This is a genomic window from Sphingomonas yabuuchiae (genome assembly GCF_014199595.1).
Lineage (GTDB): Bacteria > Pseudomonadota > Alphaproteobacteria > Sphingomonadales > Sphingomonadaceae > Sphingomonas > Sphingomonas yabuuchiae.
Genome location: NZ_JACHNX010000004.1, coordinates 115344 through 173014 on the forward strand (window position 1 = coordinate 115344; position 57671 = coordinate 173014).

Annotated in this window: 39 protein-coding genes (2 of these 39 cut by a window edge); 23 read left to right on the plus strand and 16 right to left on the minus strand. The window is 67.2% G+C overall.

Annotated elements, in window-relative coordinates:
* From kdpA to GGQ89_RS07280, 5 genes are all read left to right on the plus strand, one after another.
* On the plus strand, positions 1-1121 hold the 3' portion of the coding sequence (kdpA, locus tag GGQ89_RS07260) for a potassium-transporting ATPase subunit KdpA (protein WP_184105250.1). 583 nt of this gene lie to the left of the window's left edge; the window shows 1121 of its 1704 coding nt (coding positions 584-1704); its start codon lies beyond the left edge, outside the window; it ends in the stop codon at positions 1119-1121.
* 15 nt (positions 1122-1136) lie between these two features.
* The gene (kdpB, locus tag GGQ89_RS07265) at positions 1137-3173 is read left to right on the plus strand and encodes a potassium-transporting ATPase subunit KdpB (RefSeq protein WP_184105251.1); all 2037 of its coding nucleotides are present in this window, start codon (positions 1137-1139) and stop codon (positions 3171-3173) included.
* 130 nt (positions 3174-3303) lie between these two features.
* Entirely contained in the window at positions 3304-3876 is a 573-nt protein-coding gene (gene kdpC / locus GGQ89_RS07270; RefSeq protein WP_184105252.1) for a potassium-transporting ATPase subunit KdpC, read from the plus strand.
* On the plus strand, positions 3873-6554 hold the full coding sequence (locus tag GGQ89_RS07275) for a sensor histidine kinase (protein ID WP_184105253.1): 2682 nt from the start codon (positions 3873-3875) through the stop codon (positions 6552-6554). The genes kdpC and GGQ89_RS07275 overlap by 4 nt, the downstream gene beginning before the upstream one ends.
* A complete protein-coding gene (locus tag GGQ89_RS07280) occupies positions 6554-7237 on the plus strand; it encodes a response regulator transcription factor (RefSeq protein WP_184105254.1) in 684 nt (227 codons plus the stop codon). The genes GGQ89_RS07275 and GGQ89_RS07280 overlap by 1 nt, the downstream gene beginning before the upstream one ends.
* 170 nt (positions 7238-7407) lie before the next feature.
* Here GGQ89_RS07280 and map read toward each other — a convergent pair whose 3' ends face one another.
* From map to GGQ89_RS07310, 6 genes are all read right to left on the minus strand, one after another.
* On the minus strand, positions 7408-8172 hold the full coding sequence (gene map / locus GGQ89_RS07285; protein ID WP_184105255.1) for a type I methionyl aminopeptidase: 765 nt from the start codon (positions 8170-8172) through the stop codon (positions 7408-7410).
* 1 nt (position 8173) lies between these two features.
* Complete coding sequence (locus GGQ89_RS07290) at positions 8174-8380, minus strand: ParD-like family protein (RefSeq protein WP_184105256.1); 207 nt, start codon at positions 8378-8380, stop codon at positions 8174-8176.
* 43 nt (positions 8381-8423) lie between these two features.
* Complete coding sequence (locus GGQ89_RS07295; RefSeq protein WP_184105257.1) at positions 8424-8783, minus strand: YbaN family protein; 360 nt, start codon at positions 8781-8783, stop codon at positions 8424-8426.
* Positions 8784-8987: 204 nt separating this feature from the next.
* Positions 8988-11153, minus strand: coding sequence for a S9 family peptidase (locus tag GGQ89_RS07300; RefSeq protein ID WP_244955766.1), 2166 nt, complete (start codon positions 11151-11153; stop codon positions 8988-8990).
* A 3-nt stretch (positions 11154-11156) separates the two neighbouring features.
* Positions 11157-12311 carry a Na+/H+ antiporter NhaA gene (gene nhaA / locus GGQ89_RS07305; protein ID WP_240456449.1) on the minus strand — a complete coding sequence of 385 codons (1155 nt, stop codon included), beginning with the start codon at positions 12309-12311 and terminating at the stop codon, positions 11157-11159.
* A gap of 220 nt (positions 12312-12531) precedes the next feature.
* Positions 12532-13551, minus strand: a complete 1020-nt coding sequence (locus GGQ89_RS07310) for an alpha/beta fold hydrolase (RefSeq protein WP_184105259.1) — start codon at positions 13549-13551, stop codon at positions 12532-12534.
* Between the two features lie 295 nt (positions 13552-13846).
* On the opposite strand from GGQ89_RS07310, the gene GGQ89_RS07315 reads away from it, so the two are divergent.
* The 10 genes from GGQ89_RS07315 to GGQ89_RS07360 all read left to right on the plus strand — a co-directional run bounded on the left by GGQ89_RS07315 (position 13847) and on the right by GGQ89_RS07360 (position 29160).
* Complete coding sequence (locus GGQ89_RS07315) at positions 13847-15331, plus strand: MFS transporter (RefSeq protein ID WP_076715407.1); 1485 nt, start codon at positions 13847-13849, stop codon at positions 15329-15331.
* A gap of 82 nt (positions 15332-15413) precedes the next feature.
* Positions 15414-16181 (plus strand): SDR family oxidoreductase, encoded by a 768-nt coding sequence (locus tag GGQ89_RS07320; protein WP_237243546.1) that lies wholly within the window; start codon positions 15414-15416, stop codon positions 16179-16181.
* Positions 16178-17140, plus strand: coding sequence for a glycoside hydrolase family protein (locus tag GGQ89_RS07325; protein WP_184105260.1), 963 nt, complete (start codon positions 16178-16180; stop codon positions 17138-17140). The genes GGQ89_RS07320 and GGQ89_RS07325 overlap by 4 nt, the downstream gene beginning before the upstream one ends.
* 38 nt (positions 17141-17178) lie before the next feature.
* Positions 17179-21186 (plus strand): Pls/PosA family non-ribosomal peptide synthetase, encoded by a 4008-nt coding sequence (locus GGQ89_RS07330; protein WP_184105261.1) that lies wholly within the window; start codon positions 17179-17181, stop codon positions 21184-21186.
* Positions 21183-21740 carry a 4'-phosphopantetheinyl transferase superfamily protein gene (locus tag GGQ89_RS07335; protein ID WP_184105262.1) on the plus strand — a complete coding sequence of 186 codons (558 nt, stop codon included), beginning with the start codon at positions 21183-21185 and terminating at the stop codon, positions 21738-21740. Before GGQ89_RS07330 ends, GGQ89_RS07335 begins: the two co-directional genes overlap by 4 nt.
* Positions 21737-22291: a GNAT family N-acetyltransferase gene (locus tag GGQ89_RS07340; RefSeq protein ID WP_184105263.1), complete on the plus strand. Its 555-nt coding sequence runs from the start codon at positions 21737-21739 to the stop codon at positions 22289-22291. Before GGQ89_RS07335 ends, GGQ89_RS07340 begins: the two co-directional genes overlap by 4 nt.
* Before the next feature lie 285 nt (positions 22292-22576).
* Positions 22577-25957: a S8 family serine peptidase gene (locus GGQ89_RS07345; RefSeq protein ID WP_184105264.1), complete on the plus strand. Its 3381-nt coding sequence runs from the start codon at positions 22577-22579 to the stop codon at positions 25955-25957.
* Positions 25958-25985: 28 nt separating this feature from the next.
* Positions 25986-26330, plus strand: a complete 345-nt coding sequence (locus tag GGQ89_RS07350; RefSeq protein WP_184105265.1) for a hypothetical protein — start codon at positions 25986-25988, stop codon at positions 26328-26330.
* A 261-nt stretch (positions 26331-26591) separates the two neighbouring features.
* Positions 26592-26888 (plus strand): hypothetical protein, encoded by a 297-nt coding sequence (locus tag GGQ89_RS07355; RefSeq protein WP_184105266.1) that lies wholly within the window; start codon positions 26592-26594, stop codon positions 26886-26888.
* Positions 26889-26955: 67 nt separating this feature from the next.
* Positions 26956-29160, plus strand: coding sequence for a beta-N-acetylhexosaminidase family protein (locus tag GGQ89_RS07360; protein WP_184105267.1), 2205 nt, complete (start codon positions 26956-26958; stop codon positions 29158-29160).
* Here the strand turns inward: GGQ89_RS07360 and GGQ89_RS07365 are convergent.
* On the minus strand, positions 29157-30020 hold the full coding sequence (locus tag GGQ89_RS07365) for an alpha/beta hydrolase (RefSeq protein ID WP_184105268.1): 864 nt from the start codon (positions 30018-30020) through the stop codon (positions 29157-29159). The genes GGQ89_RS07360 and GGQ89_RS07365 overlap by 4 nt on opposite strands.
* A gap of 266 nt (positions 30021-30286) precedes the next feature.
* On the opposite strand from GGQ89_RS07365, the gene GGQ89_RS07370 reads away from it, so the two are divergent.
* Complete coding sequence (locus GGQ89_RS07370) at positions 30287-32818, plus strand: putative bifunctional diguanylate cyclase/phosphodiesterase (protein WP_240456448.1); 2532 nt, start codon at positions 30287-30289, stop codon at positions 32816-32818.
* A 239-nt stretch (positions 32819-33057) separates the two neighbouring features.
* On the opposite strand, the gene GGQ89_RS07375 is transcribed toward GGQ89_RS07370, so the two are convergent.
* The 3 genes from GGQ89_RS07375 to GGQ89_RS07385 are packed head-to-tail and all read right to left on the minus strand — an operon-like array spanning position 33058 to position 37251.
* Positions 33058-34509 carry a TolC family protein gene (locus GGQ89_RS07375; RefSeq protein WP_184105269.1) on the minus strand — a complete coding sequence of 484 codons (1452 nt, stop codon included), beginning with the start codon at positions 34507-34509 and terminating at the stop codon, positions 33058-33060.
* Entirely contained in the window at positions 34506-35582 is a 1077-nt protein-coding gene (locus tag GGQ89_RS07380; protein WP_056439184.1) for an efflux RND transporter periplasmic adaptor subunit, read from the minus strand. Before GGQ89_RS07380 ends, GGQ89_RS07375 begins: the two co-directional genes overlap by 4 nt.
* Positions 35572-37251, minus strand: a complete 1680-nt coding sequence (locus GGQ89_RS07385; protein ID WP_184105270.1) for an ABC transporter transmembrane domain-containing protein — start codon at positions 37249-37251, stop codon at positions 35572-35574. Before GGQ89_RS07385 ends, GGQ89_RS07380 begins: the two co-directional genes overlap by 11 nt.
* A 198-nt stretch (positions 37252-37449) precedes the next feature.
* Between GGQ89_RS07385 and GGQ89_RS07390 the strand changes: the two genes are divergently transcribed.
* The gene (locus GGQ89_RS07390) at positions 37450-38355 is read left to right on the plus strand and encodes a hydrogen peroxide-inducible genes activator (protein WP_184105271.1); all 906 of its coding nucleotides are present in this window, start codon (positions 37450-37452) and stop codon (positions 38353-38355) included.
* Between the two features lie 133 nt (positions 38356-38488).
* On the opposite strand, the gene GGQ89_RS07395 is transcribed toward GGQ89_RS07390, so the two are convergent.
* Positions 38489-40297: a HAMP domain-containing methyl-accepting chemotaxis protein gene (locus GGQ89_RS07395; RefSeq protein ID WP_425326513.1), complete on the minus strand. Its 1809-nt coding sequence runs from the start codon at positions 40295-40297 to the stop codon at positions 38489-38491.
* Between the two features lie 542 nt (positions 40298-40839).
* A complete protein-coding gene (locus GGQ89_RS07400; RefSeq protein WP_184105273.1) occupies positions 40840-41901 on the minus strand; it encodes an SDR family oxidoreductase in 1062 nt (353 codons plus the stop codon).
* Between the two features lie 94 nt (positions 41902-41995).
* Here GGQ89_RS07400 and GGQ89_RS07405 point away from each other — a divergent pair, with 94 nt between their 5' ends.
* Positions 41996-42376: a winged helix-turn-helix transcriptional regulator gene (locus GGQ89_RS07405; protein WP_184105274.1), complete on the plus strand. Its 381-nt coding sequence runs from the start codon at positions 41996-41998 to the stop codon at positions 42374-42376.
* A 45-nt stretch (positions 42377-42421) separates the two neighbouring features.
* The gene (locus GGQ89_RS07410; RefSeq protein ID WP_184105356.1) at positions 42422-42694 is read left to right on the plus strand and encodes a hypothetical protein; all 273 of its coding nucleotides are present in this window, start codon (positions 42422-42424) and stop codon (positions 42692-42694) included.
* A 14-nt stretch (positions 42695-42708) separates the two neighbouring features.
* Here GGQ89_RS07410 and GGQ89_RS07415 read toward each other — a convergent pair whose 3' ends face one another.
* Positions 42709-46050 (minus strand): PAS domain S-box protein, encoded by a 3342-nt coding sequence (locus GGQ89_RS07415; protein ID WP_206362745.1) that lies wholly within the window; start codon positions 46048-46050, stop codon positions 42709-42711.
* Positions 46051-46145: 95 nt separating this feature from the next.
* Between GGQ89_RS07415 and GGQ89_RS07420 the strand changes: the two genes are divergently transcribed.
* Together GGQ89_RS07420 and GGQ89_RS07425 are read left to right on the plus strand one after the other, a co-directional pair.
* Positions 46146-47981 (plus strand): cation:proton antiporter, encoded by a 1836-nt coding sequence (locus GGQ89_RS07420; protein WP_184105276.1) that lies wholly within the window; start codon positions 46146-46148, stop codon positions 47979-47981.
* Entirely contained in the window at positions 47978-48622 is a 645-nt protein-coding gene (locus GGQ89_RS07425; protein WP_184105277.1) for an OmpA family protein, read from the plus strand. Before GGQ89_RS07420 ends, GGQ89_RS07425 begins: the two co-directional genes overlap by 4 nt.
* Here the strand turns inward: GGQ89_RS07425 and GGQ89_RS07430 are convergent, their stop codons facing one another.
* The 3 genes from GGQ89_RS07430 to GGQ89_RS07440 form a co-directional block, all read right to left on the minus strand.
* A complete protein-coding gene (locus GGQ89_RS07430; protein ID WP_184105278.1) occupies positions 48623-49597 on the minus strand; it encodes a DUF6607 family protein in 975 nt (324 codons plus the stop codon).
* A 14-nt stretch (positions 49598-49611) separates the two neighbouring features.
* Positions 49612-51783 carry a TonB-dependent hemoglobin/transferrin/lactoferrin family receptor gene (locus tag GGQ89_RS07435; protein ID WP_184105279.1) on the minus strand — a complete coding sequence of 724 codons (2172 nt, stop codon included), beginning with the start codon at positions 51781-51783 and terminating at the stop codon, positions 49612-49614.
* Positions 51784-52181: 398 nt separating this feature from the next.
* The gene (locus GGQ89_RS07440) at positions 52182-54437 is read right to left on the minus strand and encodes a glycoside hydrolase family 3 N-terminal domain-containing protein (RefSeq protein WP_184105280.1); all 2256 of its coding nucleotides are present in this window, start codon (positions 54435-54437) and stop codon (positions 52182-52184) included.
* A gap of 166 nt (positions 54438-54603) precedes the next feature.
* Between GGQ89_RS07440 and GGQ89_RS07445 the strand changes: the two genes are divergently transcribed.
* The gene (locus GGQ89_RS07445) at positions 54604-55683 is read left to right on the plus strand and encodes a LacI family DNA-binding transcriptional regulator (protein ID WP_240456446.1); all 1080 of its coding nucleotides are present in this window, start codon (positions 54604-54606) and stop codon (positions 55681-55683) included.
* A gap of 4 nt (positions 55684-55687) precedes the next feature.
* Positions 55688-57671, plus strand: the 5' portion of a protein-coding gene (locus GGQ89_RS07450; protein WP_240456445.1) for a TonB-dependent receptor. The gene runs 1100 nt beyond the window's last position; the window shows 1984 of its 3084 coding nt (coding positions 1-1984); it begins with the start codon at positions 55688-55690; its stop codon lies off the right edge, out of view.

The window sequence follows — 57671 nt, forward strand, 5'->3', positions numbered from 1 at the left end:
CCAGCGGCGTGCCGCAGACCATGGCCGGTGTCGTCAACATCGACACGCTGGAGGGCGTGCGCCAGTCGATCCTGCTCGGCCCGGTGGCCAGCCAGGAAGCGATCAAGATGCTCGGCACCAATGGTGGCGGCTTCTTCAATGCCAACAGCGCGCATCCGTTCGAGAACCCGACCGCGCTGGTCAATTTCGTCCAGATGCTGTCGATCTTCGTCATCGGCTTCGGCCTGACCTGGTGCTTCGGCAAGGCGGTCGGCAATACGCGTCAGGGCTGGGCGATCCTGTCGGCCATGATCCTGCTGTTCCTGGGCGGCGCGGCCGTCTGTTACTGGGCGGAAGCGGCGGGCAACCCCGTGCTGCACCAGCTGGGCGTCGCGGGCGGAAACATGGAGGGCAAGGAGGTACGCTTCGGCGTCGCTGCTTCCGCCCTGTTCGCGGCCGTCACCACGGCGGCGTCGTGCGGCGCGGTCAATGCGATGCATGACAGCTTCACCGCGCTGGGCGGCATGATCCCGCTGTTCAACATGCAGCTGGGCGAGGTCGTCATCGGCGGCGTCGGCGCTGGCATCTACGGCTTCCTGCTGTTCGCCATCCTGGCCGTGTTCGTCGCAGGGCTCATGGTCGGTCGCACGCCCGAATATGTCGGCAAGAAGATCGAGAGCCGTGAGGTCAAGCTCGCCGTCCTCGCCATCGCCGTGCTGCCGCTGTTCGTCCTGGGGATGACCGCGCTGTCCTGCGTGACGGGGCAGGGGCTGGCGGGGCCGCTCAACAAGGGACCGCATGGTTTCGGCGAGATCCTCTATGCCTTCACCAGTGCGGTGGCGAACAACGGTTCGGCCTTTGGTGGCCTGACCGCCGCGACCCCCTGGTATGACGGCCTGCTGGGCGTCGCCATGTGGGTGGGCCGCTTCTTCATCATCGTGCCGATGCTCGCCATTGCCGGAAGCCTTGCCGCGAAAAAGCATGTCCCCGCATCGGCCGGGTCCTTCCCGACCACGGGTGTGCTGTGGGTCGGTCTGCTCGTCGGCATCGTGCTGGTGCTGGGCGGCCTGACCTTCCTGCCGAGCCTCGCCCTTGGTCCCATCGCCGATCATCTCGCGATGATCCGCGGTCAACTCTTCTGATCGGGAGCGCCAGTCGTGGCCAATTCCCCTACCAAGAGCCTGTTCACCGCCGAGCTGGTGCTCCCGGCGATCAAGGCCTCGTTCGTCAAACTTTCCCCACGCGAATTGATCCGCAATCCGGTGATGTTCGTGACCGCGGTGGTCGCCGCGCTCCTGACCGTCCTGCTCGTCGTCGGGCATGACGGGCTGACCACCGGCTTCAAGCTGCAACTGGTCGTCTGGCTGTGGCTGACCGTGTTGTTCGGCACCTTTGCCGAAGCCCTGGCGGAAGGGCGCGGCAAGGCGCAGGCGGCCTCGCTTCGCGCCGCCAAGGCCGAACTGACCGCCAAGCGGTTGAAGGGCGCTGGCCATGAGTGGGAGAATGTCCCCGCCAGCGCGCTGAAGATCGGCGACGTGGTGCTGGTCGAGACCGGCGACCTGATCCCCTCGGACGGCGAAGTCGTCGCGGGTGTTGCGAGCGTCAACGAAGCCGCGATCACCGGCGAGAGCGCACCCGTCATCCGCGAGGCGGGCGGCGACCGTTCGGCGGTGACGGCGGGCACGCGCGTCATCTCGGACGAAATCCGCGTCAAGGTGACGGTCAATCCGGGCCAGGGTTTCCTCGACCGCATGATCGCGCTGGTCGAGGGGGCCGAACGGCAGAAGACGCCGAACGAGGTGGCGCTGACCATATTGCTCGTCGGCCTGACCATCATCTTCCTGATCGCGGTCGGCACCATTCCGGGCTTTGCCTCCTTCGCGGGCGGCAGCATCCCGGTGGCGATCCTGGCGGCGCTGCTGATCACGCTGATCCCGACGACCATCGCGGCGTTGCTGTCGGCGATCGGTATCGCGGGCATGGACCGGCTCGTCCGCTTCAATGTGCTCGCCAAGTCGGGCCGTGCGGTCGAGGCGGCGGGCGACGTCGACGTGCTGCTGCTCGACAAGACGGGCACCATCACCATCGGCGACCGTCAGGCGAGCGAGTTCCGCGCCGTCGGTGGCTCGGATGTCGATGCGCTCGCCGAAGCCGCGCTGATGGCCAGCCTCGCCGACGAGACGCCCGAAGGCCGCTCGATCGTCGTCCTGGCGCGCGAGCAGTTCAAGGTGTCGGTCGCCAGCCTGCCTGCCGATGCCGAGATCATCCCCTTCACCGCCCAGACCCGCATCTCGGGCGTGAGGATCGGTGATCGGCTGATCCAGAAGGGCGCGGTCGACTCGATCCTGCGCGCCCATCCGGGCGTGGGTGAGACGGCGGCGGCGACCCAGCTGCGCCGCATCACCGACGAGATCGCGCGGGCGGGCGGCACGCCGCTGGCGGTGGCGGAGAATGGTCGCTTGCTCGGCGCCATCTTCCTGAAGGATGTGGTCAAGGCGGGCATTCGCGAACGCTTCGGCGAACTGCGTCGCATGGGCATCCGCACGGTGATGATCACCGGCGACAACCCCCTGACCGCCGCCGCCATCGCGGCCGAGGCGGGCGTGGACGACTTCCTCGCCCAGGCGACGCCGGAGGACAAGCTGGCGCTGATCCGCAAGGAACAGCAGGGCGGCAAGCTGGTCGCGATGTGCGGCGACGGCACCAACGATGCGCCGGCCCTGGCGCAGGCGGATGTCGGCGTCGCGATGAACACCGGCACCCAGGCCGCGCGCGAAGCGGGTAACATGGTCGATCTGGATAGCGATCCGACCAAGCTGATCGAGGTCGTCGGCCTCGGCAAGCAGTTGCTGATGACGCGCGGCGCGCTGACGACCTTCTCGGTCGCCAATGACGTGGCGAAATATTTCGCGATCATCCCGGCGATGTTCGTGGCGCTCTATCCGGGGCTCGGCGTGCTGAACGTCATGGGTCTGGCGACGCCGCAATCGGCGATCCTGAGCGCCATCATCTTCAACGCGCTGATCATCCCGCTGCTCGTGCCGCTGGCGCTGAAGGGCGTCGCCTACAAGCCAATGGGGGCGGGGCCGCTGCTCGCCCGCAACCTCGCCGTCTATGGCCTGGGCGGCCTGATCGCGCCGTTCGTCGGCATCAAGATCATCGACCTTGTGGTCGGTGGCCTCGGCCTCGCGTGAGTTGAGGATAACAGCCCCTCCCCTTCAGGGGAGGGGTTGGGGTGGGGCGTCGCCGCGAACGAAGCACTTGTGGGAACGCCCCACCCCCTACCGCTCCCCTGAGGGGGAGGGGCTTGAAGAAGGAAATATCATGAACACGGACATTACCTCCGCATTTCGGCCCGCGATCGTCATGACGATCCTGTTCGCGATCCTGCTCGGCTTGGTCTATCCTCTGGCGATGACCGGCATCGGACAGGCGATCTTCCCGCATCAGGCGAATGGCAGTTTGGTGCGCGTGGGGGCGCGCGTAATCGGCTCCGAGGTCGTCGGTCAGGCGTTCGTCAGCGATCGCTATTTCCAGACCCGTCCTTCAGCGGCGGGCAAGGGCTATGACGGGCTGGCCTCGTCGGGTTCCAACCTGGGGCCGACCTCGCAGGCACTGGCCGATCGGGTGAAGGCCGATGTCGCCAAGCGTCGTGCCGAGGGTGTGATGGGGCCGGTTCCCGCCGACCTCGTCACCACCAGCGGTTCGGGCCTGGACCCCGATCTGTCGCCCGAAGCTGCGCTGGCACAGGCCGCCCGCATCGCCCGCGTCCGGGGCCTGGGTGACGAGCAGGTTCGCGCGCTGGTCGTCGCGAAGACCGAGGACTCGGTGCTGGGTGACCCGCATGTCAACGTCCTCGCCCTCAATCGCGCACTGGACGCCGCTTCCAAGCGATGACGGGAGGCGAGCCGCGCCCCGACCCCGATGCCCTGCTGCGCGCCGCCGAGCGCGAGGGGCGCGGCCGCCTGAAAATCTTCCTGGGGGCAGCACCCGGCGTCGGCAAGACGTTCGAGATGCTGTCTGAGGGCGCCGCCCGCCGCCGCGACGGCGTCGACGTCGTCGTCGCGGTGGTCGAAACCCATGGCCGCGTCGAGACCGAGGCGCTGGTCCGGGGGCAGGAGGTGATGCCCCGCCGCGCCGTACCCTATGAGGGGCGGACGCTGCATGAGATGGACATCGACGCGGTGCTCGCCCGCGCGCCGCGTCTCGCGCTGGTCGACGAACTGGCGCACACCAATGCGCCGGGCAGCCGCCATCCCAAACGCTATCAGGATGTCGAGGAGCTGTTGGCGGCAGGGATCGACGTCTATTCCACCGTCAACATCCAGCACGTCGAGAGCCTGAACGACGTCGTTGCCAGCTTCACCCGCGTCCGCGTGCGCGAGACGGTGCCCGACCGCATATTGGAGGCCGCCGAGATCGAGGTGGTCGACATTCCCCCCGACGAACTGATCGAGCGGTTGAAGGCGGGCAAGGTCTATCTGCCGCAGGAAGCGACGCGCGCGCTGTCGCATTTCTTCTCGAAGTCCAACCTGTCGGCCTTGCGCGAACTAGCGCTGCGAAGGGCGGCGCAGGCGGTCGATGCGCAGATGCTCGACCATGTCCGGTCGCTGGGTGTCGGCGGACAATGGGCGGCGGGCGAGCGGCTGGTCGTCGCGGTCAGTGAACTGCCCGGTGCCGACGAACTGGTCCGCGCCGCCAAGCGCGCGGCGGATGCGCTCCGCGCGCCCTGGACCGCCTTGTTCATCGACACGCCGCGCACCGCGACGTTGGGCGAGGCGCAGCATCGGCGGCTGGCCGCGACCATGACGCTGGCGACACAGCTGGGCGCGGCGGTGGCGACCGTGCCCGCGCCCAGCGTGGTCGAGGGTATCCGCGCCTTCCTTACCGACGCCCGCGCCACGCAGCTGGTCGTCGGCAAGGCCAAGCGCTCGCGCTGGTTCGAGCTGCGCCATGGCTCGGTCGTTGACCGGCTGGTGCGCGAGACGCCGGGCGTCACCGTCCATGTCCTGCCGGTTGGTGAGGCCCCGGTCGAGCGCGAGCGGACCCGACGGCGCGGGCAATGGGGCTCACCCATCGGCTATGGGCTGACGCTGCTCGGTGTGGCGGCGGTGACAGCGCTGGCGAGCGCGCTGTTCCACATCCTGAACCTCGGCAATGTCGCTTTGCTCTATCTGTTGCCGGTCATGGCGGCGGCGAGCCTTTATGGCCTGCGCACGGGCTTGTTCGCGGGATTGGCGTCGAGCCTGGCCTACAACTTCTTCTTCCTGCCCCCTGTCGGCACGCTGAGCGTCAGCAATCCCGAAAACGTCATCTCGATCTTCGTCCTGCTGGGCGTCGCCGTCGCGACCAGCCAGTTGACCTCGCGCGTGCGGGCGCAGGCCGACCTCGCAGCGGCGAGTGCGCGGGACAATGCGACTCTGGCTGGCTTCCTCCACCGCCTGAGTGGTATGGCCGACCCGGCCGAGGCGTCGCGTGTCATTTGCGAAGACATCGCCAGGCTGTTCGACGTGCAGGCGGTGTTGCTCACCCCGTCGCCCGCCGGGCTGGCGGTACAGGCGGCGACCAAACCCGATTACCGGCTGGAGACCATGGAGATGGCCGCCGCCCACTGGGCATTCGACACCGGCACGCCCGCGGGCAAGGGCTCGGCGACGCTGGCCGCGTCCGAATGGCTGTTCCAGCCGTTGAAGGCGGGCAACCGGACGCTCGCCGTGTTGGGGCTGGCGCGGGAGGCCGGGGGCGAGCCGGTGCGGGCCGACCGCCTGCCGTTGTTGACCGGATTGATCGACCAGGCCGCGCTGATCCTCGAACGGCTGCGGCTGGAGGCGGAAGTGCGCGACGTCGATGCGGTGCGTACCCGCGACCGGCTCCGGGCGGCACTGTTGTCTTCGGTCAGCCATGATCTGCGCACGCCGCTGACCGCCGTGATGGCCGCCGCGGCACAACTGCGGCAGGGCGCAACGCCCGAGCTGATTTCGACCATCGAGGGGGAGGCGGCGCGGCTCAATCGCTTCGTCGCCAATCTGCTCGACATGGCGCGGGTCGAGGCGGGGGCGCTCAAGCTGAAGATCGAGGCGATCGACCTGAGCGATGCCGTGACCGGCGCTGCGCATGATGCCCGCCGCGCGCTGGAGGGGCATTCGGTACGTCTCGACGTGCCGCCCGATCTGCCTTTGGTCCGTGCCGATCCACAACTGCTGCATCACTGCCTGCTCAACCTGCTCGACAATGCCGGGCGCTATGGAGATCCGGGGACCGAGATCGTGATCGAGGGGCGGCACCGCCACGGCACCTTGCGTCTGTCGGTCCTCGACCATGGCCCCGGCCTGCCGCCCGGCCGTGAAGCGGAAGTGTTCGAGACGTTCCGGCGGCTGGAAGGCTCGGACCGGGTCGCGGGCGGCACGGGTCTCGGCCTCGCCATCGTCAAGGCCTTTGCCGAGGCCATGGGTCTGGGCGTAGAGGCGGGCAACCGCGAGGATGGCGAGGGCGCGGCCTTCGCGCTCTGCTTCCCGCGCGACCATATCATGCGCGACCTTATCATGTGTGATGGGGCGCCGGAGGGAATGGCCTGATGCCCGCGACGATCCTAGTGGTGGATGATGAAGTTGCGATCCGTCGCCTGCTGCGCAACACGCTGGAGCAGGCGGGGCATCTGGTGGTCGAGGCGCGCGACGGACGCGAGGCGCTGGCGCGCGCGGCGGCGGACCATCCCGACGCGGTGCTGCTCGACCTGGGGCTGCCCGACCGTGACGGGCTGAGCCTGATCCCGCTGTTGCGCGGGGCGGAACGGGTGATCCTGGTCGTCTCGGCGCGCGAGGCGACCGAGGAGAAGGTCGCCGCGCTCGACTTGGGCGCGGACGATTATGTCACCAAGCCGTTCGACACAGACGAATTGCTGGCGCGGTTGCGCGTGGCGTTGCGGCACCGACGTGCGGCAGAGGCGGTGCCGAGTGTGGTGAAGACCGGCGATCTGGCGATCGATCTCGACCGGCGCATCGTGACGCGGGGTGGCGAGGAACAGCATCTGACGCGCAAGGAATATGACGTGCTGGCCGTGCTGGCGCGCCATCCCGGCCGGGTGGTGACGCATGACAAGATCATCGACGCCGCCTGGGGCGGGGATGAGGACCCGCGTATCGATTATCTGCGCATCGTGGTGCGCAACCTGCGCCAGAAGCTGGAGGCGCCACAGCCGGTCGGGAGTGTCATCGCGAACGAACTGGGTGTGGGGTATCGGTTGCGGGTGGAGGGGTAAGTACGCCTCGTTCCCCGGCGAAGGCCGGGGCCCAGTCGCCACGAAAGTCGAAGCGCGCGAGACAATGCGGGGGAGGCCATAGCGAGCGCTCGGCATAGGCCTCCCACGCATCGCCCCGCGCGCCTCATGCGTCACCGAAACTGGGCCCCGGCCTCCGCCGGGGAACGGATTCAGCCTATCTTCTCGCCCGTCCGCAGGGTCAGCACCTCGACCCCGGTCTTCGTCACCGCGACGGTATGCTCGAACTGCGCCGACAGCTTTCCGTCATCGGTCAACACCGTCCAGCCATCGTCGCTGGTCGACACCTTGCGCGTGCCCTGGTTGATCATCGGCTCGATGGTGAAGGTCATGCCTTCGCGCAGCGGCACGCCCGTGCCCGGACGCCCGAAATGCATCACGTCCGGGGCCTCGTGCATCTCGCGCCCGATGCCGTGGCCGCAATAGTCGCGGACCACCGAATAGCCGTTCGCCTTGGCATGTTTCTCGATCGCCGCGCCGACATCGCCCAGTCGCGCGCCGGGGCGCACCTGGCGGATGCCTTTCCACATCGCTTCCTGAGTCACGCGGACCAGCCGCCTCGCGCCCGGCGACACCTCGCCGACCATATAGGTCTTGCTCGAATCCGCGATGAAGCCGTTCTTTTCCAACGTGATGTCCAGATTGACGATGTCGCCGTCCGTGATCACGTCATCGGCGCTCGGTACGCCGTGGCAGACGACCTGGTTGATCGAGCTGTTGAGCACATAGGCAAAGCCGTACTGCCCCTTGCTCGCGGGCCGCGCGGACAGGTCGTGGGTGATGTAACGCTCGACCAGATCGTTGATCGCCAGCGTCGACATGCCGGACAGGCTCACCCCGTCGAGCATCTCGAACACCTGCGCCAGCAAGCGCCCGGAGACGCGCATCAGCGCCAGTTCCTCTGCCGTCTTCACCATGTCAGGCGACCAGCGGTTGCGGCAGGGGGAAATCGGCGGCGGCCATCTGCGCCTTCACGATCTCGTGGAAGGTCAGCGTCGGATTGGCCTCGGCCAGCATGCCCATCTTCATCCAGAATTCCGCCTGCGCGTTGATCGAGCGGCACATGACCGTACTGGTGCGGCGGATTTCTTCGTGAAGCTGGTCGTCGATTTTTACGATACCCATATATGAAGCGTATATGGTCCGTATATTGATTGTGCAAGCCGGATCAGGCGGTCGGCCGGGTCAGGACAAAGACTGCGCAGCCCGCCATGACGGCGGCGACCAGCAGCGCCAACGGCCAGTGCGGGCGTGCCCCCAGCAGGAACAGGCCATAGCCCAGCGTCATTCCGCCGCACGCCATGGCCTTGCCCCGGCGACCGATCGCGCCGTCCTGCCGCCATGCGCGCAGGGTCGGGCCGAAGCGGGGATGGTCGAGTAACCACGCCTCCAGCCGGGGCGAAGAGCGCGCGAAACAGCCTGCCGCCAGGATCAGGAAGATCGTCGTCGGCATCAGCGGCAGGATCGCGCCGATCACGCCTAGCGCGACGAACAGGCACCCCAGGATGAGCCAGCCGAGCCGTATCATATGTGATGCGTAGCGGGGTGTGGGGGTGGGGGGAAGGGCCTCACCACCAGCGACTTCGCTTGGGGCCTTTCCCTCCCCCACCCCCTCCCGCCTGCGGGAGGGGAGCCTGGCGCGGCACGTGGCGAACAAATGCTCTTCTTACTCCCCTCCCGCAGGCGGGAGGGGCTGGGGGAGGGCAGGCCGCAAGGGCTGAAACCTCGGAAATTACGAACCAGCCACCCCCAGCTGCGACAGCATGAACGCCTGCCACTCCGCATTCTGCCGTATCCGCTCGAACCGTCCCGACTTGCCGCCATGCCCGGCCTCCATGTTGACCCGGAACAGCAGCGGATTGGTATCGGTCTTCTTCGCGCGCAGCCGGGCGACCCATTTGGCGGGCTCGTAATATTGCACCTGGCTGTCCCACAGGCCGGTGCCGACATAGAGCGCCGGATAGGCTTTGCCTGCGACATTGTCGTAGGGCGAGTAGCTGAGCATATAGTCGTAATAGGGCTTGTTCGCCGGATTGCCCCATTCGTCATATTCGAAGGTCGTCAGCGGGATCGAGGCGTCGAGCATCGTCGTGACCACATCGACGAACGGCACCTGCGCGATGATCAGCTTGTAATCCTGCGGCGCCATGTTCGCGACGCCGCCCATCAACAGCCCGCCCGCGCTGCCGCCCATCGCCGCCACCCGGCCGGGCGCGGCATATTTCTGCGCGACCAGATAGCGGGTCACGTCGATAAAGTCGGTGAAGCTGTTCTTCTTGTTGAGCAGATGGCCGTCATCATACCAGCCGCGCCCCATTTCCTGCCCGCCGCGGATATGCGCGATGGCATAGACCACGCCCCGATCGAGCAACCCGATCCGCCCCGCATCGACCCCCGGATCGGTCGAGATGCCGTAACTGCCATAGGCATATTGGAAGAGCGGCGCGGTGCCGTCGCGCTTCACGCCCTTGCGATAGACGATCGACACCGGGATGCGCGTCCCGTCGCGGGCCGGCGCCCAGACCCGTTCGGTGACATAGAGCGACGGGTCATAGCCGGGGACCGGCGTCACCTTCAGCGTCCGGCGCTCGCCGGTGCGGGCGTTGATCTCATAGGTCGTGGTCGGCGTGACGAGCGAGCCATAGGTATAGCGGACCCAAAGCGTGTCCGGCTCTTCGTTGGTGGACAGGCCCATGCGATAGGCGGGCTCGTCCGCCTTGACGGGCACGGACTTGCCCGCATCGGTCAGCAGGCGGATCATGCGGTTGCCGCCCTCGCGCTGGTCGATGGCGACGAAGCCGTTGAACGGCTTGAACGCCTCGATGAACACGGCGTCGCTGCCGGGCACCAGGTCGCGCCAGGCGGCGGCCCCCCTGGCCATGTCGGCATCGGCCAGCGTCACCAGCTTGTAGTTCTTCGCGCCGCGATTGGTGCGGATGATCCAGCGATGACCCAGATGGTCGGCGCTATAGCGGAACTCGCGCTCACGCGGTGCGATCACGGTGAAGGCGGTCGGCCGGGCGGCGGGGGCACAGCGTTGCTCGTCGCTGACCGTGCTCTGGACGCCGATACAGATATAGCGGTCGTCGGTCGTCCGGCCGACGCCGATGCTGAAGCTATCGTCCTTCTCCTCGTACAGCATCCGGTCGGCGCTGACCGGCGTGCCCAGCACATGGGCCATCGCACGATAGCCGCGCAGCGTCGTGGGGTCCTTGGCGATGTAGAGGATGGTGCGATTGTCCGCCGCCCAGACGATGTTCGGCTCGATATTCGTGATCGTGTCTTCGTAAATGCGCCCGGTCGCGATATCCTTGACCTTCAGCACATATTGCCGCCGCCCGACCGTGTCCTCGGCCCAGGCGACCAGCCTGTTGTCGGGGCTGACCGCCCAGTCGGACAGCGCGAAGAAATTATGGCCCTTCGCCATGGCGGGCTGATCGAACAAAATGGTGGCAGGGGCGGTGGCGCTGCCCTGGCGGCGTTCGATCAGCGGATAGTCGGCACCGGTCGCGAAGCGCGACGAATACCAATATCCGTTCTTGCGGTACGGAACGCTGCTGTCATCCTGTTTGATATGGGCGACCGTCTCTGCATAGAGTTTCGCCTCAAGCGGTTTCAGCGCGGCCAGTTGCGCATCGGCATAGGCGTTCTCGGCGTTCAGATAGGCGAGCATCTCCGGGTTCTTCCGAGTATCGTCGCGCAGCCAATAATATTCATCCTCCCGCGCGCCATGGGGCGAGGGGACCTGATACGGCTTCTTGGCCGCGACCGGCGGCGTCATTTGTTGCGCCATCGCCGGGCTTGCCAGCGCCATCAAACCCGTTGCCGCCAGCCACCGCATCGCCGTGCCCCCTCGTTCCGAAGTCGGCAGGATGGCGGTCCGGCTCGGCTCACGCAAGCGTCATCGGGCGGCCCGGCGCAGAAGCCCGTAACCGAGCAGCCCCGCCACCAGCGATCCCGCCAGCACCCCCAGCTTGGCCTCCGCCTGGAGCAGCGGATCGCCGGGAAAGGCGAGCAGTGTGATGAAGATGCTCATCGTAAAGCCGATGCCGCAGAGGAGCGCGGTGCCCAGTATCTGGGTCGTCGTGGCATGGGCGGGTGCGTCGGCGACTCCGATGCGCACCGCCAGCATCGTCATGCCGAACACGCCGACGACCTTGCCGAGCAACAGCCCCAGCCCGACACCCAGCGTGACCGGCGCGGCAAAGGCGCTCACCGGCAATCCCAGCACCGGCACTCCGGCATTGGCCAGCCCGAAGATCGGCACGATCAGGAAACCGACCGGCTTGTGCAGCGCATGTTCCAGCCGGTGAAGCGGGCTGTCGCGCGTATCGTCCTCGCAATCGGGGCGGGCCGGGGTACGGGTCATCGGGATGGTGAAGGCCAGCAGGACGCCCGCGATGGTGGCGTGGATGCCTGACCGGATCATGAAGACCCACAGGACCAGCCCGACGAGAAGATAGGGCGACAGCCGCTTCATGCCCATCCGGTTGAACGCCACCAGCAACGCCAGCATCGCGGCCGCGCCGCCCAGATCGACCAGCGATAGCGACGAGGAGTAAAAGGCCGCGATCACCGCGACCGCGCCCAGATCGTCGATGATCGCCAGCGCCGCCAGAAAGACGCGCAGCGATGCCGGAACCCGGTCGCCGACCAGCCGGATGACGGCCAGCGCAAAGGCGATGTCGGTCGCCGCCGGGATCGCCCAGCCGGACGCGGTGCCGCCGCGATTGAAGGCGAGATAGATCAGCGCGGGCACCACCATGCCCCCCAGCGCGGCCAGTCCCGGCAGGATACGGCGCGGCCAGGTGGACAGTTGCCCGTCCAGCACCTCGCGCTTGATCTCCAGCCCGACCAGCAGGAAGAACACCGCCATCAGGCCGTCATTGATCCAATGCTCGACAGACAGCGGTCCCCAATGCCGGTGAAGCAGTCCGGCATATCCGGCGGCAAGCGGCGAATTGGCGAGGACCAGCGCGACGGCGGCGGCGGCCATCAGCACCAGTCCGGCCGAGGTCTGGGAGTCGAGGAAACGACGGATCGCGCTGATGCGCATCGGGTGTGACATGGCCATGGCTCCGGCAGGACTGATCCTCGCTGGCGGCCCGACCAACGATCATCCTGCCCGTGACTTGTCCACGAACACCCTGGGGAGCGATGTCGCATGACGCAGGGAGTGGGGCAAGATTAATCCTCCCCGGTACGGGGAGGGGGACCAGCGAAGCTGGTGGAGGGGGCGTGCCGCTAGGGGCGTCCCATGGGGAAGCACCCCTCCGTCAGCGCTCCGCGCTGCCACCTCCCTGTTCCGGGGAGGATTGTTCGTCCTCCCCGCGCCGTGTGCAGGCGAAGCCAATCGCCGCCGCCAACAGCCCTGCTGCCGCGACCCCGGCCGCGATCTTCCAATGACCCTGATCCTCCTCGGCCTCGACGAACAGCTCGATCAGGTGCCGCGTCACCGCCCCGGGATTCTCGCGCTGCGGGAAATGGCCGACGCCGGGCAATTCGACCATCTTGAACGGCCCGCTGAACTTGCCCGGCACATCGCGCGCCGTGGAGGGCGGGTTCACCCCGTCGACTCCTCCGTGCAAATAGAGCGTCGGCAGCGCCAGCGTCTTCGTCGCCTTTACCCGGTCGGCCAGCCATGTCCCGCGCGGGTCGGGCTGCGCCTCGTCCCAGCGAGCGCGATAGCTGTGGATCGTCACGGCAGGCCAGTCGGGATTGTCGAAGGACTTCGCGACGCGGTTGAACGTCGTCTCGTCGAACCAGCCGGGCGGCGACCAGTTGATCCAGTGGATATGGGCAAAGCCGTGCCGGTCGTCGCGCACCGCCTGTGCGCCGCGCCGGGTGGCCATGAACCAGTGATACCATTGCCGCTGCGCCTGATCGAAGGACGGGGTCGGCATGCCCCCCAGGCGCGGCGGCGTGCTGAGCATCGCCAGCCTGCGTACTCGTTCGGGCCAGCCCACGGCCAGCGCCTCGGCGATGTTGCTGCCCCAGTCATGGCCCGCGACCATGAACCGATCGATGCCCAGCGCATCCATCAGCGCGATCGCATCCAGCGCCAGGATCGCGCTGTCGCCGGTGCGGGGCGTGTGGTCATGGCGGAACCGCGTCGCCCCGAACCCGCGCAGGGTGGGCACGACGACGCGCAGGCCCGCCTGTGCCAGACGCGGCGCGACTCGGTCCCAGGTGGTCGCATCGTCGGGCCAGCCATGGAGCAGCAGGACGACGGGCGACTCCTCCGATCCGTACAGGTCGCAGGCGATGGAAAGATGGTCGGTGGTGATCGTCGGCATCGGCGGACAGGACCCTTTGCGTGGACCGTTTCCAAACTCGGGTGATTTGGCGCCGTTCCGTTCCTGTCCTGGCGATCGAGGCAATCCGGGCGGCGGGCGGGGCAGGTGGCGTATGAGAATGGCAGAAGAGTTCATTCCTCCCCTGCAAGGCGAGGAATGCGAAAATATTGGCCAGCATGGGCAAAACTTCGTCACGGGCCTTGATCGCAGGGGGCGCTATCGCGTTTTAGGACATTGGGGGTGCGCGATTGACGAATGGAATGACATGCGGTGGCGACGGCGTAACCTGGCTTCGATGAGTGCGGATGTGAATGATGGGCTGGCCCCCGGTGTCGAGGCGGTGACCAGCGGCGCCCCCCGTTCGGAAGAGCCGGTGCAGACCCGTGGCTACCGTGTCATCGCGCTCGTCGTCGCCTCCGCGCTGTTCATGCAGCAACTCGACGGCACCGTCCTGACCGTCGCGCTTCCCACCATGGCGCGCGATCTGGCGACCCCCGCCACCAGCCTCAGCCTGGCGCTGACCAGCTATCTGCTCGCGCTGGCGCTGTTCATTCCCGCCAGCGGGACGCTGGCCGACAAATTCGGGTCGCGCACCATCTTCTGCTCGGCGATCGGGGTGTTCCTGCTGGGATCGATCCTGTGCGCGCAGTCTGGGTCGCTGCCGACTTTGGTCGCCGCGCGTTTCCTGCAAGGCATTGGCGGCGCGATGATGGTGCCGGTCGGACGGCTGGTCCTGCTGCGCAGCGTCGCCAAGGCGGACATGGTGCAGGCGCTGTCCTGGCTGGTCATGCCCGCGCTGATCGGGCCGATCCTGGGGCCGCCGCTGGGCGGGTTCATCGTGACGTGGCTCGACTGGCGCTGGATCTTCTATCTCAACATTCCCATCGGCATCATCGGCATGATCGGTGCGTGGATGCTGGTGCCCGAGGTGCGCGGTGATGCGCGCTTGCGGTTCGACGTGTCGGGCTTCTTCCTGTCGGGCATCTCGCTCGGCTGCCTGTTGTTCGGGTTCGAACTGGCCAGCCGCCCCGGCACCGGCCTGGTCGCGCTTGGCCTGTTGGTGATCGGCGCGGTCTTCGGATGGCTCTACATCCGCCATGCGCGGCATACGACCGACCCGATCCTCGACCCGACGCTGATGCGGGTGCCGACCTTTCGCCTGTCGGTGATCGGCGGTTCGCTGACCCGGATCACGCAGGGGGCGCAGCCCTTTCTGCTGCCGCTGATGTTCCAGCTCGGCTTCGGCCTCAGTGCCGCCAAGACGGGAACGATCACCATGGCGGGTGCGGTCGGTGCGCTGGCGATGAAGGCGCTCGCGCCGCGCGTCCTGCGCCGCTGGGGCTTTCGCCGCAGCCTGATCGTGTCGGGTTTGGCAAGCAGTGCTGGCTATGCGACCTGCGCGTTCTTCCGCCCCGACTGGTCGATCCCGCTCATCACCTTCATCCTGGCGCTGTCGGGCTTCTTCACCTCGTTCCAGTTCACGGGCTTCAACGCGATCGCCTATGCCGATGTGGACAAGGACCGGATGAGTGCCGCGACCAGCTTCTACGCGACCTTCCAGCAGCTGACCCTGTCGCTGGGCATCTGCACCGCCGCGACCGTGCTGGAGCTGGGTTCGCTGGTCGAGGGGAAGGGCGGGCCGACGCTGAACAGCTTTTCGGCGGCGTTCATCGTGGTGGCGATCATCTCGGCCTCGGCGGTCATCTGGAACCGGCGCTTCGCCCCCGATGCGGGTGCGGCGATGAGCGGGCATCATGGACATGGGGATAGCGATGAATGACGGATTTTTAATGTCATTCCCGTTCAGCAACGATCCAGCATAGAAATCGTTACCGGCGTTCATCCCATATAGGAGAAGGCCGGTGGCAGCGCAGACGGTAATCGTGACGGGAGCCGAGTCCGGGATCGGCGCGGCCTGTGCCGAGGCTTTCGGCGCGACCGGGGCCAGGGTCGCGATCCTGTTCCACAGCGATCAGGGCGCCGCCGATATTTCCGCCGAGGCGGTGCGCAAGGCAGGCGGCGAGGCGATGACGGTGCAGGTCGGCGTCGATGACGAAGCCTCGGTCGACCAAGCCTTTGCAACCGTCGAGAAGGCGTGGGGCGCGGCCGACGTGCTGGTCAATTCCGCCGGGGTCAACATGGCGGGCGTTGCCGTCCGCGACATGACGCTGGCGCATTGGCAGCGGATGATCGACACCGACCTGACCGGTGCCTTCCTGACCTCGCGCCGCTTCCTGACCGGGCGGGGCGAGGCGAAGGGCGATGCGACGATCCTGCAGATTTCGTCGATCCACGCCTATGCGGTGCGCGCGGGCGGTGCGGATTATTGCGCGGCCAAGGGCGGGCTGACCACGCTGGTCGAGACGCTGGCCATCGAGGAGGCACCGCGCGGGGTCCGGGTGAACGCGATCGAGCCGGGCATGATCCTGACCCCGATGAACGCCAAGGCGCAGGCCGATCCGGCCTATCGCGCCAGCCTGGAGAAGAACATCCCGATGGGCCGCGCGGGCAAGGCGTCGGAGGTCGCGGACCTCGCCGTCTTCCTCGCCTCCGACAAGGCACGCTACATCACCGGCGCGCGTATCGTCATCGACGGCGGCCTGTCGCTGATGCAGGCGCTCGGCGCATGACGGGGGCCGATGTGAACAGCTCGATCGCCGATCCTCATCGCAAGGACCAGGTGGCCGATGCGCCGCTCGATTTGGACTTCAACGTGAAGCGTATCGAGGAGGTGACGCTCGACGGCCCGCCCGCGCTGATGGCCCGCGACCTGATGAGCCCCTATGTCTGGCGCGAGGCCGATGGCCGCTGGGGCATGATGGTCCGCGCCGTCGTGCCGCAGGGCGAGACGCTGACCGATACGGGCGTGATCTGGGCCGGGTGGAGCGAGGACGGGCGGCATTTCAGGATGCTCGACACGCCGTCCATCGCGCCGGGGCCGGGCGAGCATGACGCGGGCGGGGTCGAGGACCCGACGGTCGTGCGTACCGACGATGGTTATATCGTCTATTATTCCGGCGTGCTGGCCGATCACGCGCATGGCGAGCTGTCCTATGCCGCCGGGCCGTCGATCGACCGGCTGGAGAAGAGCGGCGTCGCGCTCGCATCCTCCAAGTCGGAAGGCAATACCAAGGAGGCGACGGTCGACCGGACGGCGGACGGGCGCTGGCGGCTGTTCTACGAATATGCCGCGGACGAGGCATCGCGCATCGGCCTGGCGATCGGCGAGGATGTGGCGGGGCCATGGACCGAGCAGCCCACGCCCTTCATGCCGCGAGAGAAGAGCTGGGACGACTGGCATCTGTCGACCGGCCCGTTGCTGACCGACGACAAGAGCTGCCCAGTGATGTTCTATAACGGCGCGACCCGCGATGCGCGCTGGCGGATCGGCTGGGTCGCCTTCGACGAGCATTATACCCGCGTCGTCGCGCGCGGGATCGAGCCGCTGATCCTGCCGCCGCCCGCCGATGATCGCGGCGCGACCGACATCGCCTTCGCCGCCTCGGTCGTGGTCGCGGAGGATGGTATCTGGCTCTATTATTCGCTCGAGGACCGGCGATTGTCGCGAGCGCTGATCCGGCGCAGCTGAGCCGCCCCGTAAATATCCTTGCGCAAGAAAGTCCGTTGATGCTCGGAGATACCGAAGCCCCCGCCGTCCCGAGCATCCACGCCGCGATCGCCCCGGCCCCGGCGCTGCGTCCCGACCGGCCCTATGCCCGTGACGAGTTGCTGCACGAGCTGTTCGACGCGAGCTGCCGGACGCGCGGCTGGACGACCGCGCTGAAGCTGATCGGTGCGGACGAGGAGTTCGGCCGCTCGACCGAATGGACCTATGACATGCTGGCGCAGCGCAGCCTGTCGCTGGCGCACCGGCTGCGGGCGCAGGGCGTGGGGAAGGGCGACCGGGTCGTGCTGTGCCTGCCGCGCGGGCTGGACCAGTATATGGCGATCCTGGGCGTGCTGCGTTCGGGCGCGGCCTATGTGCCGGTCGACTGGGGTTATCCGCAGGACCGCATCGCCTTCATCATCGAGGATAGCGGCGCCGCGCTGACCATTACCACCGGCGCACGGGCGGCGGAGATACCGGGCGCGACGCTCGCGCTGGATGCCGAGCTGGGCGACCTGGCTGCCGAGCCGCCGGTGCCGATGGGGCGCGAGGTGACGGGATCGGACCGCCACGATCTGGCCTATATCATCTATACCTCGGGCACGACCGGGCGGCCCAAGGGGGTGATGATCACCCATGCCAATGCCTGTCACCTGGTCCGCTCCGAAAGCGCGATCCTGGCGCTGGAGCCCGACGACATCGTGTTCGGCGGGTTCAGCCTGGCCTTCGACATGTCGGTCGAGACGATGTGGAGCGCGTTCTTCGTCGGCGCCAAGCTGCTCGTCGCGACCGAGCCGCTGGCCGCGAGCGGCCCCGACGTCGCCGTCACGCTGGCGGCGGAAAAGACGACGATCTGGCATGTCGTTCCCTCGTTGATCGCGCTGGTCGAGCATCCGGTGCCGACGCTTCGCCTGATCAACATGGGCGGTGAGGCGTGCCCCGCCGACCTGCCGCGCCGTCTGGCGCGGCCCGGCCTGCGGTTGCTCAACACCTATGGCCCGACCGAAACCTCGGTGACGGCGACCTGGACCGAGGTGCAGCCGGGCAAGCGCATCACCATCGGCAAGCCGTTGCCCGGCTATACCGCCTGGATCGTCGATGAGGCGTTGCAGCCGGTCGAGGCGGGGCAGGAGGGCGAACTGGTCATCGGCGGCCCCGGCGTCGGCGTCGGTTACGTCAACCGCCCAGACCTGACGGCCGAGAAGTTCACCATGACCCCGTTCGACACCGTGTCGGGCGCGCCGGAGCGTATCTATCGCTCCGGCGACCTGGTTCGGCTCGACGCGGCGGGCGACATCGATTTCGTCGGGCGAATCGACACCCAGGTGAAGATTCGCGGCTTTCGCGTCGAGCTGGCCGAGATCGAGGCAGTGATCGGCGAGGCGACGGGCGTCGCGCAGGCGGTCGTCCACCTGTTCACCGATGCCGATGGTTCGGAGTTTTTGGCTGCCTTCCTCGTGGCGCGCAGCGGCGAGACGATCGACATCGCCGACATCAAGGCGCGGGTCACCGAACGCCTGCCCAATTATATGCGGCCCGCCGCCTATCAGGTGATGGCGGCGCTGCCGACCTTGCCCGCCTCGGGCAAAGTGGATCGCAAGGCGCTGGTAAAACCCGAAATTACCGTCGACGCCGGCCGCGCGATCGAGCCGCCCGCCACGCCGATGGAGAAGAAGCTCCACGCCATCTGGGCCGAAGCCTTCGCGCCGCAGCCGGTGTCCGTCACCGACGATCTGTTCGAGGATCTGGGCGGTCACTCGCTAAAGGCCGCGCGCCTCGTCTCGGCGGCGCGCAAGGTCGCGGGGCTGGAGGGGCTGTCGCTGGAAGACCTCTACGCCGCCCCGACTATCCGGGCGCTGGCGACCCGGATTGGCGGCGCGGCGGCGGTCGCGGTTCAGACCGAGGAGAGCTTCCACCGCGTGCCCGAATGGAAGCGCTTGCTCTGCATCGCCGCGCAGACCGTTGCGCTGTTGCCCGTCTATACCATTGCCGGGCTGCAATGGTTCTTCCCCTATGTGGCCTATACCCATCTGGCCGGGCGGATGCCGCGCATCGACGCGCTGATCCTGAGTGCGCTGTTCTTCACCATCGTGCCGGTCGCCTCGATGCTGTTCTCGATTGCCGCCAAGTGGCTGATCGCGGGGCGGTTCAAGGCGGGGGACTATCCGCTATGGGGGGGCACCTATTTCCGCTGGTGGCTGGTGCGGCGGATCATTGCGGTGACGGCGACGCCCTATCTGGCGGGCACGCCGATGATCCGGGGCTATTACCGGATGCTGGGCGCAAAGATCGGCAAGCGCGCCTATATCGGCAATGGCGTCATCGACACCGCCGACCTGTTCGCCTGCGGCGACGATGCCATCGTCAGCGACCAGGCGGTGATGGCGACCAGCTCGGTCGAGCGCGGTCTGCTGCGGTTGGGCACGGTGACGCTGGGCGACCGCGCCTTTGTCGGCGGCCAGTCGGTGGTCGGCCGCAATTCGGCTCTGGAGGATGATGCGATCCTCGACGACATGGCCGCGCTTCCCGCCGAGACGGTGATCCCCGCGCGGCAACGCTGGACCGGTTCGCCCGCCGCCTTCGACAGGATGGTTGCGCCGGGCGAAGTGCAGACAATGGGCAGGCGTACGGGGCCGTCGCTGGCGATCTTCATCGGCGCGCTGCTGCTGCCGATCATCGCCATCCTGCCGATCGCGCCGGGTCTGATCGCGTTGATCGAGCTGGACTGGGCGACGACCGGTTACGGGTACATGCTCGTCTCGCCGCTGCTCGCCGCGACCTATATCGTCATGATGTGCGTGCTGACGGTGCTGGCCAAGCGGCTGATCCTGGGCCGGGTAAAGCCGGGCGTCTATCGCCTCGATAGCTGGTTCTATGTCCGTTACTGGATGGTCCGACAGATCAACGACCTGGCGCTGCGGCTGCTCCACCCGATCTTCGCCACGCTCTATGTCGTCCCCTGGTACCGCGCGCTGGGCGTGAAGGTCGGGCGGCGGGCGGAGATTTCGACCGCCAGCGCCATCGTCCCCGATCTGGTCGAGATCGGACCGGAGAGTTTCATCGCGGACTCGGTCATCTTCGGTGCGGCCAAGATCGGCCATGGCACCATCGAACTGGCGCATACCAAGATCGGCCGTCGCAGCTTCATCGGCAATTCCGCGCTGCTGCCCACCGGCGCGCAGATCGGCGACGAGGTGCTGATCGGCGTCCTCTCCAAGCCGCCCGAGGACCCCAGCCTGGCGACCGAGGCGGGCAGCACCTGGTTCGGATCGCCCGCCATCAAGCTGCCGGTGCGGCAGGTGGCGACGATGTTCGACGAGGGCGCGCGCTTCAATCCGTCGCGCGGTCTGATCGCGACACGCCTGTCGATCGAGGCGATCCGCACCACCCTGTCGCTCACCGCCTTCCTGGTGTTCTTCAGCGCGCTCTTGTCGGTGGTCGGCGATCTCGACGATCTGGAGCGCGGCGGACTGGTCATCATCTCCGCCTTCCCGTTCCTCTATGTCGGCTTCTGCCTGGCATGCGGTGCGTTCGTGCTGGCGCTGAAGTGGCTGGTGGTCGGGCGCTACCGGGCCAGGACCGCGCCCTTGTGGAGCACCTTCGTCTGGCGGACCGAACTGGTCACCGCGACCTATGAGAACCTCGCGGTCGCCAACCTGCTGGAGCCGTTGCGCGGCACGCCCTGGATCGGCCTCTACCTCCGGCTGATGGGCGCCAAGGTCGGCAGGCGCTGCTATATCGACACCACAGACCTGACCGAGCATGACCTTGTCACGATCGGCGACGATGTCGCGCTGAACGATTATGCCGGGCTCCAGACGCATCTGTTCGAGGACCGGGTGATGAAGGTCGGTGCGATCAAGGTCGGCGACCGTGCCACCATCGGCTCGCTGGCGATCGTGCTGTACGATGCCGAAGTGGGTGCGGATGCGCAGTTGGGCGACCTGTCGGTTGTCATGAAGGGCGAGACGCTGCCCGATGGTACCAATTGGGAGGGCAGCCCGGCCCGGATCGTCACCGAGCCATGATCCCGCTGCGCCATGATGGGCCGCTCGACCGGCTGGAGTGGGACGGCCAAGCCCCCGTCATCTGGCGCAGGGCCGATCCGGGGCGGGGGAAGCGCGCGCCGCTGGTCGAAGCGTTGCTTTCTCGGCTGGCAGGCGGACCGGTCCGCCTGGCGCGGAGTGCGGCTGGCCAGCCGCAGGTCGCGGCCCCGCAAGGCTGGTATATCGGCCTTGCCGGACGGGGGGAGGCCTGCCTGATCGCGGCGGCGCGACAGCCGATAGCGGTGGATCGCGAGATCATCGACAGTGCCCCGCCGCTCTGGGACATGCTGACCCCGGCGGAGGCGTGCGCTCTGCGAGACGCGACCGATCCGTCCCGGCAATGGCTGCGCCGGTGGACGATCAAGGAGGCCTATGCCAAGCTGATCGGCGACCCCCGGCATATCGCCGCCGAGACGATCGAGACGCGGCTGATCGAGGACCGGCAGGCGACCGCGCACCGGCACGGGGAGCGAGACGCGCATTGCTGGACCCGCGATGACGGCGGCGCGATCGAGACGGTGGCGTCATGGGCATGAGGGACGTCGTCGTCCGCCCCTATGCGGAGACCGACCGCGACGACGTGCTGACGATCTTCGACGCCAACCGCGCCGACTATTTCGGGGCAGGGGACCGCGACTGGCTGATCGAGACGCTGGACGAGCCCGATGGCCCCGCCTTTGTCGTCGCGATCGATGGACGCGCGGTGGCGTTCGGCGGTTATGAGGTCTGGGAGCATTACAACAAGGCGCTGCTCTATTGGGGCATGGCGGCGCCAGCCCGGCATGGTGGCGGCCTGGGGCGGCTGTTGCTGCTGGCGCGGTTGCACCATGTCGCGGTCCATGCGCGGCCGGTGACGCGCTATGTCACGGTCGACACCTCGCCCCGGGTGGCGCCCTTCTTCCTGCGCTGCGGCTTCGAGCAGACCGCCGTCTGGCCCGAAGGTTATCGCTCCGGCATGACCATGCACGAGCTGCGGTTCGACCTGGCGAAGGTGTCGGCGGACGAACTGGCAGCCCGCCGCGACGACGCGCTGGCGACGGTCGTTCGCACCCTGTCTTCACCCGACCGGGAAGGTGGCAGGCCTTAGGGCCGACCGAGCGCATTGCGACGAGCGATTCGCTCGCTGCGCCGTCTGCATCGATAAGGAGCAGAAGGATCCGCAACGCCGCCGGAGCCTACCTTATCCATTCCCCTACGTTATCCGCCATTGTTGCGGAGTCGAAACAGGAAAACTTTACAAACCTTTGTAATTCATCCGTTATCGGAGTTGACAGGCCTGTGGCGCCATGAAAACCGTGTCACCGATAAGTCGATGTTATTAATCGAAATTAAGGGGAATAGCGTGGGGGTGGGCGTTTCTCGCGTATCGCTGTTGGCGATCGCGTCCTTTTGCCTGGTTCAGGCAGGCTCGGCATCCGCGCAGAGCCAGTATGTGCCGCCTGCACCGACCGGCGGCTATGTGATGGCCAATGGCCAGCGAACGGCGGACTATAACGCGGCGCTGGCGTCGTGGCGGCAGGACAAGCAATTCTCGGTCGATTACACCAAGGGCTATCTGGGCCTGGAATATGCCTATGTGCTGGGCCTGTCGGGCAAGGGTCAGACGATCGGGATCAACGACGCGGGCGTGGTGATGAGCCATCCGTCCTTTGCGGGATCGGGCAAGATTGCGGGGCTGCGCACGCCCGTCCCCGCGACCTATGGCAATGACGGCATGGTCAATCCGCGACGGCCCTGGGAAATCCATGGTACCCATGTCGCGGGCACGGCGGCGGGCGACCGGCTGGCGAACGGGGTGATGTTCGGCAACGCGTTCGGCGCGAACATCCTGTCGGCGACGACCAATTTCGCGGCGGGCGATTTCCTGTGGTGGCGCGACCAGATCCTCGACAACGTCATGGTCGCCACCGCGCAGGAGAATATCCCGGCGCTCGCCAATACCGGGCGGGTTCGGATCATCAACAACAGCTGGGGCTCGACCTCGACCCAGCCCTATACGCTGACCCCGTCCCAGGCGCGCGGTGCGTTTCAGCAGACGCTGAACGGCCTCTATGATCCGGTCCTGAAGAATGACGTGCTGGTCGTCTTCTCGGCGGGCAATGGCGGCGGCGTCCATGCCAGTGTCGATGCGGTGACGCCGCTCAATGACCTGCGGCTGCGTTCCAACTGGTTGTCGGTCACCAACTATCTGGTGAACGGCACGGCGGCGTCCAGCACCAGCCTGTGCGGCCAGACCGCGACTTGGTGCGTGTCGGGGCCGGGCAGTTCGGTCGTGTCCGCGGCGCAGACCTATCTGGTCGACGGCACCGCGATCCGCGCGAAATACACCCGCGCCATGTACCCGACCATCTATGCCGCGACGACGCTGGCCCAGTTGCAGACGGCGGCGGTCAATGCGTGGCTGGGCGTGTTGACCGACTATATCGTCCGGCGCGATATCGCCCAGACACTCGGCCGCCCCTTCGACGAGGAGGCCGAGCGGACCAAGGCGGCACAACAGGCGGTCGGCATCTCGCTGGCTTACGGCGCGCGGTTCATGACGCCCGATCCCGACGGCTATACCAGCCGTCTGGCGCAGATCCTGACCATTCCCGGCAACGTCACGTTGCTGGGGCGGGACTTTTCCACCTCGGTGCTGACCCAGGCCAATACGCTGATCACCGCCGAACTTCAGAAATACATCAGCTTCACCGGGCCGGGCTATGCCGCGCTGACCGGCACGTCGATGGCGGCGCCCAATGTCTCGGGCTTCGCCGCGCTGCTGATGGAGTATTTCCCCGAATATAAGACCGGGCTGATCTCCGACATCCTCGTGTCCAGTTCCAGGGACCTCGACACGCCGGGCGTCGACCTGCGCTCGGGCTGGGGCGCGCCGCAGATGGCGGTGGCGCTGCGCGGGCCGACCGCACTGCGCGACACGCGCGAAGTCACGGTCGCATCGGGCACGACCGATATCTGGAGCAACCCGATCACCGACGCGCGCGACCGTTACGCGGCCGAAGTGCTGGCGGGCTTCCCCAACGATATCGGCGGTCTGGTCAAGCGCGGCGGCGGCGAGCTGATCCTGACCGCCGCCAACAGCTATAGCGGCCCGACCCGTGTCGAGCAGGGGCAGCTGACCGTGGACGGCAGCCTGACCCGATCGGCGGTGACGGCGGTGTCGGGCGGCATCGTCGCAGGCAATGGCAGCGTCGCATCGCTGAGTGCCGGGTCGGGCGGCATCGTCTCGCCGGGCAGCACCGGCGCGTTGGGGAGGCTGACCGTGGCAGGTACCGCCAGCCTGGGATCGGGCAGCCAATTCGTCGCGGATATCGGCCCCGCCGGCACTTCCGACCAACTGGCGGCGCGCAGCATCGTGCTGGGCGGCGGCAACCTGACCTTGCGCCCGGTCAACTATGTGCCGCGCTATGGCGACAGCTATACGCTCCTCACCGCGTCGAACGGCATCACCGGCAGCTTCGGCAGCGCCACCGCCTTCAGTGCGATCCTCTATCCCGAACTGAGCTATGGCGCGGGCCGGGTGACGGCGGCGGTGGGCGCGCGACCCTATGCCAGTGTCGTCGCGGCGACGCCGGTGCAGACCGCCTATGCGCGTCTGCTCGACGCCAACCGATCCGCCTATGCGAGCTTGCGCGGGACCTACGACCTGCTCGACCTGCAGGATGTCGGGACGATCCGCGGCAGCCTGGAGGCGATCGCGCCGCGCAGCGAGGCGACCCGCCGGGCGATCGGCACCACCGCGACCGACAATATCGCGCGCTTCTATCGCGATCGCCTGACCGCGATGACGCCGGACGGCTTTGCGGGCGGCACGGTCGCGATGATCGGCAAGCCGCTGGAGTTCGCCGCCAACGCCATCGCCGCACCCGGTCGTCCCCAGACGGTCAGCGATACGCCGACCAGCATGGTCCGCGAAAACATGCTGCCCGACAATGTCTCGGCCTATCTGGCGGGCGGCTATATCGACGGCTCGGGCGCAGCGATGCCCGGCACGGTCGGCGGTCGCGATCCGTTCGACGGCTTCTACATCGCGGGCGGTGTCGAAGCGCGGGTGTCGGACACGGGCGCGCTGGGCTTCGGCCTGTCCTATTCGGATATCGATGGCGACCAGCGGTTCGGCCAGTCGGCCAAGGGCGAGCTGATCCAGGGCACGCTCTACGGACGGCTCGGCGGTACGCTCGGCCCGGCGCTGGATGCGCAGTTCGGCGCGGGCGTGTACCAGTCCTCGACCCGGCGGCAGGGCAGCTTCGTCGGCACGCCCTTCGACCTGCGCTCGCGCGACAATGCGCTGGCGCTGTCGAGCGAAGTGGGGGCGAGCTATATGAAGGGCAGCGGGGCGCTGCGTTTCGGCCCGCGCGTGGCGATCCGTACCAGTAGCATCGACTTCACCCCCACGGGTGAGACGGGCAGCGGTCCGGCGCTGACCTATGGTCGCGACCGATTCCTGAGCGTGCAGGGCCGTGCGGGGCTTCAGATCGACGCGACGCAAGGCGGCTTCCGCCCCTTCGCCTCGGCTTATTATGTCCATGATTTCGAGGGGCGGCCGGGCTATTTCAACGCCGGATTCGTCGGCGGCACGCGGGCGCAGGCCCGCTTCCTGACCGCACGGCAGGACCGCGACTGGGGCGAGATCAGCGCGGGGGTGGCCTATCGTTCGGGCCGTGCGACCGTCTCGCTGGCGGCGGACTCGACGGTCGGACGCGACGATGTGCGCAACCAGTCCTATCGCGCCGGGCTGAAGCTGTCCTTCTGATGGAGCGGGCGGGGCCGACATGGTGGTGATGTCGGTCCTGTTGGCGGTGGCAGCGGTGGCGGCCGATCCGGTGCCGCTGGTCGTTTATCGCCGGCCGGGAGCGACACCGGCGCAGGTCGAAGCCGATCTCCGGCGGTGCCGCATCATCACCACCGGCCCAGCGGCGGGCGGTGAGCGCCCGGACGGGGCGGCACTGCTCGACAATGGAACGCCGGGCCGGGTGCCCGGAGATACGATCGAGGCGTGCATGGCGGCCTATGGCTGGCAGGCGCGCAGCTTGTCGAAGCGCGAGCGACGCATGTTGTCCCGCCTCGATCCCGCCGCCCGTCGGAAAGCCTTGGAGCGGCTGGCAGGGCAGTCCTGGAAACCGTAAGCCGCGATCAACTTCCCTCAGAATGCGTGGTCTTTGGCGATATCTGATGGGACGAAAGATGCTTCGGTGATCTTGCGATCCTTCAAGCCAAAGACGGCCATTTCCCGCCCCTGATGGTTGGGCTTAGGACCATCCGTAGGTGCGGTGGAAATTCCATTCAATCGGCGACATGCGTTCCCGGCGAGGGACCATCCCTGCGGGTGCGGGGGAACCGCTATATCCCCAATCTGGTCAAATACGGCCGACGGACCGTCCCCGCAGGTGCAAGGGGGGCGGCGCGAGCGGCACGGGCTGGGCAATGTCTATCCGAACCTGTTGCATCTGGAGGCGACACTGCGCCTGCTGGAAGAGCGTGCCGACATCGTCATTCCGCGCGACAACCGCCAGCTGGTCGAACGCGCGCTGCACCCGCAAGCGCTGGCGGTGATCCAGCAACTGGGCGAGGCGGTGTGGATCAATCATGGCAACATGTTGGCGGCCAGCCGCGCCACGTCCGCCTGGGCGCTGCGTCGCGACGGAAGGGCAAGGCCTATGGAAAGCGACGTGGATCGACCATAGACCAAGGCGAAACCATGGAGCCGATCTTGAATCATACCCCGTCCCTTACCGCCCCTGGTGTGGCGGCATGATCTTCGTTGCCACTGCATTGGCGGCATCCTGCGTGACGGCCGGGGCAGGGGGGGAGGTTGCGGCGGATCTGCTGAACCGCCGGATCGCCGAGCGGGTCGTGCGATGCGGCGACGTCCGGGTGCTGGTCGCGCCGCCGGGGGCGGTGGCGGCGGCGCTTCCCATCGCGCTGCGGAGCCGGTGGCGCGCACCCGCCAAGCTGGGCCGCGAAGGCTTTGCGATCCGGCGGGTGGGGCCGGTGACGGTCGTCACCGCTGAAGACACGCGGGGACTGGTCTATGGCGCAGGCTGGGTGCTGCGCCATCTCGACGTCGAGGGCGGGACCGCGCGGCTGACCGTGAGGGGACCGGTTGACGAGCAGCCGACTTATGCCACGCGGCTGACCCAGATCGGCTATCGCCCCAAGAACAACAGCTACGATGCCTGGACCTTGCCGATGTTTCAGCGGCGGATCGAGGATTTCGCGCTCTGGGGGGCCAGCGGGGTGCAGATCATCGCGCCGGTGTCCGACGATGATGCGACGGGTCCGCTTTTCCCCGCCCCGCCGCGCGAGACGCTGGCGGGAATTTCCCGCATCACCCACCGGCTGGGACTGGATGTCGCGCTCTATTATCCCGAGCTTGGCGATTACGACAAACCCGGCGCGGTGGCGGCCGAGGTCGCGGCGTTCCGGCGGGTGCTGGCCGATCTGCCCTATGTCGATGCGCTCTATGTGCCCGGGGGCGATCCCGGGCATACGCCGCCCGCGCGGTTGTTTCCGCTCGTGGCGCAACAGGCGGCATTGCTTCGCGCGCGCCGTCCCACGGCGCCCGTCTATATCTCGTCACAAGGATTCGACGCGGCGGGGTTCGAGGCGTTCTACCGCGAACTGGACAAACGGCCCGACTGGCTGACCGGCGTCTTCGTCGGTCCGCAGACGCGCGATCCGCTGTCGGTCGAGCGGGCGCGGATACCGGCGCGCTATCCGCTGATCCTCTATCCCGACATCGCGCACACCATGCATGCGCAGTTTCCGGTGCCGCGTTGGTGGCCCGAATTCGCGCTGACCGAGGGGCGCGAGCCGATCAATCCGCGCCCCGCCGCCTATGCGCATATCTTTGCACGCTTCGCTCCCCTGACCGCCGGGTTCATCACCTATTCCGAGGGGGTGAATGACGATTTCAACCAGTTCCTCTGGTTTCGTCTGGGTTGGGACCCGAAGACCGGTACCCGCGCCTTTGCGAAAGACTATGCGCGGGTGTTCATCGGCGATGACCGGGCGGCAGCACTTCCGGCGGCGCTGGAGGCCAATTGGGTCGGCGACCCTGCCACCAATACCACGATCGACGCCACGTTGCGCCTCGCCGATCAGGTCCGGCCCGCCGCCTTTGCCGATTGGCGGATCGACTCGCTGCGCTATCGTGCGGTGTATGATGCGCTGGTCCGCCGCCGCACCATTGCCGCCCGTGCAAGGCGAGCGGCGGCCCTGGCCGCACCCGATCCCGAACGCGCGCGCGCCGTCCTGGCGACGGGCGACGGGCCCGAGGTCGCCGCGTTGCTCGACCGGCTGAACGCGCTGGCCGAACGGCTGTGGCAGGCGGCGCGACTGCAACTCAGCGTGAAGCGCTACGGCGCGTCGAATATCGAGCGGGGCGCCAATCTCGACCGCGCCGATGTCGACCTGACCGGCCGCGCCTGGATCGAGGCGCAGATGGCCAGGGGCTGGCCGATCCCCGACCGGAGCCGCCGGGCGGAGGGCGCACTCTATGACGATCTGGGCCGCCCGGATGCCGAGCCGCATCTGGTGCGCGGGCCCGGTTTCCAGGCCGATCCGCAATTCTTCACCACCGCCATCGACGGCATGGCCGACCGGACCCCGGCGGACGGCTGGTGGCCGGGCGAACTCGATTATGCCGAGACGCTCTACGACAGCCCGCTGCGGCTGCATTATGACGGGCTCGACCCGCGCCGGGGTTACAGCCTGACGATCACCTATGCGGGGGAGGACTATACGCTGCCGATGCGGCTGGTCGCGAACGGCCGCATCGTGTTGCAGGAGCATTTCGTCCGTGCTTCCAACCCCAGCCGGGTCACGGTCGCCATCCCGCGCGAGGCGACGGCGGGCGGTACGCTGGACCTTGCCTGGACCCGCCCGCCCGGCATGGGCGGCAGCGGGCGCGGCAAGCAGGTCGCGGAGACCTGGCTGATCCCCGACGGACGTTAGCGCGTCACCTGCCGGACGAAGGCGGCGACATCGGCCACCACCGGGGCCCGGCCGCGAAAGGGGCGGGCGACCGACAGGATCATCCCGACATGGCCGAGCTTGGGATAGGCGCGCAGCGTCACCGGCACGCCGCCCGCACGCAGCCGGGCGGCCAGCGCCTCGCTGTTGCGCGGCAGGACCGTCTTGTCCTCGGCGCCGACCAGTAGCAGCGAAGGCGGATCGCCTGCTCCGGCCCAATGGACCGGCTGGGTTTCCTCCGGGCGCGGCCAGGCCCCGAAGGCCGCCCGGCTGACATCCACGTCGAAGGGCGCGAAGTCATAGGGACCGGCCAACCCGACCAGCCCGCGTACCGCCTGTCGGTCACGGCCCAGCCAGCGATCGTCGACCGCCAGCATCGCGGCGATATAGGCACCCGCCGAATGCCCCATCAGCACCAGCTTCGCGGGATCGCCGCCGAACCCGGCGATATGCCCCTTCGTCCAGCGCACCGCCGCCGCGCCGTCTTCGACAAAGGCAGGATAGCGGATGGCGGGGACCAGCCGGTAGTCGGGGATCACTACGACAAAACCCTGCGCCGCTAATGCCCGCCCGACAAAGGCATAGCCGCTGCGCGTCCCGCTGTTCCAGCTGCCGCCATAGAAGAAGACCACCACCGGTCGGTCACCCGCTCCCGCACTGCGCGGGGCGTAGATGTCGAGCCGCTGACGTGCATCGGAACCATAGGCCAGCGCCTCGGCCACCCGCCTGCCGCTGCCATCCTTGGGCACCAGATGGTCGAAGGTCGCCAGTGGCGAACAGGCCGCGACGAGCAGCGGCAGGGAGGCGGGGAGCGACCGGGCGATCCGATGGAACAGCGTCATGACTCTTCCATGCCCAAAGCCTGTGCCTGCCGCCAGCGAGGGTGCGGTCCGAAATGGGAAAAGCGATATTCCAGCCCCGCGATCCGGCCGGTCCTGCGATTGTCCAGAAAAAAGTCACCGTACTTCAGAGGCCTGAAATACGGAGATTGACGAAAGCGTAAAAAGGCGGTCAGGGCGCAAGTGGGGAAAGCGGCGGGAGCGGGGGCGCTCTGCGGGATTGGCCGTCTTGTTTCCGTCACATTAATGCGGGTTGGGGACGGGTCGGCATGAAGGCCGCGAAGCGGGTTTGGGACGTCAGGGCATGGGGCCTTTTATGGCTGCTGCTGGCCGCGATGACGCCGGGTGCGGCCTCCGCCAAGGCGGTCGATCTGTATCCGACCGTCTGCAGCGCCGCGTTGCCGGACGGCGCCAGCGACGCCGGGATCGTCGAGGCACCCTATCGCTGCGGCGCGGAGGCCCCGACGCGGGGGGCGGACTGGCTGTGGTTGCGGCTGGACACGTCCCGATTGGGCAGCTTGCCCCCCTATTGGGATCTGTTGATCGACCAGACCCGGTTCGACCGCCTCGGCCTGCTGGTCGTCACGCATGACGGCAGGGCGACGCGTCGGGTGCTGTCCTATGATGAATTGCGGGGCCATTGGACGCCCGGCGGCCTCCTGAAGTTCGTGGTCGGGCCACCGGGGCGCGACGTGGGCAAGCTTTATGTCGGCTTCCGGCAGATCGACGACCTGTCGCTGATGCGCAAGGTCGTCGCCCGGCCGGGCAGCAGGATGAACGGCGCGGATGTCGGCTGGCTGGTGCTGACCGGTCTGTTCGCCGGGACCCTGTTGTCGGCCTTTCTCTACAATCTGGTGATCCATGCCGGGCGGCGGCCCGCCTTTCAGCGCTGGTATCTGCTCTGGGTAGCGGTTGCGCTGGTCTATGGCCTGATCTGGACCAACACGGCGGCGCTGCTCGTGCCGTGGCTGGTCGGGCCGATCGCGGTGCGGATCTGGTTCGTGCTCGTCGGTCTGATGGTCGCGGCGTGCAACATGTTCTTCTTCTCGGTCATCGAGGACGGAGTGCTGTCCCCCGGCGTGATCCGGGCGGGACGCTGGCTGGCGATCGGTGGGGCGGTGTTCGGCGCGCTGGCCGCCGCCGATACCTGGTTTCCCCCGGTGCTCACCGACCGGCTGCTCAACTACGACATCGCCGCGACATCGGCGCTGATCGCCTGGTCCTGCGTCGTGGCAGCGCGGCGGGGCAGCCGGGTCGTCTGGTTCTACATGATCGGATGGAGCCCGGTCATCACGCTGTTCGTCCTGCGGCTGGCGCGCAATCTGGGTTTCGTGCGGCAGAATGACGCGGTGGACATGGCGACCTTCCTGGCGCTGGCGTTCGAGGCGCTGGTCCTCTCGCTCGCGATCGCCGACCGTTTCCGCCGCATCCGCCGCGAACTCGACGAGTCGCGGCAGCGGCGCGAGATCGACATGGCGGAGACCAAGACGCTGCGGCTGGCCGCGCATACCGACTTCCTGACCGGCCTGGGCAACCGCGCCGCCTTTCAGCAGCAGGCCAATGCCCTGATGAAGGCGTCCATTCCGTTCAGTCTGTTCCTGATCGACGTCGATTATCTGAAGGACGTCAACGACCGGCTGGGCCATGCCAGCGGCGACATGCTGCTCTGCCATGTCGGCACCGCGCTGGGCGGCGTCGTACGCTCGATGGCGGATGTGCGGGTGTCGCGCATCGGCGGCGACGAGTTCGCGATCCTGTGCCCCGGCTCGCTGCATGACGAGGCCGCCCTGGCCGAACGCATCGCCGGCATCCAGGGTGAGCAATGGCATGGCCGCGATCGCAGCCGGACCATGTCGCTCAGCATCGGGTCGGCACGCTATCCGGACGATGCCGAAGCGCTCGACCTGCTGTACCATAATGCCGATCTGGCGCTCTACACCGCCAAGCGGCTGGGCCGCGCGCGCTATGTCCGCTATGATCCCCTGCAAAGCAGCCTGCGTGAACTTCAGGTCGCGTTTGCCGGGGAGGCCGAGCAGGCGCTGGATCAGGGCGAGTTCGTCCTATACCTGCAACCCATCGTCTCGCTAGAGACCGAAACGGTGTGCGGTCATGAGGCGCTGCTCCGCTGGGACCATCCGGTCCACGGGCTGATGACCCCGGACCGCTTCGCCGATGTGCTGGTCGCCGAGCGGATCGGCCTGCGCATCCAGGATCATGTCCTCGAATTGGCATTGATCGCGCTGCGCGATCGCGGCGAGGCGCTGGGCGTGGTGTGCGTCAACTTCACCTCGGCGCAGCTTGGCGGACCGCGTTCGGCGCGCACCGTGCTGGAACGGCTGGCGCATTATGGCGTCGCGCCATCGCGGCTGTGCGTCGAGGTGACCGAGGGCGTGATGCTCGACCGCGGCGCCGACAGCATCCTGTCCAGCCTGCGCACGTTGCACGAGGCGGGTGTGTGCATTGCGCTGGACGATTTCGGCACCGGCTATGCCTCGCTGGTCCATCTGCGCGACTTGCCGGTGGACCGGATCAAGATCGACCAGTCCTTCGTCGCCGGGTTCGACGAAACCGATGGCGGCACCTTCCCGATCGTCAGCGCGATCGTGGGCCTGGGGATCGGCCTGGGCAAGGTCGTGATCGCCGAAGGGATCGAAACCGAATGGCAGGCCGAGCGTCTGCGCCAGCTCGGCTGTCGGCTTGGGCAAGGCTATCTCTACGGCCACCCCGTCGCGCTCGCGCCGATCACCGATGGGGCGCCGGTCGTTCCCGCCAGCAATGCCCCGTTGGCGGATCGGGTGTAGAGCGGGATGACCTGAGATGGGTTCACCCCTCCCCTTCAGGGGAGGGGCAGGGGGTGGGGGGCCTCCGCAAGTACGCCGCCTGTGGCGAGGCCCCACCCCAACCCAGCACCAGGTCGATCAGGCTCCCAGCCTGATCTGAACCGCGCGGGGCGCGGTTTGCCTGATGCTCCTGAAGGGGAGGGGCTCGGCTTGGTTCAAGGCAATGTCATCACGGTCCAGATCCTCGCCCAGCCGCCCGTTCAGGGCTCCAGCCCCAGCGCCGCGCGGTCGGCGGTGGCGGCGGCCAGTTCGGCGCGGGCGGCCGCGATCCGGGCCTGCGCGTCGATCAGGCGGACACGCGCGTCGTTCGCGGTTTCCTCGCGCTGGTTGACCAGGAAGAAGTCGCTCGACCCCAGTTCGAACCGTCGCCGCTCGGCCGCCGCGAGCCGTTCGGCCAGTTGGCGTTCCTGCTCGGCGATGGTCGCGAGCTTTTCGGCGGCATCGACGCCGATGGTGATCCCCTCGACTTCGACCGCGATCTGGTCGCGCAGGAAGCGGCTGCGCGCCGACAATGCGTCCATCTCGGCCTGTGCCTCGACCATCCGGCCCTTCGCCGCGCGGTTCTGGAGCGGCATCGAGAAGCGAAAGCCGACTGCCGCCTCCAATGGCGTGCGATTGGGGCCGCCCAGGCCGATGGGACCGACATCCTTGCCCATCTCGCCGCGCAGGTCGAAGCGGGGGCGCAGGTCGTTCTGCGCCAGGGCCAGGCGCGCCGAACCCTGGTCGATCCGCGCCAGCAGCACCTGGAGATCGGGGCGGCGCTGTTCGAAATTCTGGCGCGCCGCCACCGCGACGCCGGACAGCGCCTCGGCCCCGCCGGGCAGGCGCTCTGGCCCGACCTGCACCGGATCGCCTTCGGCATCGCGGTAATAGAGCGACAGGGCATTGGCGGCGGCCTGGAAATCTCCCTCGGCCCGCACGACCAGTGCCCGGCGGCGGACGACATTCTGGTCGTTCTCCGCCAGCAGGATATCCGGACGCGCGCCCAGTTCGACCTGCCGGGCGAGGCCACCCCGCCGGTTGAGCGAGAGGTCCAGCAACTCACGATAGGCCCGCAGGCGCAGGCCCGCCGCGACCCAGTTCTGATACGCATCGACCGCACGCCGTTGCACGCCGATCGCCACGGCCTCGCGCTCGAACCTGGCGATGTCGATATCACCCGACGCCAGGGTACGGCGGGTGCGGCGCTCGTCGACCAGCCGGTCGCGCAACAGAGAATAGAGCGCCCCGACCTTCACCTCGCCCAGACGGTTGGTGTAACTCTGGTCCTCATAGACCGGAAAACTGCCGCGACTGACCCGGTAGCCGCCATAGACGTAACCGCCATTGTTGCTCAGCGGCCGGTTCGCGCTCGCCGAGGCGACGGTGCCGTCATAATAGCCGAGCGTGCGGGAGCGGCCCTCGGCCTCGAACACCGTGTCGAACGCGCCGTCGGCGGTGATCGCCTTACCCTCCGCCGAGCGGATCTTGGCCAGCGCCTCGATGATCTGCGGCGCGGCGCGAGCGGAGGAGCGCAGCACCTCGTCCAGCGTCAACGGCCCCGTGCGGGGCACAGGCGCGGGCGCGGGGATCGCCTCGATCCGCTGGGCCATGACGGGTGTCGACAGGACAGGAAGGGCGAGCGCGGAGATCAGCAGCAGCGAGCGCATCATTTCGGCTTGCCCGCCTTGGCCGCGATCTTCTTGTCGTCGTCCTTCGCGCCCTTGTCGTCCTGCTTGTCGTTCACCGTCTGGCCGAATTCGAGCGGGAAGTCGTTCAGCTGACGCCACAGTTCGTAACCGACCGTCACCGTCTCTCCCTGAACCCAGCCCTGCACCTTGCCGCCCAGCCGGACGAAGCGGCGCTCGGGCCAGGCGGGCTTGCCGGGCGCGGGCTCGACCAGGATGCGGAACAGCCCTTGCGCATTGGCATTGGGATCGATCGTGCGGACGCGACCGTCGAAAAAGCCGTAGGCGACCGAGGGCCAGCCGCTGAACTGGATTGCGGGCCAGCCCTCGAACTCCAGACGCACCGGGCGACCGGGGCGGAGCAGCGGCACGTCGCGACCGTCGATCAGCAGCTCGACCGCGCGCTGCACCTCTTCCGGCGCGACCACCGCCAGCGCGGTGCCCGCCGAGACATAGGCACCGCCCGCCGCGGCGTTCAGGTTCTGGATACGGCCGTCGCGCGGGGCGCGGACCAGCTGCGCCGACTGGCGGTTCAGCTGCACGTCGATGCGGTTCAGCTTGGCACGCGACTCCGCCAGCTTGGCGCCTGAATCCGCCACCTTGATCTGCGCCTGTTCATAATCGCGGCGGGAGGCGAGCCCCTCCGCATAGAGTTGGCGCGTGCGGCTAACGTCGATCTGGGCGACCGCCTGCGACTGGCGGACCGAGGCGATCTCGGCCTCCACCTGGGCGCGTTCGGCGGCCAGGCGGGACAGCAGATTGGGATCGAGGTCGATGATCCGCGCGATCGGATCGCCGCGCTTCACATGCTGGCCGTCATGGACATACCAGCGCTCGACGCGGCCGGGCACCAGAGCGGTCACGTCCTGCGCGCGGTCGGTGGGATCGAGCGAGACGACCTGGCCGCGCCCTTGCGCGGTCTGCAACCACGGCACGAAGAACAGGATGAAGATGACCGCCGCGATGCCGACCGTCAGGATCCAGGCGATGGCGACCGTGACCCGTGGCGGGCGCAGCGACGAGAGGGTGCGGAAATGCGCGAGCTGATCAGGCGACATCGGCGTCCTCCCGGCGATAGGCGTTCTGGAGGTCGGCAAGCTGGTCGAAGCGGCGCTGCTCGGTCAGGCCGAGATAGAGATAGCCGTCGAGTTGCATGTCCTCGGGGCGGCCGGTGCACAGCAGCACGGTGGTGCCATGCTCCTTCAACAGGCGCAGCGCGGCGCGCAGCTGCTCGGGCGGCAACAGGTCGTAGAGCTGGCCGAGCACCAGCAGCTTGGGGCCGACCAGCAGCGCATTGGCGAGCTTCAGGGCCATGGTCTCGCCGACGCTCAGCGGATAGCCGGTCGAACCCAGCGGCGTGTCCAGCCCCTGCGGCAGGCTGGCCAGACGGCGTTCCAGCCCGACCAGCGCCAGCGCCTCCATCGCCTTTTCGGCCAGTTCACCCGAGGCGAGGCGGAGATATTCGCGGATCGTCACCTCGACGATGGTCGAACGGTCGAGCACCGTCACGTCCGAGCGCAGGCGGTACATGTCGAACGAGCCCAGATCGGCATTGCCGATCCGCACCAGCCCGCGATCAGGCAAGGCATGGCGCTTGAGCAGCATCGCCAGCGTGCGCTCGGCCCCCGGCTCGGCCACCGTCACCAGCTGTTCCCCGGCCGCCAGCGTCAGATTGTAGCGCGCATCGTTGAACGCCACGTCGGTCAGCTTGACCGACCCATCGCGCGGGCCATTGTCGCCGCGCACCATCGGCTCCTGCGGAATGGCGAAGAGCAGCGACAGCTCTTCCGAGCTGGCGACCAGATCGTAGAAGGTGTCGAGATAGGTGCCGAGCTGCGAGATGCCGTAGAAGACGCCCGACAGGATCAACTCGGCCGCGACCAGCTGGCCCAGCGAGAGCTGCCCGCGCAGGATCAACATGCCGCCCAGCAGCAACAGGCCCGCGCTGGCAAAGGCATAGATCAGCAGGAAGGCGATAGTCTGCGCGAATTGATAGCGGAAATAGCGGCGATGCGTGTTGACATAGTTCGCCGTCATCGCCTCCGACCGGTTCATCGCGAAGTCGAGATGACGGAGCGACTTGTAGAAGCCGTTGGACCCGCCGACGCTCTCCAGCCAGCGCGCGGCATTGTGCTTGGCATGGCTGAGCGCCACCGCGCCGCTGATCGCGCCGCGCCGCCAGAGCAGCCAGACGACCAGGATCGCCGTGACCAGCACCGCGTTGAAGGCAAGGAAGACCGGGTGGTAGAAGCTGGTGATGCTGAGCCCGATCACCGCCTGCAACACGATGGTGAAGGCGCCGATGACCAGGCTGGGCACCGATTTCTGGACGACGACCAGATCGAAATAGCGGTTGAACAGGTCGCCGCGATTGCCATCGGCGAAGAAGGGGTCCTGTGCATGGACCGCACGTATCGTGACCTCGGCGACCACGCGCGAGAACAGGCGACGCTCGAACGCGGCCATGATCCACACCCGGAGCGCACTGAGCCCGGCGACCATCAGCAACAGCATCAGCAACACGCCTGACAGCGCCCAGAGCGGGGCGGGCATGGCGGTATTGGCGACGCTGTTGATCAGCAACTGGACCGAGATGGGCGTCGCCAGTGCCAACAGGCTGATCGCGATGGTATAGACGATGCCAAGGCGGACATAGGCCGAATCAGGGCCTATGATTTGCGACAGCCAGCCCACCGCATCCCGAAAACCCAATCGCTGTCCCGCCAAAACGCGCCCCTTTTTCCGTATCTTGGCCAAGCCGGAGCGGGCAGCCGACGGCCACCGTCACTCCGCGACACCCTCATGTTCCCCTCCATGAAAGTTACGCTTCGGCCTGATCCTAGTGAAGTCGGTGTAACGACATATCATGATCGTGGCCAATCGGAATTGCCGTGTCCGGGGTATAGAAAGCCGCTATAGGGCCCTATGCTCACCCTGCGTCAGCTCGAATATCTGGTCACCATCGCGGACACGGGCTCCTTCGCGCTGGCGGCACGGGTCGCCAATGTCTCGCAACCGACGCTCAGCCAGCAGGTTCGGACGCTGGAGGAGCGGCTGGGCGCCAAGCTACTGGAGCGGAGCGCGACGGGCGCGATCCTGACGCCGGTCGGGCGCAGCATCGTGGCGACCGCGCGGCGCATGTTGAGCGACGCTAGCGATATCGTGGCACTGGCGGCGGGATCGACCGACAGCCTGACCGGCACGCTCAAGCTGGGGACCACGCCGACGCTGGGGCCGTATCTTCTCTCGCCGATCATCGCCGAACTGCACCGCATGGCCCCGCGCCTGCGCCTGCATGTGCGCGAGGGGATACCCGACGAACAGGTGCGCGAGCTGTCGCGCGGCGATATCGACGTGCTGCTCGGCCCGTTGCCCATGACCGGGGAAGACCTGACCGTCGAACCCCTGTTTCGTGAGCCGCTGCATCTGGTCGCCGCGCTCGACCACCCGATCGATGCCGCCATCGAGGCGGATCGCGAGGTGCTGACCGGCAGTCCGCTTCTGACGCTGGACCCGCGCCATCATCTGGCGCGGCAGGCGGCCGAGGTCGCGGACCATTATGGCATGACCATCGCGCCGGATTATTACGGCACCAGCCTGGAAAGCCTGCACCAGATGGTCGCGAGCGGGCTGGGCCTGACGCTGTTGCCCAGCCTGTATCTGCGATCGGAAGTGGGCGGGGCAACGGGATTGAAGATCCTGCCCGTCCAGGGATGGCGTGCGCATCGGTCGATCGCCATCGCCTGGCGCCGCCAGTCGCCGATGAGCGCGGCGTTCAAGCTGATCGCCGATCATGTGCAGGGATGTGCGCGGACCCTGCTTGCGGGGTGAGGGGGGCGAGCGCTCGGCTGCCTGGCGATGGCCCGATCGAGCTGCGGGCGCTCTCCCCAAATGGATCCCGGCCTCCGCCGGGATCGCGTGCAGGATGGTGAGGGGTCTCGCGTTACAGGATATGCCTCGCCGGTCAGGCGGCCCGACCGAAATCGGCGTCTTCGCCGTCCGGGCCGCCGGTCGACATGTCCAGCGCGAAGCCGCGAATGCGGGCCTGCTGGTCGGCGACTACGTTCGTCCGGGCGGCGGGCTTGGCCTTTTTGGCGGGTGTCGTCGCCCGTGCCGGGGCCGGCGTACGGCTTGCGCGGCCCGTACCGTTGTCGATGCGGAAGAAGGCGATATTCTCCTCCAGCTCCTCGGCCTGGCTGGCGAGTTCCTCCGAGGTGGCGGAAATCTGTTCGGAGGCGGCCGCGTTCTGCTGCGTGACCTGATCGAGCTGCTGGATCGCGGCGTTGATCTGGGTGGCGCCGATATCCTGTTCGCGGCACGCGGCGCTGATCTCGGCGACCAGCTCGGCGGTACGGCGGATGTCGGGGACGAGCGAGCCGAGCATCTCCCCGGCCTGCTGCGCCGCCGCCACCGTGTCGGACGACATGCCGCTGATCTCACCCGCCGCAATCTGGCTCCGTTCGGCCAGCTTGCGCACCTCGGCGGCCACCACCGCAAAGCCGCGACCATGCTCGCCCGCGCGGGCCGCCTCGACCGCCGCGTTCAGCGCCAGCAGGTCGGTCTGGCGCGCGATTTCCTGCACGATGCCGATCTTCTCGGCGATGGTGCGCATCGCGCCGACGGCCTTCTGCACCGCCGCGCCGCTGATCTCGGCATCCTGCGAGGACTGGCGGGCGATCTTTTCGGTCTGGCTGGCATTGTCGGCATTCTGTTTGATGTTCGCCGCCATCTGCTCCATCGATGCGGAGGCTTCCTCGGCCGCCGCCGCCTGCTCGGTGGCGCCCTGCGACATCTGCTCCGACGACGAGGACAGCTGCTGGCTGCCCGCGGCGACATTCTTGGCGGCCAGCGTGGCGTCGCCGACGACACCGCGCAGTCGCTCGACCATCATGACCAGCGCCTGGCCCAGCGAGTCCCGGTCCGACAGCGGCCGGTGGTTGACGGTCAGGTCGCCCCCCGCAATCGTCTCGGCCAGTTCCGCCGACTTGCGCAGGTTGGTGGTCATGCGGATCAGAGCATGACCCAGAAGGTCCTTGTCCGACAGCGCCTGGTGATCGATGCTCAGGTCACCCTCGGCGATGGTATCGGCCAGCCGCGCGCTCTGGCGCAGATTGGCGGTCATGTGGTTCACCGTGTCGACCAGATCCTTGATCTCGTCATTGGTGACGACCGACACTTCCTGTTCGATATCGCCGATCGCCACCGCCTCGATCGCGACCGAGATTTTCTTCAGCCCCTGCGACACGATCCGCGCAATCCAGACCGCACCGGCCAGAGCGATCGCCAGCGCCAGGCCCGAGATGACAAACAGCGCGTTGCGCGAACTGTCGTAGATCGCGTCGGCATTCTGCTGCGCGGCCTCCATGTCGGCCTTGGCGTTCTTCACGAGTTGCTGCGTTCCCTGGCTGATCTGCACGGCCAGTTCGCGCGACTTGGTCATCGACAATGCGCCAGCTTCCGCATTGCGATTGGCCAGTCCGAGACGGCGGACCATATCGTTGACGGGCAGCCAAGCCGTGTAACTCTCGCTGATCCCGGTCCAGATCGGGCGGCCCGCAGGCGTCGCATTCGCAAGGCCGGTTTCGACCAGCGCCTTTATGTCGGACCGGGCGTGCATCAGCTCGCCGTCAAAGACCCGCATCTGTTCGTCGTCGTTCGTCAGCGCGAGGTTCTTTTCCATGCGGATCGCGTAGCTGATGCGCTCGTTCAGCGTTTCGGCACGGTCCAATCGGGCCACCGGGCCAGCGACGATCTGGGTCGTGACGCTGTTCATTTCGCTCAGTTTTGACGCGGCAAGCGCCGCCATGCCTAACAGCAATGTGAGCACTATCGCGAATGTCGCACCCAGTTTGAATTTGATCGTGGCCCGCATGATTTCCCCGTTTCCGATATTGACCTGGGTCAAGGTCGGCACGGGTCACACGGAAAATTCTAACAGTTTATAAACTGGAGTGACATCAATCTGTCACAATTCGGCGCGTTGCATGAGAGACGATCACGTCCGATAAATTCCGCCGGACCGAAGGGGCTTGGTATCATATTGGTTACTATTTGGTCTAAATGGCGCTAACATGCTGAAAATTACGCCACGGCTCGGCATCGACCAATGATAGCGGTATCATGAACTTATAGTTAATGGTTGCGACGATAGCATCCATCAAATCTCGGGTTGCCGATCAAAAATATTTTTGCGCCTGTCGTCGGCACACCGTTTGAAAGGAGGGGAGAGGCGTTTGCCAACCCCGTCGAGGGTCGCGACTCGCGTGGCGAATCCCTCGACGTTGCCGGGTCCGATGGCTGCTTTTATATCCTCGCTTACGGGATCAGGCGGTCGGCACGGAGCCGTTCGAACAGTGCAAAGAACGCATCGTCGGTCGGCTGATAGCCGGTGAAACCCAGACGTCGGCTCTTGGACATGTCAGTCACGACCTCGATCGGGCGGCCCAGATCGGCATCGGTGTGCCAGGGCGAGGCGAGGCGGTTCAGATCGGGTTCGGCCAGTCCCTCGCGCGTGGCGATCTCGCGCCACAATGCGCCATCGTTCGCCATCTGCTGCTCCAACGGCCGCACGATGCCGTCGAACGGTACCGCCTCGACACCGAACCAGTCGGCGATGCGACCCCACATCCATTGCCAGCGGAAGACATCGCCATTGACGACGTTGAACGCCTCGTCATGCGCCGCCTCGGTTTCCGTCGCCCAGAGGAGATGGCGGGCGAGTTGCCCGGCATCGGTCATGTCGGTCAGCCCCGACCATTGCGCAGCCGAGCCGGGGAAGGTGAAGGGCCGCCCCGTCTCGCGGCACAAGGTCGCATAGACCGCCAGTGTCGTGCCCATGTTCATGGCATTGCCGACCGCCAGCCCGATCACGGTATGCGGGCGGTGCACGCTCCAGGTGAAGCCGTCGCGCTTGGCCGCCGCGAACACCTCGTCCTCCTGTGCATAATAGAAATTCTCGACGTCCAGCCGGCCCTGTTCCTCGCGGAACGGCGTCTGCGGCAGCGTGCCCTTGCCATAGGCCTCGAACGGCCCGAGATAATGTTTGAGGCCGGTGACCAGGGCGACATGGCGCGGGCCGGTGCCCCCGCGCAGTCCGTCGAGCAGGTTGCGCACCATCGCGGCGTTGACGCGGATATTCTCCGCCTCGCTGTCCTGCCGGGCCCAGGTGGTGATGAAGACCGCATCGGGGTTCACGTCACGCAGCGCCGCCGCCGTCGCGTCCGGGTCCTGAAGGTCGGCGGCGACCGGATGCACGCCCGCCTGCTCGGTCGGTCGGCGGGCCAGGCCATGGACGGTCCAGCCCTGTTCCACCAGGAGCGCCGTCGTCGCGCTGCCGACGATCCCGCTCGCGCCCACCACCAATGCCGTCTTCGCCATAAAAGCCTCCGTTATCAGGGTTTTCAGCTAGGCATGGGTGGACAGCACTTCCAGACGGCACCATCTGGGCCCCCAGGCACCAGAAGGTAACCATATGCAGCCGGGATCACGTGACGAGGAATGGCGGGAGGATTGCGCCCCGCGCCGCATGCTGGAATTGTTCGCGACGAAATGGACCAGCATGGTGCTGCATACGCTGCACGCCCGCCATGGCGGCGTCGCACGGACGGGCGTCCTCCAGCGCAGCCTGCCGGGCATCTCGAAGAAGATGCTGACCCAGACGCTGCGCGACATGGAGGGTAGCGGGCTGCTGACCCGCCATGTCCAGAGCATCATGCCGCCGATGGTCGAGTATCGCCTGAGCGATCTGGGTCAGCGCTTCGTCGAGCCGGTCGAGTTGCTGTATGGCTGGGGCCGCGACAATGCCGATGCGCTGGACCGGTTGGTGCCGCGCCCGCGTTCGCGCCGGGCCTGACCGCCGACTTGCCTCGGACCCGGATCGGGGGCAGCGTGCAGGGTGATGGAGAAAGCAGAGAAATCCGACGATTATGCACGCGGGCGGCGCGACGGCCTGCGGCTGGCGCTGTCGATCCTGGAGGCGGAGGAGGCCAAGTGGGAGGCGCTGCTCGGCGAGAGTCCGTCCTGGCGAACGAATGCGACCCGCTCGATCCGGCACAAGGCGTATCAGGTCGCACGCAAGCGGGTGCAGACGGCCCTCAACCGGCTGCTCCCCAAAGGCGAGACCGCGCTTCCGGTCGAACTCGCAACGATGATCGACCGGGTCGGGCTATAGGGGCGGGGCGCGCTTCAGCCCGACAGCATCTCACCGACGCGGCGTTCCAGTTCCAATATGTTGAACGGCTTGGTCAGTACCTCCATGCCCTCATCCAGATGGCCTGCGCCGACCGCAGCATTGGCGGCATAGCCGGTGACGAACAGGATTTTGAGCGCAGGGCGAACCGCCCGGCCCGCATCGGCGACCTGACGACCGTTCAATCCGCCGGGCAAGCCGACATCGGTGACGAGCAGGTCGATCCGTTCGGCCGATTGGAGCAGCGAGACGCCCATCGGACCGTTGCTGGCGGTCAGCACGCGGTATCCGGCATCGCGCAGCACTTCGCCGACCAGATCGCGGATTGCGCTTTCATCCTCCACCAGAAGGACCGTCTCCCCCTCATGCGCGCGGTGCCGGCTCGCGGAGGTTTCGTGCGGATCGGCCAGTTCATGCTCACCGGGCAGGCGGGGCAGGTATAGCCGCATCGTGGTGCCAGTGCCGACTTCCGAATAGATGCGGACCTGGCCGCCCGACTGGCGGACGAAACCATAGATCATCGACAGGCCCAGCCCGGTGCCCTCGCCGATTGGCTTGGTGGTGAAGAAGGGGTCGAAGACGCGCTCCATCACCTCGGGCGTCATGCCGGTGCCGGTGTCGGTGACGCACAGCGAGACATAGTCGCCTGCGGGCAGGTCCTGCGCCGCCGCCGCACGGGCGTCGAGCGTCTTGTTGGCGGTCTCGATGGTCAGCTTGCCGCCCTCGGGCATGGCGTCGCGTGCGTTGATACACAGGTTCAGCAGCGCGCTTTCCAGCTGCGGCGCGTCGACCAGGATCGGCCACAGGCCCGGCGCGGAGGCGAACGTCACCTCTATGGCGGGACCGATGGTGCGGACGATGATGTCCTCCATCCCCGCGATCAGGCGGTCGACATCGGTGGGCTTGGGCGCCAGCGTCTGTCGTCGCGAAAAGGCGAGCAGCCGCTGGGTCAGCGCGGCGGCCCGGTGCGCCCCGTTCTGCGCCATGGAGATGTAGCGGTCGAGTTGGTCATGCTGCCCCTTGGCGATCCGCATGGCGAGCAGTTCGAGGCCGCCCGTCACCGCCGTCAGCAGATTATTGAAATCATGCGCCAGACCGCCGGTCAGCTGGCCCACCGCCTCAATCTTCTGCGCCTGGCGGAGCTGTTCCTCGGCCTGTGCCAGGGCGAGCGCCTGTTCCTTCTGTGCGGTCACGTCGCGGCCGGTCGCATAGGTCATGTCGCCGGCAGGCGCTGCGTTCCAGGAAATCCAGCGGATCGAGCCGTCCTTGTGACGATACCGGTTCTGCACCACCGGCTTGCCGCCGTTCGCTGCCAACTCATAGGCATAGACCGTGTCGTCATGATCCTCGGACACGACGAATTCGTTGACGTGACGGCCGACCAGTTCGGCCTGATCATAGCCCAGAAGGCTGGTCCAGGCCGGATTGACCCGCCGGACGACGCCGTGAAAGTCGATGACCAGCATCAGCTCGGGCGAGGTATCCCACATGCGGTCGCGCTCGGCGGTGCGTTCGGCGACCTCGTCCTCCAGCGTCTCGTTCATCCGCTGCAGCGCTTGCTCGGCCCGCTTTCGCTCGGTGATGTCGATCGACGAACCGACCAACCCGACGACATGGCCCGCCGCATCGCGGAACGGCGCCTTGGTCGACAGCCATGTCGCGTGCGTCCCGTCCGGAAAGTCGACCTGCTCTTCCAGCACCTCGGTCCGGCCTTCGGTCATGACCCGCCGGTCATTGGCCATGACGATTTCCGCCTGCGCCCGGTCGTCCAGGAATTCCAGGTCGGTCCGCCCGATGATCGCCTCGATCGGCTTGCCGACCAGTTCGACCGTCCCGCGATTGGCGGCGAGCATCCGGCCGCTGCTGTCCTTGGCATAGACGACGCCGGGCACCGCCTCCATGACCGCCGCAAGCATGGCATTGGCGTGACGCAGGGCATCCTCGGCCGCGCGACGGTCAGCAATGTCGATGACCGAGCCGATATAGCCCAGAAACTCGCCATCCGGGCCGAAACGCGGCGAGGCGGCATCGATCGCCCAGCCATAGGACCCGTCCGCCCGGCGCAGGCGATAGTCGATACGGAACGAGGTATGCGTCGTATTGGCCTGGCCGAAGATACGCTCCGCCTCGGCCCGATCGTCGGGGTGGGTGGCGTTGAGCCAGCCATAGCCCAGCGCTTCGTCACATGTCTGACCGGTATATTCGTACCAGCGGCGGTTGAGATAGGTGCAGACACCGTCCGCATCGGTCATCCACATCATGACCGGCGCATGGTCCGCCATGTTGCGGAACCGGTCCTCGCTGTCGACCAGCTCGACACGCGCCCGGGCCAGTTCGGCGTCCCGCGCCCGGTCCTCGGTCTCGTTCCGGCCGATCTTCAGATAGCCGATGATCCGGTCGCCGCCGTCCCTGATCGGATGGGTCGTGCCGTTGAGCAGCACGAGCGCCCCGTCCGGCTTGCGATGCCAGCGAAGGTCCGGCGCGCAACCTTCCGCGGCGGCGCGGGCCATGTGCCGGGCCGGAATGCCTTCGGCACGGTCCTGGGGCACGAAAATCTCGTCGATGGGGCGGCCGAGCGCATCCCCGTCGCGCCAGTCGAAGATCGCCTGCGCGCCCGCCGACCAGCTGGTGATCCGCCGCTCGGTATCGGTCGCGATGATTGCATAATCCCGCGCGCTGTCGAGGATCAGACGCATGCGTTCCTCACTGGCCCGCAACGCCTCATTCTGTCGGTCGAGTTCCTCGACGGAGCGGCGCAGATCGAGTTGCGCCATCACCTGTCGCGCCAGCACGCGCAGCGTTTCCTGCTGCACATCGGTGAATGCGCGCGGGCGATAGTCGAGGACGCAGAGCGTGCCGATCGCCAACCCGTCCCCGGTCTTCAGCAAGGCGCCCGCATAGGCCCGGATATGCGGGGACCCGGTGACCAGCGGATTGCAGGCGAACCGCGCATCCTCGCGCAGGTCGGGCACGATCAGGAAATCCTCCTCCAGCAAGGCATGCGCGCAGAAGGAGCTGTGCAGCGGCGTCTCGCGCACGCCCAGGCCGACCTCCGCCTTGAAGAACTGGCGTCCTTCGCCGACCAGGTTCACGACCGCGATCGGCGTATCGCACAGCCTGGCAGTCAGCGCGGCGAGTTCGTCGAAAGTCGGCTCGCGCGGCGTGTCCATCACGCCATAGCGATCCAACGCCGCAAGCCTGCGTCTCTCGGGCGCGTCGCTGTCGTTATGGTCCATCAATGATCCGGCCATGGCGTTGAGGTGGAACGGGGCGCAAAAATACCGACTTGTGACGCCCGCGCAACTGTAGGCGCGGCGCAACCCTTCGATATCCTTCACGCCAGGCATGATCCCTTTTCGGCGGATCGTGCCCGGCGCACCGCATATGGCGGGGCAGCGGTTACCTTTGGGAAGCCTGTGAGTTACACGGCACCATGGAACAACAAGCACTCGTTTTCGCGCTGATCGGTGTTCTGGGCATCGGCGCGCAGTGGATTGCGTGGCGGACGGGGTGGCCCGCCATCGCCCTGATGCTGGCCGCCGGTGTCATCGCCGGACCGATCACAGGCCTCATCATTCCCGAACATACCTTTGGCAATCTGCTGGAGCCGATGATCTCGGTCGCGGTCGCGCTGATCCTGTTCGAGGGGGGGCTAAGCCTCAATTTCCGGGAGCTTCGCAAGACCGAAGGGGCGGTCACGCGGTTGATGATGATCGGCATCCCGCTGGGCTGGGTGCTGGGGTCGCTGGCTTGTTATTATGTCGCGGGGCTGGTCTGGCCGGTGGCGATCCTGTTCGCCGGCATATTGGTGGTGACGGGGCCGACTGTCGTCATCCCCCTGCTGCGCCAGAGCAATATCGCGGCGCGCCCGCGTGCGATCCTGAAATGGGAAGCGATCGTCAACGATCCGTTCGGCGCGCTGTGCGCCGTCATCACCTATGAATATCTGCGCCGCGTCGACGAGGGGGGCACGCTGGCGTCGGTCGTCATCGCGCTGCTGGGCGCGGCAGTGGTGTCGGGGCTGATCGGCTATGGCATGGCGCGGGCCATCGCCTGGGCCTTTCCGCGCGGCCATGTGCCCGAATATCTCAAGGCCCCGGTGCTGCTGGTGGCGGTGATCGGCACCTTCGTCCTGTCCAACCTGATCCAGCAGGAAACCGGGCTGCTCGCAGTGACCGTCATGGGCATCGCGATCGCCAATATGCGGCTGGACTCGCTGCGCGACATTCATCCGTTCAAGGAGAATGTGACCGTCCTGCTGATCTCCGGCGTGTTCGTGCTGCTGTCCGCCTCGCTGGATTTCGAGGTGCTGCGCCTGTTCGAGTGGCGCTTTGCCGCCTTCCTCTTCGCGCTGCTGTTCCTGGTCCGCCCGGCGACCGTGCTGATCGCGCTGGCCTTCAGCAAGCTGCCCTGGAACGAGCGGTTGCTGATCGCCTGGATTGCGCCGCGCGGCGTCGTCGCGGTGGCGGTGTCGGGTCTGTTCGCGCTGCGCCTCGACCAGCTGGGCTATGGCAACGGCAATATCCTCGTCACCCTGTCCTTTGCGGTGGTGGTCGCGACGATCATCGCCCACGGTTTCAGCATCCGCCATGTCGCGCGCTGGCTGAAGGTGACGGGGGCGACGCAGAAGGGGCTGCTGGTCGTGGGCAGCACGCCGTGGAGCATCTCGCTTGCCCGCCAGATCCAGTCGCTGGGCCTGCCCGTGATGATCGTCGACACCAGCTGGCAGCGCCTGTCGGCTGCGCGTCAGGCGGGGATCGAGACCTATCATGGCGAGATCCTGGCCGAGACGACCGAGGAACGGCTCGACCTCACCCAGTTCCAGGTGCTGGTCGCGACGACCGAGAACGAGGCGTATAACGCGCTGGTCTGTAGCGAGTTCGCGCACGATATCGGTCGGGACTCGGTCTATCAGCTGGGCGGCAGCGGCGACCATGAGGATCATCGCCGCCTGCCCGAAGCTCTTCGCGGCCGCGCGATGTTCACCGCCGGGCACGGCGTCGAGGACATCCTGCGGCGCGAGGCGGCGGGCTGGACCTTCCGCAAGACGCGGATCAGCGAGCAGTTCAAGTTCGACCATGCCCGATCGATCCTGCCGGACGAGGCCGACATGCTGCTCGTACTGCGCAAGGACGGTCTTATCCGCTTCTTTACCCATGCCGCCCGGCCGGCCCCGCAAAATGGCGACATCGTCATATCCTACGGCCCCTCGCGTCACGGCGATCCGGACGCTAATCAGGTCTTCGAAACGGGAGAGGTAGTCGCATGACGATACCGACAGGGAACATCCGGGCCGCACGCGCCGTCGCGACGGCCCTGGTCGCACTGGGCATCACCGCCTGTCAGCCGAGCCGCGAACCGGCCGCGAACGAAGCCGCCGAAACCCCGGCCAATGTCGAGGCCGAAAGCAATATGGCCGTGTCCGGCAACGCGGTGGCGGCGGAGGAACCGGAAGAGGCCAAGAAGTCGATCATCCGCCCGGATGTCGAACCTTCGCCCACCCCGACGCCGCCCGCCGAGCCGGTCGAACTGACCGTCCCATTCCCGGCCAAGGGCGCCCAGCCCGATCCGGCGGGGATCGCCTTGCTCGACACGCTGGCCGCCGATCCCGTGCTCGCGCTGGGCGGGCCGATCACCATCTGGGGGCATAGCGACTCCTCCGGCTCGGACGCCTCCAACCTGATCGCCTCGCGCAAGCGGGCCGAGGCGGCGCGGGACTATCTGGTCAAGAAGGGCGTCGCGGCGGAGCGGATCACCGTCATCGCGCTGGGCGAGGCACGGCCGATCGCCCCCAACCGCAAGCTCGACGGCTCGGACGATCCCAAGGGGCGCGACAAGAACCGCCGGGTCGAGATCAAGGTGGACCTGCCCAAGGCCGCACCGGCGGCCGAGGGCAGCGACCTGTCCTGATCATCCGATCCTTTTGGTGTTCCGATCGATCAGCGCGGTCGCCTCGGCCGTTCCGGCCTCGCTGGTCATTTTGCCCGACCGGATGTCGTCGGCGATGGTCAGCAGGCGACCGCTGATGACCGTCCCGGTTTCCGCCTGCTCCTGAACCGCGATGCCGCCCTTCGTATCGGCCACCCGGCTCCAGGCCGCCCGCACGGCTGCCCAGTAATCCTTGGTCTTTGCCCAGTAATCGTCGGCCGCCTTCCCATCAAAGCCGTCGAACCGTTCATAGGTGTTCAGCACCGATTCCTGGACGATCGGGACGAGCTTGCCGTCCTTCAGGCCCATCTTCATATTGTCCTGCCAATGCACCCAGCCGGTCGGCGTCGGCTGATGCCGGTTGATCGCATAATAGCGGTCATAGACCGGATGGCGGACGGCATCGCGGCGGGCCAGCGGGCGCCAGGTCCAGTTGGATCGCCAGCGGCGGACACCGCCTTGCGTCTCGAACTGGCCCCATCCGGCATAGCGCGGGCTGTCATCGACCTGATAGACGGTCTGTGACCAGCGCCCGGCGCGCATCCGTTCGGGCACGGCTTCCCACACCCATTGGCCCTGACCGGCATAGACCAGCACGCGCGAGGGCTGGTAATCCCAGTCCTGCCGCCAATGCTTGATGACATGGGTCTCGCCGTCATGCTCGACGACCAGCAGATGCTGGAGCGCGATATGGTCGGGCCTGTCCTCGATCACGCGAACCACCTCGTTCCCGCCCGAAATCTTGCGGTCCAGCGGCGTGTAGCCCGCCACCCAGGGTGTCGTTTCCTGCATGTCGAAGCGGACCTTATAGGTTCCAGCCATCGCCAGGATGTCGGCGCGGTCGGCGGCCTTGGCGGCCTGTGCCTCGACGGCGGTCTGCCGGAGCGGACCATCGGCCAGGGCGGGGACGGGCAGCAGCGCGAGCGCCGCGACGATCAGCATCGAACGGTTCTTCATCGGATAGACCCTTTTCAGAAACGGAGGGTGAGCGAGGCGCTGGCGTTGCGGCCCGGTTGGGTGAAGGCGATGGGCGGCACATCAGCGGCACCCGCGGGCAGGGGGCGCGGCACGCCGAGGCCGCGGACGTCGGACCACCAGGCATAAGTGGCATTGGTCAGGTTGAAGATACCCGCACGCAGCGTCAGCGCGTCCGTCACCCGGGCGAACAGCGTCGCGTCCAGGATCGTGAAGGCGGCGGGCCGGAAACATTCCGTACTGCACAGGCCGGTGGTATCCCGGGCCGCCTTGCGCGCACTGTGCGTCATGATGACCTGGCCGCCGAAGCGGCCATGGTCCGGCTCGCGCCAGCCGATGCCCATCACCAGCTTGAGCGGATCGACGGTGGCAAGCGGCCTGCGGGCGTCGTTGGCGGCGATCTGTTGGCCCTCGGCATAGGACAGGGCGAGTTGCCCGGTCAGGCCATTGCGCGCCCGCCCCTCGAAGCGGGCCTCCGCGCCCTTCACCTTGGCGCGGTCGAGATTGACGAACTGGTACAAGGCGGGGTCGGCGGGCGTGAAGGTGCCGCCCACGACCTCCTGGCTGATGAAGTCGCGATAATCGGCCCGGAAGACGCTGGCCGACAGATCGACGACCTCGCTGTTCAGGCGCAGCCCCGCCTCGATCGCCTCGCTGGTTTCCGGGCGCAGGTTCGGGTTGGGGATCGAGGTATAGCCAAAGGCCAGGTTCGAGAAGAACTGGTTGATCTGCCCCGGCTCGGGCGCCCGGAAGCCGCGCGCATAGCTGGCGAACAGCCGCAAGGCGGGGGCGAGGGTCAGGACCGCGCCGATGCGCGGGCTCAGCCGGTCCGCCGATTGGGCGGCGCCGACAAATCGGGGCAGCAGCGGATCGCGATCGGGCGACAGACGATACCAGTCGTAGCGCAGGGCGGGATGCAGGGTCAGCGGCCCGATGCCGATCTCATCCCCGACAAAGGCCCCGGCCAGGGTGAAGCCGGTCGTCGGAAAGGCGCGCGTCGGAAAGGTCTCGCCCGCAGGCGGAACCGTGCCGTCGCGCAACCCGCGCTGGCGCAGCACGCTGATATCGGCGCCCGTCACCAGCCGGTGGGTGATCGGACCGGTCGAAAAGCCCAGCCGTATCTCGCCCGATCCGCCATAGACCCGGTTTTCCAGCGTGTTGAGCCGGGTGCGGTCGGCCAGCGTCACCCGGTCCTCGGCGCTGAACTGGCGGTTGTCCGCGTCCTGGACATAGGCCGCTGCGCGCGCGAACTGGACGAGCCCGGCCCCGTCATAGGTCCAGTCGAGCCCGGCGCGCCATCGCTTGCCCGTGTCGCGCGCCTGCAACCCCGCGACATTGCGGTTGATCCCGGTCAGCACATCGGTTTCGATGCGGTTGTCGAGATACTCGCCGGTGGCGCGAAGGCGATGCCCGGGCGCGACGTTCCAGACCAGCTTGCCGAGCAGCGCATTGGCCCTCCCGTCCTGCGGATTGGGTGCGGTCCGGGTGACGCCGGTGCCCTCGACATCGCCCTTGTTCTTCAGTTCGGAAAAGTCGCGCCGCGTATAGGCCAGCATCGCCGATACCGCGCCCGAACGGCCCGCGACGACCCCCGACTGGGTGAATTCCTCGTCCGCCGAATTATACTGTGTCCGCAGCGAGCCGCCGAACGCCTTGCCGCCCAATATGTCGGCGGGGTCGCTGGTGGTGAAACTCACCGCCCCCGCCAGACCGTCGCTGCCGTACAGGGCGGAGGCGGGCCCCCGCAGAAATTCGACCGACTTGATCAGGCCCAGATCGACATAGTCGCCGCGCCCGACATCCTGCGCGCCGAAGCTGAAGCCATAGGGGACACGGACGCCGTCGACCTGGATCAGGACGCGGTTGCCGCCGATGCCGCGAACGACGAAGCCCTCATTCCCCGCGCGGCCCGTCGTGCCGAGCGCCGCGCCGAAGCGGGTGGGCGCGCGCCGGACGCTGATCCCCGGCTCGAAGCGGACCAGATCCTTGATATCGGTCGCCAGTTCGTCCGCAATCTCATCGGCGTTCTTGACCGAGACGGTCACCGGCGCATCCTGGGCCTGGATCGGTGCGCGGGTTGCGGTGACGACGACATCACGCTGCTCCGTCGCGTCTTCCTCGCGCACAGGCTGTCCGAGCGCTGCCATCGCGGCCAGCGTCAAAAGCATGAATTACCCCTTTAGATATTAACAATCATTCTCATTAAGCAGCGTCAGAGAATGCATGCAACAAAAAATGTGAGAATGAGTCGCATTACCTATTGGGGTGACTGGCGGGGTTGCGTGTTTCGATACTGGGTTGAGGCAGACGCCGCATCACTACGGCCGCGTCTCGCCTGCGGCCATCCCATGGATAAACCGAATGGGTCCCTGGACCGTTATCGCAGCTCGCCCACACATGGGAGCGCAGCTGACCGCAACTACAGTCATTCAGAACGTGATGTTTGAGAACGGCGTCGAAATGCCGCAGCGATCTGGCGGCGTCCCGTTATTCAGGAGATTGGCAAGTTCGCCGCGCGTAGTCGCGCCCCCTTCGGACCATGTCCGGATCGAAGGGGGCAACGCAATCACGCCAAGGTGAACATGCCCGCAAGCCCCTCGGCCTCGGCCGATGGGGCGACCCAGAGACGGAAGGCGCCGGGCTCGGTGGTCGGCTTCAGGTCGCGACCGGTGAAGGACAGGTCGGCGCGGGTGAGTGTGAAGGTCACCTCCTGTGTCGCGCCGGGTGCCAGGGTGACGCGGGTAAAGGCTTTCATCACGCGCACCGGCTGGGTCACGCTGGCCACGACGTCGTGGATATAAAGCTGGACCACTTCGGTCGCCGTCATGCGACCGCTATTGGTGACGGTCGCCCGGATCGTCAGCGGGGTGTCGCCCATGGTCTGGCTGCTCAGGCGCAGGTTCGAATAGACCATCTCGCCATAGGTCAGGCCGTGCCCGAACGGGAACAAGGCACTGTTCGGATGGTCGCGAAAATGCGTCTTGTAGGGCTGGAGTGCCCCCGGCGGGTTGGGGCGGCCCGTGCTGCGATGCGCATAATAATAGGGCACCTGTCCGCTGGCGCGCGGGAAGGAGACGGGCAGCCGCGCCGAGGGCGACACTGCGCCGAACAGCACATCGGCGATGGCGGGGCCGTCCTGCGAGCCCAGGAACCACGTCACCAGCAGGGCAGGAGCCTTCGCCACCGCGCCGGTTAGGGCCAGCGCGCGCCCGGTGCGCAGCAGTACGACATAGGGTTTGCCGGTCGCGGCGATCGCTTCGGCCAGTGCCTGTTGCTCGGCGGGCACGGTGACCTCGGTGCGCGATTGCGCCTCGCCCGACATATTCTGCGTCTCGCCGATCGCGAGAACCACGATATCGGCGTTGCGCGCCGTGGCGACGGCACGCGCCACATCGCTGCCATCGTCCAGGGTCGCACCGGCGAGCGTCTCACGCACTGCCGTCACCAGATCGACGGCCTCGCGGTCGGTGCCATAGACGTTCCACGGCCCGATCAGGTCATGCCCGCCGCCCGCAAAGGGTCCGATCAGCGCGATCTTCTTGCCCGAACGGGGCAGGGGGAGCAGATCGCCCTCGTTGCGGAGCATCACGATGCTGCGCGCGCCCGCCTCGCGCGCCAGGGCCAGCGTCTGGGGTGTGCGAATCCGTGCCTTTTCGCGCGCCGGGTCGATGCGGCGGAACGGATCGTCGAACAGGCCGAGCGCGACCTTGAGCGCGAGCACGCGGCGCACCGCCTCGTCCAGCCGGGCCAGCGGCACTTCGCCCTTCTCGACCAGATCGGGAAGATATTTGAGATACAGGCCGCTCTGCATCGACATGTCGACCCCGGCCAGGAAAGCCAGCCGCGCCGCATCGCGCCCGTCCTTGGCGAAACCGTGCGCGATCAGTTCCTCGTCGCCGGTATAGTCGGAGACGACCAGTCCGCCGAACCCCCATTCCTTGCGCAGGACGGTATCGAGCAGCCAAGGGTTGCCGGTGGCGGGTATTCCCGACAGATCGTTGAACGAGGCCATGACGGTCGGCGCTCCGGCCGCGAACGCCGCCTGGAAGGGCGGGAAATAGATGTCGCGCAGCGTCCGTTCCGACACGTCGACGCTGTTATAATCGAGCCCCGCCTCGCCCGCGCCGTAAGCCACGAAATGCTTGGCGCAGGCCGCGACGGCATCCGGTGCGGCAAGGCCGCTGCCCTGAAACCCCTCGACGCGCGCCGCCGCCATCAACCGGCCGAGCAGCACATCCTCCCCCGAACCCTCGACGCCGCGACCCCAGCGTGCGTCGCGGGCGATGTCGACCATGGGGGCAAAGGTCCAGTCGATCCCCGAGGCCGCCGCCTCGACCGCCGCCGCGCGGGCGGTCCGGCGCGCCAGATCGGGGTCGAAACTGGCCGCCTCGGCCAGCGGCACCGGAAAGACGGTGCGCAGGCCGTGGATGACGTCGGCGGCGAACAGCAGCGGGATCTTCAGCCGCGATCGGCGCACCGCCTCGGTCTGCATCCGGCGCGCCATCTCCGCACCGTTGCCGTTGAACACGCCGGTCATCTCGCCCCGGCGCACCATGCGCAATTGCGTGTCGAAGCTGGACGCCGCGCCCGCCGGATTGAGCGAGGTCGCCGCGCCCCCCGCCCAGGCCGCGGCGAGCAGGTTGAGTTGCCCGGCCTTTTCGGCCAGCGTCATGCGCGGGATCAGTGCCTCGACCGTCGCGGGAAGCGGTCGTTCGGCGACGAGGGAGAGCAGGGCGCGTGCCGGACTGGCCGACCATGCCAGCGCCGCACCCGCCCCGGCCAGCCATGCGCGCCGTGAAATCCGCCGATCCTGCCCGTCCATCCTGCTCCCTTTCCATGTCATTTCGATGCCGTCTACGCCGTTGCCCGGATCCTATTCCAGGCCGCCGTCCGGATTTCGTTACGCCGACCAATCGACCGATTGATTGTCATGTCGGCTTCATGTAAGCGGTTTCTGTAAGCGGTTACAAGCCCGCGATACAGAGAGGATGCTTCAGCCGGCCATGTCGCCTGCCCGACCCACATCTGCCCCTGCCGCCACTCCGGCGGCGCAAAGGGCCCATGCGACGATCCATGACGTCGCGCGGGTGGCGGGCGTCTCGGTCGCGTCGGTGTCGCGGGTATTCAACGGGCGCGACCACGTCCGCGCGGAGATGCGTACACGCGTCGAGGAAGCGGCCGCGCAACTGGGCTATGTCCCCCATGCCGGCGCGCGAAGCCTGAGCATGGCACGGACCGGCGCGATCGGGGTGGTGCTGCCCGACCTGCACGGAGAATTCTTCTCCGAATTGCTGCGCGGTATGGACCGCGAGGCGAGCACGCGCCGACTGGGACTGTTGCTGACCGTGCTTCACGACGGGCGCGGTCTCGACACGCTGACGGCGCTGCGCGGGCAGGTCGACGGGCTGGTGGTGATGGCGCCGGAACTCGACCCCGATGTCCTCGCCCGGCACATGCCGCGCGGGCTGGCGGCCGTGTTCCTGGCCTGCGCGCCACAGGTCGGCAGCCCGAACCTGCGGATCGACAATCGCGCCGGGGCCGCCGCCGCCGTCACGCATCTGGCGGCGGGCGGGGCGAAGCGGATCGTCCATATCTCCGGCCCCGCGGGCAATCTCGACGCGCAGGAGCGGCGCGCGGGCGCGGAGGCCGCCGCCGCCGAGGCGGGCGTGGCCCTAAGCGTGATCGAGGGCGACTTTCTGGAGGCCAGCGGCACCAAGGTCGGCGAACGCGTCGCGGCGGGAACGCTGGCGGCGGATGCGATCTTCGCCGCGAACGACATGATGGCGATCGGCGCGCTGATGGCGCTGAAGCGCCATGGCATCGCGGTGCCGGAACAGGTGGCGGTCGCCGGGTTCGACGACATTCCATTGGCACGGCTGGTGAGCCCGGCGCTGACCAGCGTTGCGATCGATATCGCAGCGATGGGCGCACGGGCCGTGGCGCAGCTTGCCGCGCGGATCGCGGGCACGCGCGAAGAATCTTCGGGAGACGCGTCCACCGGGGCGGACGAGGTCATCGTCCCGCATCTGATGGTGCGTGAAACAACAAGAGAAACGGACAGGGGATAGGTTTATGACACGGAACGCTTTCAGGCTGGCGCTCGCCGGGGCGACGATGCTGGCGGGGCTGGGTGCCGCCACGATGTGGAGCGCGCCCGCCATGGCGCAGGCCGGGCAGGCGGCGCTGCGCGGCGTGATCCGCACCGCGCCCGACAATCCGCTGCAGGACGTGACGCTGGTCGAGGTCGACACCGGCTTTCGCCGCACGGTCGTGCCCGGCGCGGACGGCAGCTATAATTTCCCGTCGCTGCGGGCTGGCGCCTATCGGCTGGAGATCCGCCTTCAGAACGGCACGCGCAATTCGGACCAGTTCACCTTGCGTGTCGGGCAGAATGCCGGGCTCGACCTCGACCTGACCACCGCCCCGGCACCGGCCCAGCCTGCGCCGGGCGACAATACCGCCGGTGAGACCGCGCCGCCGCCCGCCGAAGCGCAGCAGGGGGACATCATCGTCACCGGCAGCCGCATCCGCTCGCTGTCCGGCGGGCAGGTCGGCATCAACATCACGCCGCGCCTGATCGAGCAGTTGCCGCAGAACAGCCGCAACTTCCTGGCCTTTGCCGACCTCGCACCCGGCGTGCGCTTCATCGAAAGCTCGGACGGCAGCTCGCGCATCCAGGGCGGGGCGCAAGGGAGCAACTCGGTCAACGTCTTTATCGATGGCGTCAGCCAGAAGGATTACGTGCTGCGCGGCGGCCTGACCGGCCAGGACAGCTCGCCCGGCAACCCGTTCCCGCAGCTCGCGATCGGCGAGTATCAGGTGCTGTCGTCCAACTACAAGGCGGAGCTGGACCAGGTCAGCTCGGTCGCGATCATCGCGGGCACCAAGTCGGGCACCAACGAATTCCATGGCGAGGGCTTTTTCGACTTCACCAATCAGAATCTGCGCGACCGTCGCCCGACCGAAATCTATCCCGCCAAGATCGCCAAGATTCCCTCGGAGGACAAGCAGTTCGGCGTCGCGCTGGGCGGCCCGATCGTCAAGGACGTCGCGCATTTCTTCGTCAGCTATGAGGGCAAGCGGCGGCAGGTGCCGATCGACATCCTGCCGACCAACGGCGTCGCGGTGTCGAGCCTGCCCGCCCAGTATCGCGACATTTTCGGGTCGTTCAACTCGAGCTTCCGGCAGGACCTGTATTTCGGCAAGATCGACCTCGAGCCGACCGACAAGGACCTGGTCGAGCTGACCGGCAAATATCGCAACGAGACCGGCGTGCAGATCGGCAACGGCAATGCCGCCTTCTCCACGCGCACGCTGAGCAAGGTCAACGAGAAGCGCGGCATGCTGCGCTGGCAGCATAGCGAAGACTCGTGGATCAACGACGTGCGCGTCTCCTATGAGGATGTCGCCTGGTCGCCGCAGCCCGCCGAGAACGGCATCGGCCAGCAGTTCCGCACCACGACGCGTAACGGCAGCAGCGTGTCGACCTTCGACCTGTTCCGCACCGGCGCCGGGCTGGGCTTCCAGGACAAGGGGCAGAAGGGCTGGACCGTCCAAGACGACTTCACCTGGACCGGCGTCGAGAACCACACGTTCAAGGTCGGCGCGAAGGCGAAATGGGTGACGCTCAACTCGCTGGAGCAGAACCTGATCAACCCGCTCTATCTCTACGACACCACCTTGCCCTCGGCGAGCGGGTTCAACGACCAGATCCCCTACAGCCTGCAATTCGGCGCGAACGGCAGCCTGGGCGATCCGCGCATCCGTTCGAAGAACTTCCAGCTGGGCCTGTATGCGCAGGACGACTGGGACGTGACCGACCGGCTGACGCTGAACCTCGGGCTGCGCTGGGATTATGAGCGGACCCCGGCGTTCCTCAACTATGTGACCTCCGCCGAGAACGTCAACGCGGTGTCGCCCGCCAACTATCCGAACCTCGTCAACGCGGATTACAAGATCAGCGACTATATCTCGACCGGCAGCAACCGGAAGGCGTTCAAGGGCGCATGGCAGCCGCGTGTCGGCTTCACCTATCGCCTGGACGAGCAGGGCCGGT

Bases quoted from the DNA above. Each gene is read 5' to 3' on its own strand.
- kdpC (WP_184105252.1), top strand. From the start codon at position 3,304: ATGAACACGGACATTACCTCCGCATTTCGGCCCGCGATCGTCATGACG.
- GGQ89_RS07275 (WP_184105253.1), top strand. From the start codon at position 3,873: ATGACGGGAGGCGAGCCGCGCCCCGACCCCGATGCCCTGCTGCGCGCC.
- GGQ89_RS07280 (WP_184105254.1), top strand. From the start codon at position 6,554: ATGCCCGCGACGATCCTAGTGGTGGATGATGAAGTTGCGATCCGTCGC.
- map (WP_184105255.1), bottom strand. From the start codon at position 8,172: ATGGTGAAGACGGCAGAGGAACTGGCGCTGATGCGCGTCTCCGGGCGC.
- GGQ89_RS07290 (WP_184105256.1), bottom strand. From the start codon at position 8,380: ATGGGTATCGTAAAAATCGACGACCAGCTTCACGAAGAAATCCGCCGC.
- GGQ89_RS07295 (WP_184105257.1), bottom strand. From the start codon at position 8,783: ATGATACGGCTCGGCTGGCTCATCCTGGGGTGCCTGTTCGTCGCGCTA.
- nhaA (WP_240456449.1), bottom strand. From the start codon at position 12,311: ATGCGCATCAGCGCGATCCGTCGTTTCCTCGACTCCCAGACCTCGGCC.
- GGQ89_RS07310 (WP_184105259.1), bottom strand. From the start codon at position 13,551: ATGCCGACGATCACCACCGACCATCTTTCCATCGCCTGCGACCTGTAC.
- GGQ89_RS07315 (WP_076715407.1), top strand. From the start codon at position 13,847: ATGAGTGCGGATGTGAATGATGGGCTGGCCCCCGGTGTCGAGGCGGTG.
- GGQ89_RS07325 (WP_184105260.1), top strand. From the start codon at position 16,178: ATGACGGGGGCCGATGTGAACAGCTCGATCGCCGATCCTCATCGCAAG.
- GGQ89_RS07330 (WP_184105261.1), top strand. From the start codon at position 17,179: ATGCTCGGAGATACCGAAGCCCCCGCCGTCCCGAGCATCCACGCCGCG.
- GGQ89_RS07335 (WP_184105262.1), top strand. From the start codon at position 21,183: ATGATCCCGCTGCGCCATGATGGGCCGCTCGACCGGCTGGAGTGGGAC.
- GGQ89_RS07340 (WP_184105263.1), top strand. From the start codon at position 21,737: ATGAGGGACGTCGTCGTCCGCCCCTATGCGGAGACCGACCGCGACGAC.
- GGQ89_RS07350 (WP_184105265.1), top strand. From the start codon at position 25,986: ATGTCGGTCCTGTTGGCGGTGGCAGCGGTGGCGGCCGATCCGGTGCCG.
- GGQ89_RS07360 (WP_184105267.1), top strand. From the start codon at position 26,956: ATGATCTTCGTTGCCACTGCATTGGCGGCATCCTGCGTGACGGCCGGG.
- GGQ89_RS07365 (WP_184105268.1), bottom strand. From the start codon at position 30,020: ATGACGCTGTTCCATCGGATCGCCCGGTCGCTCCCCGCCTCCCTGCCG.
- GGQ89_RS07370 (WP_240456448.1), top strand. From the start codon at position 30,287: ATGAAGGCCGCGAAGCGGGTTTGGGACGTCAGGGCATGGGGCCTTTTA.
- GGQ89_RS07375 (WP_184105269.1), bottom strand. From the start codon at position 34,509: ATGATGCGCTCGCTGCTGCTGATCTCCGCGCTCGCCCTTCCTGTCCTG.
- GGQ89_RS07380 (WP_056439184.1), bottom strand. From the start codon at position 35,582: ATGTCGCCTGATCAGCTCGCGCATTTCCGCACCCTCTCGTCGCTGCGC.
- GGQ89_RS07390 (WP_184105271.1), top strand. From the start codon at position 37,450: ATGCTCACCCTGCGTCAGCTCGAATATCTGGTCACCATCGCGGACACG.
- GGQ89_RS07395 (WP_425326513.1), bottom strand. From the start codon at position 40,297: ATGAACAGCGTCACGACCCAGATCGTCGCTGGCCCGGTGGCCCGATTG.
- GGQ89_RS07400 (WP_184105273.1), bottom strand. From the start codon at position 41,901: ATGGCGAAGACGGCATTGGTGGTGGGCGCGAGCGGGATCGTCGGCAGC.
- GGQ89_RS07405 (WP_184105274.1), top strand. From the start codon at position 41,996: ATGCAGCCGGGATCACGTGACGAGGAATGGCGGGAGGATTGCGCCCCG.
- GGQ89_RS07410 (WP_184105356.1), top strand. From the start codon at position 42,422: ATGGAGAAAGCAGAGAAATCCGACGATTATGCACGCGGGCGGCGCGAC.
- GGQ89_RS07420 (WP_184105276.1), top strand. From the start codon at position 46,146: ATGGAACAACAAGCACTCGTTTTCGCGCTGATCGGTGTTCTGGGCATC.
- GGQ89_RS07425 (WP_184105277.1), top strand. From the start codon at position 47,978: ATGACGATACCGACAGGGAACATCCGGGCCGCACGCGCCGTCGCGACG.
- GGQ89_RS07430 (WP_184105278.1), bottom strand. From the start codon at position 49,597: ATGAAGAACCGTTCGATGCTGATCGTCGCGGCGCTCGCGCTGCTGCCC.
- GGQ89_RS07435 (WP_184105279.1), bottom strand. From the start codon at position 51,783: ATGCTTTTGACGCTGGCCGCGATGGCAGCGCTCGGACAGCCTGTGCGC.
- GGQ89_RS07440 (WP_184105280.1), bottom strand. From the start codon at position 54,437: ATGGACGGGCAGGATCGGCGGATTTCACGGCGCGCATGGCTGGCCGGG.
- GGQ89_RS07445 (WP_240456446.1), top strand. From the start codon at position 54,604: ATGCTTCAGCCGGCCATGTCGCCTGCCCGACCCACATCTGCCCCTGCC.